Genomic DNA, 54,811 nt, shown 5'->3' on the forward strand with positions numbered 1-54,811 from the left:
GCGGTTTTGGTTTTTTTAACCTCAATTACCAGATCAACAACCTGGAAATTCTCCGCAGTATCATCTCGCCTATGGAAGACAATCGGGATGCGCAGCACATCATTCACTCCTTTTTAAGAAGGAAAAAGGTACTCAAGATCATTCCACTAGAGAAGCTACAAAACGGCTCAAATTTTAACTAGCTCATTTTTTCTCTTAAATTTACAGGGTGAAGGACTATAAACCCAAGAAAACAGCGCGCTGGCGCAGTCGCATCCACGAGGTGATCTACGAGGCCGATACACCCTCTGGCAAGACCTTTGACGTGATCTTGCTGATATTGATCGTACTCAGTATTGTCTTTGTGATGATGGAAAGTGTGGAATCTATAGACGCCAAGTATCATGACGAGCTGTATATAGGCGAATGGATCATAACAATCTTCTTTTCGATAGAATACATTTTACGGATCATCAGTATTAAGCGGCCGTCTCGCTATATCTTTAGCTTTTACGGCATCATAGACTTTCTAGCGACTATTCCCTTGTATTTATCGCTTTTTTTGGGAGGAACGCAAGCCTTGGTGACGGTTCGTGCTTTGCGTTTGCTGCGGATATTTAGAATTCTAAAAGTGACGCGCTATGTAGGAGAATCCAATAAACTGGTACGTGCCATTCAACATTCTTGGGCTAAGATCTCTATTTTTCTCTTTGCGGTGCTCATTGTTTCTATCATTGCCGGAACGCTCATGTACTTTATAGAGGGCGAAGAAAGCGGTTTTAAGAACATTCCTATAAGTATCTATTGGTGTATCGTAACCCTAACTACTGTGGGTTATGGAGACATCGCACCGATTACGCCGCTGGGACAATTCCTTTCTGCGCTGATCATGATCATGGGTTATGGGATCATTGCTGTTCCTACCGGAATTATCAGTGCTGAATATGCCAGAAATACTAAAGTAGTACATACCAATACCCAAAGTTGTTCCAACTGTGGTAAATCTGACCATAGAGATAATGCCAAGCATTGTTTTAACTGCGGAGAAGACTTGCACCCAAACGACGAATAATTAATGAGTGCTAATAGCCAAGGCGTACTGCTCTGTGTTGTAGGGCCAACAGCAATAGGCAAAACGGCTTTAGCTGTACAACTGGCCCAGCATTTCAATACAGAAATTATCTCTGCAGATTCCAGGCAATTCTTTAAAGAGATGTGCATAGGGACAGCAGTTCCGAGCCCTGAAGAGTTAGCGGCTGCGCCCCACCACTTCATTCAACACCTCAGTATTACCGATTCCTATTCTGTTGGAGATTTTGAGCGAGACGCCATTGCCCTATTAGATGAGTTATTCAAAGAGCACCCAGTGGTAGTCCTGGTAGGCGGCTCCGGACTCTATGTGGATGCAGTGACCAAGGGTTTAGATGAATTCCCAGAAATAGCTCCAGGAGTACGAGATGCGCTCAATCAGCAACTCAAAAATGAAGGAATAGCGAGCCTTCAAGATGAGCTGCAGCAAAAGGATCCGGAGTACTACAGCGAAGTTGACCTACAAAATCCGCATCGATTAATACGCGCTTTAGAAGTAATTCAACAAACTGGAAAGACCTTTAGCAGCTTTAGAAATCAGCAACCAAAACAAAGGGCATTCAAAACCATTAAGCTTGGCCTAACAGCAGAGCGGGAACTCATTTACGACCGCATTAACAGGCGGGTAGATATTATGATGCAAGAAGGCCTCTTACAAGAAGTAAAAGGCCTATTATCGTTTAAGGATCTCAACGCTTTACAGACGGTGGGTTATCGCGAACTGATCGGTCACTTGGAAACGGATACACCGCTACAGGACGCCATAGACGCTATAAAACAAAACACGAGGCGATTTGCCAAAAGGCAACTCACTTGGTTTAGAAAAGATCCTCAGATCCAATGGTTCGATTATCAAACTCCTACGGCCGAGATCGTCTCAGCCTTAGCAGCACAACATAACGAACTACAAAGATCCTAGTTCTCTACTTCGTCTTTTACCACCAAACGGAATCCTTCTCCGTGAATGTTTAGAATCTCAACACCGTCGTCTTTGCTCAAATACTTACGCAGCTTAGCAATATAAACGTCCATAGAACGAGAGGTAAAATAGTTATCGTCTCTCCAGATCTTGGTCAAGGCTAATTCACGTGGCATAAGGTCGTTCTTGTGCAAGGCCAATAAGCGCAACAGATCGTTCTCTTTTGGAGAAAGCTTGCTTGGCTCCTCTTTGTTGTAAGACAAAAAGCGCAGTTTTGAATTCAAGTGGAACTTTCCGATCTGGAATTCGAACTGTTTGCTGTCCGATAAGGAATCTGTAGCCTTGCGTTGGATGATCGCCTTGATCTTCATTAAGAGTACCTCAGAGTCGAAAGGCTTGTTCAGATAGTCATCTGCTCCTACTTTATATCCTTTCAGGACATCCTCTTTAAGTGCCTTGGCGGTCAAGAAGATGATCGGCACGTCTTTGTTCTTTTCGCGGATCTCCTTAGCCAAAGTGAATCCGTCCTTATAAGGCATCATCACATCTAAGATGCAAAGATCGAAATTGTCTTTCTTGAACTTTTCGAAGCCTTCCATACCATTTTTGGCGTGGGTTACATCGTACTCGTTCATCGCTAGGTAGTCCTTAAGGACTGTTCCAAAATTCGGGTCGTCTTCGACCAATAAGATTTTTTTATTTTCCGTTTCCATAATTAAGAGATTAATTGAAATTTTATACTAAAGGTACTTCCCTTGCCGCGCTCACTTTCTACATAGACCGTTGCTTGATGGTCATCTAAGATTCGTTTCACATAAGCCAGTCCAAGGCCGTGTCCTTTTACGTTGTGTATGTTTCCGGTATGTTCCCGGTAGAATTTTTCAAAGATTTGTTTTTGTGCCGATTTGGACATTCCTATCCCTTGGTCAACGATCTTGACCAAAATGGTATTCTTGCCCAATTCTGTATATACATCAATTTTAGGCGCTCCTTCTGAGTATTTGATCGCATTGTCAAGCATATTGACAAAAACGTTGGTCAGGTGGAAATCATTTCCCAAAATGGACGATTTCTGCGCATTGAAATGCGTTTTGATATATCCGCCTCTATCCTCTACCATAAGAGAAACACTGGTGATAGCATCTTCTACTATGTCGTGTAGTTTTACTCTTTCTTTCTTTAGATTGATGGATTTGTTCTCCAAACGCGAAATACGCAGCACATTCTCCACTTGGGCATGCATACGCTTATTCTCATCGCGTATCATTTTTAGATAGCGCTGTTTAAAATCATCGTCTTGGGCCACTTTAGGATTCTTCAGAGCGTCTAGTGCCAAATTAATAGTGGCAATCGGCGTTTTGAATTCGTGGGTCATGTTGTTTATGAAATCCGTCTTGATCTGTGAGATCTGACGCTGACGAATAAGTTGAGAGATTGCATACCAATAAGCCAAAATGATAATGGCCGTGAACAGTATAGAAAGCACCGAGATCCCAACTATAGAACCAAAAAGTTCCTTGCGAGTGTTGTCAAAAGTGACAAACAACTGGTAATTGAAATTATCATTTTGATCGATAAACATCGGAACCCCAAATGTAGAGGGCGCATTTATATCAAAATCTCTGGAGCGGACCTTTGTTGCCAATTGATTACTGTATACCCCGTATTCATAACTGGTGCGCATCCCTTTTTTGCGAAGTTCTTTATCGATCATCCTTTCAATTAGCTCTGGGCTTACCCTTTGATGAATCGGGATCTTTTCAGAGACCTTGAGCGCTATTTCGGAAATAACTGCCATCTCAAGCTCGTTCATTCGCTTATAAGTCTTATTCTCCGACTTAATCGGTGCAGCGCCGTCTATCCCTGGAGTAATGGTAGTGGTAACCTGTTCGTTCACCAAGCTTCTAAAAGCGATTGAGTCCATGCCTATATCCAGAAAGCTTGGAGAAAGCTTATAATCGCGCTGGACAATACCGTTGCTGAATATAAAGACCTCATTCTTGTCTTCGTCAATACGGCGATAAACGATCTCTGTGATCTTTGTGGAATCCGGCTCTTCGAAGTTCTCTTCTAGGGCAACGATAGCATTGTAGATCTGCTCCTGTTCAAAAAGCTGTATGTCCTGAGAAACAGCGATCATCACCTGGCGAATATCTTTGGTGAATTGCTCCTGCTTGGTCTGGAAGGAATTATTGATCCAATACGCCTGCACGAAGATAATCCCCAATAGTGCAACGCTCATGAATACAATGAGTATGACAAACAGTCTTTTGTTCATTGTTCAAAAGTACCTCTTTTAAGGCCCGGGCCGTTTCCGTTTAACCAAATGTTAACAAAAATGTCCGTTCGTCTATTTTTTGAAGGAAATAAGCTGCTTATGGAGCGAATTTACTTGCTTTCTAGTCTCCTCAAGATCAATGTTTTCAATAACGAAGTCTGCGAGTGGTATTTTCTGCTCATCTGGCCATTGATGCTGCATTCTTGCTAAGACCGCTTCGCGGGTCGCTCCATCGCGTTTCATGACGCGTTCTAGTCTAGTTTCTAAAGGAGCCGTGACCAAGATATTCTTGTCTGCTTGTTGGTAGCTTCCGTTTTCAAACAAGATCGCGGCTTCTTTGAGCACATAAGAACCTTCTTGCTCTTGCGCCCACTTGCTAAAGTCTCGCCCCACCGCAGGATGGACCAACTGATTGAGTTGTTGGAGCAATTCTGCATCGGCAAAGACCTTACTGGCAATAAAAGCACGATTGAGACGTCCGTCTGTTGTATAGGCCTCTTGACCGAGTAATGATTTAATAGATGCCACCAGGTCTTGATCTTGTACCATCAAGCGTTTGGCCCTATCGTCGGCGTAATAAACTGCGACCCCCAGAGCTTCAAAAAAGCGAGCAACAGTGGTTTTCCCACTTCCTATTCCTCCTGTAAGTCCAAGGATCATCATCTTATTGTATGGCAATAAATTCAATTTGATCTGGGCTTATACTTAAGCGTCTGGCTCCATCAGGGAAATCAATAAGTTCAGGGATCAGATACTTCCCGCCCGGTTCAACTTTAGAAAGGTCACAAACCACTTTAAAATCTGCCGGTTGTACAGATTTATAATCCGAAAAATTAATGGTGTATCGCACCGTTACCGACGAAGGAAACAACTGTATCCCTTGTTGCTGATCGTTCCCAACAAGTGTAATGGGCACAAGAACTTCGTTCTCGATGAACTCTTGCACTTCCATGCTGTAGGTGACCTCTTCTGGGTCCACCTTAACCCCAGCAAGCTCCTCTGGTAGGTTTATTCTCAGCGTACCTGTTATTCCCTCATCCAACTCCTTAAAGGAAACCGCTTCTGTTTGTAAGTTGGTGACTTTTAAAATTTGGTTCTCCGGACCTATAACTGTGACTGAATCCGGACTGATCGCGAAGGGAGTCATATAAGAATAACCCTCCTTAAATGTATAGTCTACCCGCGCTTGAACGGCTACTCTGCGCTGGCCCAAATCCCTTAAAGGAAGCTCTAAAGATGATTTATCGCTTAATACTGTTACCGGATGCTTGAGTTGAATAGTTGCAAGATTCTCTAAATTCTGCTTAGAGATCGTCCAGCGGGCTTGCTCATTCGGGCTTATGGTACTCAGATCAATGGAAAGTTTGGGTTTACTGAGCTTATAGTACAGGAATTCAAATCCAGACGCACTCACTCGGATCGGAATTGCAGTAGCCGCATCACTGACCATGGTATTGGCAGGCATGTTCACAAACTCAACCTCAGCCTGAATGTCCTGCTGGTACTGCTTAGAAAATTTAGTCAACACCCAGAAAAGCGTGGCCAAAATCAAAAAGAAAACAAAGGAATTGATATTTCCCTTACCCGATTTGTGTTTTTGTCGTTCTGCAGCCGTCATGGGTAAAAGTTACTTAAAAAATAAATGCGGGAATGCTTGCTGCGGATCTTTCTTAAGCAGGCGAACCTGCCAAAAACTTTTTAAGTATGCCATGCCGTAACCGTAGAATTGAACGCAGGTCGCCCAAAGGGCCATAAGTCCTATGCTAAGGCTTTTATTTAAGATGGTTGCATGTATTAGCAATAAGCAAAAATAGAAGGCATATAAAGCAGCAAACCACCAATATCCGAGAATCAAAAGGATCAGGCTTGCAACTAAGCCCAAAATAAATAGTGTAGGAAACCAAAAGGTGATCTTTCTGGATTCGGGATGCCAAGAGTTCAGAATTGGTCTTACCAATCCAAACTTGGTCACCTGTTGTTTAAATTTTAACCAAGAGATCCTCCGTTTATGAAATACTGCTGCGCCAGAGATGAATCCCGTTTTGAATCCAGCCTTCTTAATTCGCCAAGACAGATCAGGATCTTCTCCAGGGTGGATCTTTCCAAAACCACCTACAGCCTCAAAGCAGGCTTTGGATATTCCCATATTGAAACTTCTAGGTTCAAAATTTTGAACGGCAGTCTTCCTACCACGAATACCTCCTGTGGTCAAAAAGCTGGTCATACTGTAGTTTATTGCCTTTTGCAAATTGCTGAATGATTCATGCGCGGAATCGGCTCCTCCAAAACAATCCAAATAGTTAGTTGATAAGGCTGCCTCAACTACATCGAGATAATCTGGAGGCATTATCACATCTGAATCTAAAATAATAAAGTAGTTTCCCTTTGCCACTTTCATGCCGTAGTTCCTTGAGGGGCCAGGACCGGAATTATCCTTGTAGTGATAACTTATTTGGAGCTTATCTTGATATTGCTCTATAATAGACCTGCAGTCCTTCTGAGAGCCATCTTCAACGATACAAACTTCGAAAGGTATGTCCGTTGTAAAAGACACCATACTCGCTAAAAGCTCGTCAATCTCATCGGGACGATTATATATTGGTATTATAAAACTGTAGGCTCTCTTCATTCAAACACAAAAAAACAATTTTTTAACCAATCGTGAAAAGCCTAGAAGACTTCAAAACAAAAAAAAGCCACCCAGTGGGTGGCTTTCCAAATTTCTTTGTTTTGTTTAGTCAGCTTACTGCTTGATCAAACGGTAAGAACCTTGTTGATCGTCAGACACTACGTTTACAATGTAAACTCCTGCCTTAAGAGCAGCAACGTTGATCTCCTGAGAAAGTGCATTAGGAGCAACCTCAAGAACCTTTTGTCCAAGGATGTTGAAGAAAGTAACAGCTTGAATCTCGTTTTGAGCTCTTACAGTTACTACATCAACAGCTGGGTTAGGAACCATGCTGAATCCAGCGATCTGGTTGTCATCAGTGCTAAGTACGTAGTCCAACGTAAAGTTGTCTACACCACCGTGCCATCCCCAAGATCCACCAGCATCGTCATAAGTCCAACGAACTTGGAAGTCTGAGTTAGAAGCTGTACCAGTGAAAGTCTCAGAAAGGATAGAATCAATGTTAACATCGTAAACAGCTAGTGTTTCCCATCCAGCTCCTGCGTTTACTTCAGCAGTAAAAGTCTCACCATCTCCAACTTCTTGGAAAGCAACGTCATAAGTAATAGTTACATCACTAGTTACACCAGTAAGGTCGTACACAGCTGAGAACAAAGTGGTGTTAGAAGCATCAGCTCCATTACCACAAGCGTCATCGTCAAAGTACATAGCTGGAGTATCGAAGTCTGGACCAAATGGCATATCAGCACCGTTCAACCAGTCACAAGAACCTGTGTTCAGTACAGTAGACCATCCTGCTGGTAGACCAGAGTCAAAGTCTTCTGTTACAACTTGCGCAGTCATTCCAGCTGAGAATAATGCTGCACAAAACAATAAAGTAATTTTTTTCATATCACATGATTTAGTTTAAACTTTGACACAAAATTACACTAATATTTAATAAAACCAAATTCTATCTGTAATTAGGAATATCTATTTTACTCCTCCTTCATAAAGGCTTCCATTACTTCATTGCTCACTCCTGTATTTGAGAAACCGCCGTCGTTATAGAGATTCTGCAGCGTAACTCTTTTAGTAAGGTCACTAAAGAGACTCACGGTATAGTTTGCGCAATCAAGAGCAGTAGCATTTCCTAGTGGAGACATTTTCTCTGCATAAGCGATGAATCCGTCGAATCCTTTTACTCCTTGTCCCGCAGTTGTAGGAGTTGGAGACTGGGAAATAGTATTCACTCTAACTTTCTTGTCTTTTCCGAAGAAATATCCAAAGCTGCGCGCAATGGATTCCAAATAGGCTTTGTTGTCTGCCATGTCATTGTAATCTGGGAAAACACGTTGGGCTGCCATATAACTCAGCGCCACTATACTCCCCCATTCATTCATGGCGTCTTTTTGATACAGGGTCTGCATTACTTTATGGAAAGACAGCGCAGACACATCCCATCCCTTGTGGGTCCAATCGTATTTTTGATCGGTATAGGCTTTGCCTTTTCTTACGTTTACAGACATTCCAATTGAATGGAGTACAAAATCTAATTTGCCGCCTAGGGCTTCCGTTGCTCCGTCGACAAGCTTTTCCAGATCCTCTAAAGACGTAGCATCTGCCGGGATGATCTGTGAATTGGTCTTTTCTGCCAGAGCATTGATCTGCCCCATACGCATGGCTATTGGAGCGTTAGTAAGCACAAAGCTTCCGCCTTCTTCGTGTACTCTTTCTGCAGTTTTCCAGGCTATGGAGTTCTCATCCAAGGCGCCAAAAATAATTCCCTTTTTTCCAGCTAATAAATTGTAAGACATAGGTTGGTGTTTTATGCGGTCAAAAATAGTTAATTCATTAATTCTTTCGCGTGATTCAATGCGGTTTCGGACAATTGTTGTCCGCCGAGCATTTGCGCTATCTCTACCACGCGTTCTTCTTGTGTTAGCGCTTTCATTTGTGTGCTTACACCTTTATCGGTGTCTTGTTTGTATACTTTAAAGTGATGATTCCCTTTTGCGGCTACTTGCGGCAAATGGGTAATACTCACCAATTGCATGGACCTGGACATCTGTTGCATAATATCTGCTATGCGGTTGGCCACCTCTCCGGAAACCCCCGTGTCGATCTCGTCAAAGATCAAGGTTGCCAAGTTGGTATGTTTGGCCATAAGTGCCTTTAAAGCCAACATAACTCGAGAGAGCTCTCCGCCCGAGGCTATTTTTTGCAATGGCCCAGGTGCAATACCTTTATTTGCGCTAAAAAGGAAAGAAAGATTTTCGTGTCCGTAATTATTCGGCGCTGCAACCTCTTGGGCTACCACAAAATTCGCTGCCGGCATCTCTAACATGTGCAGGTGTTTGTTCACGGTTTCACAAACTTGTGGGATGACCGCTTTTCTCGCTTTGAATAATTTGTCTGCACAGCTGTCCATTGTTGCCTTTGCGCTTCGCAATGTTTCCTGAGCAGCCTTTAGTTGGTCCGATTGATCTTCTACCAAAGTAACCAATTGCTCTAATTCTTGTCGCTTTGCAATTAATTCCTCCACAGTAGTAGCGGCGTGCTTACGCTTTAAATCGTATAGGCTACGCGTAATTTCTTCCAAACTTGCTAAGCGCTCTGGGTCGTTCTCTATTTGTTCTTGTTGCTCGAACAAATGCGACTCCAGGTCCTCCAACTCTATTTGTAGGGATAACATTCGCTCCGCAGCTTCTTTGAATAAAGGAGATACCTTGGCTAGTTGTTGTAGCTGCTGATTGGCAGCAGCCAGCCCTACACTAGCACCCACATCTTCGGCACTCAGCGCTTGAAGCACTCCGCCTAAGAGTTCTTGGATCCGTTCTACATTAGACAGGGTTTCGTATTCTTGATCTATTGCAGCTTCGTCTATTTTATCCAATTGAAGTTCTTGCAATTCTGAGAGCAAGAATTTATTGTAATCAAATTCTTTATTGGCAGCAGCTTGAGCTTCCTTAAGTGTTTCTAGCGCCTTGTTGGCCTCTTTGTAAGCGGTAAAGGACGATCTGTAAGCCGACAACAATTCTTGGTTTTCTGCGATCAGATCTATCAGATCGAACTTAAATGCAGTGGTGTTTACAGCAGACTGTTGCCCTTGACTATGTATGTCTATAAGGTGAACTCCAAGAGCGTTCAGTACTTGTAAGTTCACTGGAGTATCATTGACAAAGGCCCTGGACTTACCCGAGGCTAGAAGTTCTCTTCGGATTATGGTATGCGTGTCAAAATCCAGGTCTTGGGTTTTAAAAAAATCCACGAGCTGAAACTTACTCAGATCGAAATGGCCTTCTATGACGCTTTTCTGAGATTTATCCTTAATGCTTTCCATGTCGGCACGCTGACCTAACAAAAGCCCAAGAGCTCCCAAGATGATAGATTTACCCGCTCCGGTCTCTCCGGTGATCACCGTAAAACCTGCTCCAAAATCGACCGATAACTGATCGATAAGGGCGTAATTCTTTATGGATAATGATTGGATCAAGCGTTCAAAAGCATTAAACGAAATCTGAAAAAATAAAGATAAGAAAGACTCCGCTTAAAAAAGCACTTTGAAGCGTTTAATATCGGATGTCCTCCCAGCTAGCTCGCTTGGTAGGTGCCATACGATTTAGGTCTTCTACCAATTTGGCGATGTCTACACGAGGGCCACCACTAAAGACCTTACTTATCTCGTTCTCTTTGGCGTCGAAGAAGGTTCTGAGCAAGAATGAATTCGGGCGTCTGTCGTTGATCATGCGCAGGCGACTCAAACTCTCGGACATGATCTCTTTGGCTTTCTTCGGATCTTCATGCATCACGTCTAAACCTAGACGGTGATAGTCGTACATCACATTGTGAAACTCTGCAAAGACATTAGACAGTAAAGCATCGTTATAACGGAAACGCGATTGCACCCCATCGGTAGCCTTCCATCCTAAGAAATTTGAAGAAGCTGCTGTATTGACTATCTGCTTAGCCACCTGAAAATAAGGGATTCCTCCATTTCTGCTGAATGTAGCAGCGTCTAGCCCAATAACTGTATACACGTGAAAAGCAACCACAGAGATCAAATTCGAATCGAAACTGTTCGGATTGAAGTTCAAGGGCTGAAATTCTCTATAAGTAAAAGAGAACTGCTTGTCGTTATAGTTGTATACTGGCGAATTGTATGAAGACCCATAAGCCGGACGCGAAGACTGCACCTGCAACGTGGCTGTAAAATCATCACCATCATAAGCGGTCACCACAATTACCAGATTCATGTCTATACGCTCTTGCGTAGCCATTTTCATGGTGGTCCATTGGTATTCGTTCACAAACTCTGCGATCTGATTCTCTAAGGTCTTGAAAATCTGCAGATCTGCTCGTGCCGTTTGCTCAGCATTCACAGTGACCGTACAACGGATCTCTTGTGCTGTAACACTTAAACTAAAGATGGTGCAAAGTATAAATAGAAGTCTTCTCATTGCTGCTTAATAATGTAATCGAGGATGTCTACAGCGACAGCTGCTTTATCCTTTAGATCAAACGGCAAAACGGCGCCGTTCTTATCTATAAAGGTGACTTTGTTGGTTTTGGATTTAAAACCAGCCCCTTCGTCTCTGAGCGAATTTAGTATAATTAAATCTAAATTCTTTTTCTCCAGCTTCTTTTTTGCGTTGTCTAGTTCATTCTGAGTTTCTAAGGCAAAGCCGACCAAATATTGCTGCTTTTTTTGGCTACCAGCCCAGCCCAGTATGTCTTGTGTCTTCTCTAGTTTTATATCTAGAGAATCTCCTGTTTTCTTGATCTTTTCTTGCGCTGGGTCTATTGGTCTGTAATCAGCTACAGCAGCGGCAAAGATTCCTATATCTGTCTTATTGTAATGGGATTGCACGGCATGGAACATCTCCGCAGCACTTACAACTCGGATCAGATTCACGCGCTTATCTTCTAATTGAATAGCAGACGGCCCGCTGACCAAGGTAACCTCGGCCCCAAGAGCCGCAGCTCGCTCCGCGATCTTGTAACCCATGAGTCCGCTGGAATGATTCCCAACAAATCGCACCGGGTCTATAGCTTCATAGGTAGGTCCTGCAGTAATTAGAACACGTTTGCCTTTTAAGGGCAACCCTTGGCTAATGTGTTCTTCTAAAAAAGAAATGATCTCTTCTGGTTCGGCCATACGTCCTTGCCCCACCAATCCGCTGGCTAGCTCGCCGTGAGCGGCTGGGATCTGAATGTTTCCAAAACCGCTTAATGTATCGAAGGTGTTTTGTGTAGAAGGGTGCTTGTACATGTCCAGATCCATAGCTGGAGCATACATAACTGGACATTTGGCAGATAAGTAAACGGCCAAAAGCAAATTATCGCAAACCCCTGTGGCCATCTTAGCCAAAGTATTTGCGGTAGCTGGAGCGATCAGTAAATAGTCGGCCCAAAGACCGAGCTCTACGTGATTGTTCCACTGGGCGTTTTCATCTTCCTCATTGGTGAAAGACGAATAGACCTCATTCTTAGATAAAGTGGAAAGGGTAAGCGGCGTAACAAAGTCTTTAGCCGCTGGAGTCATTACCACGCGCACCTCTGCGCCGGATTTGACCAACAAGCGTACCAGCCAGGCTGTTTTATAGGCAGCGATACCGGCGGTTACCCCCAGTAAGATTCGCTTTCCTTTTAAAACAGACATGATCCCGATTGTTTAGGCCTCGTCCTCTTGGGTGTTGCGGTGGTAGATCTTGTCTTCTAGCCACTCCTGCACTGCCAAAGCGTGTGGCTTAGGAAGTTTTTCGTAGAACTTAGAAACTTCGATCTGCTCTTTGTTTTCAAAGATCTCTTCTAGAGAATCATTGTAGGTCGCAAACTCGTCCAGTTTTTCCAACAACTCTTTTTTGATCTCTCCGTTGATCTGCGTGGCACGCTTAGCGATTATAGAGATAGCCTCGTAAATGTTGTTGGTAGGCGCATCTACCAAATTCTTGTCAATGGTAGTGGTGTTGATAGGCGCGTCTAATTTCTTTAAATTCATCATATGTGCTAACCTTAAGATTTTGTTTCAGTGTTAAAGGCTTCCAAGCGGGATTCGATATCTTGATTGATCTCATCTGCCGCTTCTTTATACTCGGAATCCGCAAAGTATTTCATAAAGCTGTTGTAATAGTCCTTGGCCGCTCGCAAACGCTCTGGCACTAAGGTCTCAAAACTATTGATCGCCAATTTATACTCCGATTCCATGCGCATGTAGAACGCTTCTGCTCTATATTCGCTACCAGGATAGTCTGTCGCAAAGTTGTCATAAGCTTCGATAGCCGACTTATAATCTTCGCGGTGATAGTATGATTTGGCGATACGGATCGCTTTATATTCCAATTTTGTGTTGAGTTCGTCTACCAAACCATTGGCCTCTTGCAGGTAATCAGAATCAGGAAACTGATCGATAAATCCTTGAAGCTTTTCCAATGCGGTATAGGTGTCTTCTTGATCTAAGGAGTACCTCGGAGACAACTCGTAATAACTTTTAGCTCCTTTGTAAGCCGCCTCTTGTACACGATCACTGTTTGGGTAAGATCGTACAAAACGCTCAAACTGATATCCGGACAAATAAAAATCTCCCAATTGGAAATAGGTATCAGCGTAAAAGAACATCAATCGTTCTGCCTGTGGCTTTCCGCGATAGGCAGGCACAATCTCTTCCATGAGCTTTAGCGCCTTTCTGTATTTACCGACTTGATATAGCGAATCAGCAAAGCGATATTTAGCCGCCACATCATCCGATTTATAGACTTTCTGAAAAGGCGAACAGGCACCCACCAATAAGAGGGCTGCCAACGCTAAAAGGTAATATTTGTTTTTGTTTAAAAACATCCTGCAAAATTAGTTAATTCTTCGAGATTACAAAACTGTAGACCGCACGAAGCTAAAACTCTCTAGCCCTTGTGCCATGCGGATTGTGAAAAGTTTAACTCCGTACTAAAAATCACTTAAAAAATCTCCGAGTCGCGCTTTGAGTCCAGAAGTGGCAGAAACCAATGGCAAGCGTACCGTGTCGGTACAGATTCCACGGTGTTCTAAAAGGGCCTTAATTCCCGCAGGATTACCCTCTTCAAAGATCATATCTATTGCTGGCATGAGTTGATACTGCAGCGCTCTTGCCTGCTCATTATGACCTGCTCTAGCTAAACGCACCATAGCAGAGAATTCAGCGGGCATTCCTTCTCCGATAACAGAGATCACGCCTGCTCCTCCGGCTAAGACCATCGGTAAGGTGATCATATCGTCTCCAGAGATCACTAAGAAATCTTCCGGCGTTTGCCGCATGAGCTCCATAGCTTGAACAATATCACCTGCAGCCTCCTTTATAGCGACGATATTGTCAAAATCCGCAGCTAATCGAGCAACGGTCGCTGGGGCCATATTGGATGAGGTTCTACCCGGGACATTGTATAAGATGATCGGTTTGGTGGTCGCCTTGGCAACAGCTTCGAAATGACGATATATACCTTCTTGAGTAGGTTTGTTGTAGTAAGGCGATACCGATAAAACGGCTGTGTATGCGCTAAGATCAGTTTCCTGAAGTTCTGCAACAACGGCCGCAGTATTATTGCCTCCTATACCCAAAACCTCGGGCACGCGTCCGCCATTGGCCGCTGTAATGCAAGCCTTCACCTTTTCCTTTTCGGCCTTAGTTAGTGTGGCTGATTCTGCAGTAGTCCCTAGAACCACTAAATAGTCTACGCCGTTTTCTATGTTAAAATCCACCAAGGCCTTTAAAGCCTTTAGGTCCAGGTTTCCCTGAGCGTCAAATGGAGTGATCAGCGCCACTCCTGTTCCTATTAGTTCTTGCATAATTTTTTTAGCCTCAAGGGCAAAGTTTCAATATGGTCAAGTATTTTATCAATTCGTTTTCAAAGGCAGCCCAATCTCCCTTTGGCGTATCTATGATCAAGTCATAAAGGGCTTCATTACCACCTGCGGTGCCCACGCGAAAGGCATTAGGCTTACTCGCAATAAGATTGTCCAGCAATGGATTTTCGCTCCAATAATAAGCGACGATCAGATCAAAATCTTTGACCTGAAAGGCAGCGGCATCGTCAGCGAGTAGTTTACCCTGCCAACCAAAATGCTTTTTACACCATTGCTGAGGGCCGAGTTCTTCCGGCTTGATGCCCGTAGTAAACTCGCGAAACCAAATATCGGCGACTGGCAGTTGCAGTTTCTTTGCCAGACTAGCTACTGCTTGCGCATTAGCTGTCAAACCATTTTGGGAAAGCAACAAAACGTTCTGTAATTTCCCAGTGGGAAGCACGCGCTTCTGTTGGTCTATAGCCTTGCGCAACTGTTTTAAGACACTTCTTTGTTTTAACGCTCCTATCACGGTTTATTGCCCAAGTTTAGCCAAGAATTCGTCTTCAGTTATTAGTGCTACTCCAAGTGATTCAGCCTTGGTACGTTTTGAAGGACCCATTTTATCTCCTGCAACTATATAGGTGGTTTTGGACGAAATAGAACTCGATACCTTTCCGCCATTATCTTCGATCAATTTTTTAAGTTCAGTTCGAGATACTCTAGTGAATACTCCAGAGACTACCACTACATCTCCCTTTAGCAGCTCTGTTTGATTGGCCAGCACCTCTTCAGACAATTCCAATTGCAGCCCGTATTGTCTCAATCTGTCAATTAACTCTTGATGCTTCGGATCTGAGAACCATTCCACTACGCTTTGTGCAATAGCCAATCCAATTTCATCTACAGTTTGTAGCTCGTCCAGGTCTGCTGCTGCAAGCGCAGTAATGGACTTATAATGCTTAGCAAGCTTTTTGGCAACTGTCTCTCCTACATAACGGATCCCTATGGCAAACAAGACTCGCTCAAAAGGGATCTCCTTGCTTTTGGCCACCCCTTGCACCAAATTCTCCGCGCTCTTTTGCGCCATTCTATCTAAGGGAAGTAATTGGTCTACACCCAGCGTATACAGATCAGCATAATTGTTTATAAGCCCTTCCTTGACCAACAAGGCAACTGTCTCTCCACCTAAGCCCTCTATATCCATGGCTTTGCGTGAGATGAAATGCTGGATCTTCCCAACTATTTGCGGAAAACACCCCAATTCATTCGGGCAGTAATGTAGGGCCTCATCGGCTTGTCTGATAAGCGGGGTCTGGCATTCCGGACAGTTTGTTATGTACTGCGTGGGACTAGAATCTGCCGGGCGTTGACTTAAGTCCACCCCAACTATCTTTGGAATGATCTCCCCGCCTTTTTCTACATAGACCGTGTCGCCTTCGCGTATATCTAGCTTAGCTATCTGATCGGCATTGTGCAAAGAGGCTCTTTTCACAACGGTTCCCGCTAGGTCAACAGGTTCTAAGTTTGCCACTGGCGTTATAGCTCCTGTACGCCCAACTTGATAGGTGATGGTATGTAAAACAGAAACAGCTTGCTCTGCTTTAAACTTATAGGCCATGGCCCATCGGGGCGCTTTGGCAGTGTAACCCAACTCCTCTTGTTGTCTGAGGCTGTTTACTTTGATAACTACCCCATCGGTTTCATAAGGCAATTCATGTCTTGCCGTATCCCAATGATTCACATAGGCAATGACCTCGTCTATATTCTTGGCTAAAACAGCATGAGGAGGAACCTTAAAGCCCCAAGAGTTTGCCTTTTGTAAGCTTTCTAATTGCGTTTCGATGTTGAGCTTGTCTCCAATAACGCTATACAGAAGACATTCCAAAGGTCTTTTAGCAACCTCCGCACTATCCTGAAGTTTTAAACTTCCGCTAGCAGTATTTCTGGGGTTTCGGTAAGGCTCTTCTCCTGCGGCGATACGCTGGGCGTTCATAGCTTCAAAGCCAGCAAAGGGCAGAACAATCTCTCCTCGAATGTCAAAGCGTTCCGGATAGTCCCCGCGCAATTGCAAAGGCACAGATTTTATAGTTCTGATGTTTGTGGTGACCTCATCGCCCTGAACACCATCTCCGCGCGTCACCGCTTTTTCAAGTTTGCCGTCTTGGTAAGTCAGGCTAATGGAAGCTCCGTCGTACTTAAGCTCACAGGTGTATTCCACAGGACCGTCTACGGATTTTTTAATGCGCTTTTCCCAATCCAGAAGATCATCCTTAGAATAAGAATTATCTAAGGAATACATGCGGTACTCATGCACTAGCGTGTTGAAATTCTTAGTTACTTGCCCGCCAACGCGTAAGCTGGGAGAATTAGGATCGTAGTATTCTGGATGAGCAGCTTCCAGCTCTTGAAGTAGTTTGAGCTTGGCATCGAATTCAAAATCAGAGATGACCGGCGCGTCCAAGACATAATAATTGTAATTGTGCCCTCTGAGCTCCGCACGCAATTGTTCGATTTGCTGCTGAATATTCATCAATAAAGTCTTTCCCCAAAAATAAGAAAGCTGTGGGTTTTAATCTGCCTTAGCAGGCGCTAAATTGATGGAGTTTTGCAGTATTTATCAACCGTTGGAAGAAAAAAAGAAAGGGCCTTTAAAAGAGTATTTCCGAATATAACTAACGCAAAAATAATGGTGATAAACTCCCTGCCGCGGGGATAGCTTTAAAGCTGACTAACGGAAAGAAGACTACTTCTTAAAAAGGCCCTGCCTAAGGTCAAGTTCACAAATACATTCATCTCCATGTATCAATCGACGGATTCTTACAACTAAGAAAAGTTCAACCCCTGTCTCGTATTTGTGAATTTATGGCTATATCAATGATCGTTTGTTCTTTGTAGGAACATTGTTGAAAAAAGTGAGACGAACCACAATTGTTGACTCCAAAAAAATGAATTGCAAAAAAATTCCTAATCCTTAACGCGCATCAACATCTCTTGGAAATTGTGGCCGCCCCACAACCAAACAATATTTATAAAGACTTAAAGTCCTTATTGCGAAAACTTAAATCACACCCCTGTGATTATTTCACGATTCAAAAGTATTTTGTTGAAAAATCAAAAAAGCAAAAGAAATTGAAAAAAAATATCGCTATGCAATTCGTCGATATTTTTCCGCACTTTATCGATTAGGTTCGATCCTGAGTCAACCATTTGGGGACTTCAAGGGCCTTGTAGGTTCGCATCTTTTGTAGCAACAGGTTTGGATCCGAAGCAACTAAGAGGATCTCAAAGTTCTCCATCTTTAAAAATCCTTTTCGCACCATACCTTCTAACAAGGCAATAAGCGGGTCGTAAAAGCCATTGATATTAAGCAGCCCCACTGGCTTTTGATGCAAGCCCAATTGTGACCAGGTAATGATCTCAAAAAGCTCCTCTAACGTTCCGAATCCTCCGGGTAGCGCTATGAATCCGTCGCTTCTTTCGCTCATGATCAATTTGCGTTGATGCATATTCTCTGTGGTGATGAGTTCACTTAAGCCTAAATGGACCACTTCTTTGCGTTTGAGGAATTCAGGGATCACACCAACTACGCGACCGCCATGGTCTAGTACAGCTTCAGCAACTTTTCCCATAACGCCAATTTTAGCGGCCCCATAGACCAACTCTATATGCTCTTCGGCCAACAATTGCCCGAGTCTTAAAGCGGTTTCTGTTATAGCTATGTCGTTGCCCGAACTGCTTCCGCAGAAAACAGCAACTCTATCTATTTGGATTTCTTTTGACATTTGAGCATGCGATCTTTTAAATAACTGTCCTGGCGGAGTTCCATAGCAAAACCAAAAGGCGCCAAGGAAGTCAGGAGTTCCTTACTAAGATACTCATTGATTTCCAGATAGAGGCTCCCGCCAGGCTTTAAATGCTTGGTAGCCAGGGCCGAAATGCGTTTATAGAATAAAAAAGGATCGGTGTCAGGTACAAAGAGTGCCATTTCTGGCTCGTGCTCCAATACATTAGTTAGCATTAGATTTCGTTCTGAATCTCGCACATAAGGCGGATTGCTCACCATAATGTCATATGGCCCACCAGAGAGTTCATCCTGTAAAACATCGGCAGCAATAAAATCTACTGCTAAATCCAACTGTTCCGCGTTCTCATTAGCAATGACCAGGGCTTCTTTAGAGAGTTCTACGGCAGTAAGCTCCCAGGCAGGACGTGAAGCTTTTAAGGCCAAAGCAATGGCTCCGGAGCCACTGCAAAGATCGACCACCTTTAAGGGATGAACTTCCTGCTCCTGTAAGATCCAATGCACCAACTCCTCGGTTTCTGGTCTGGGAATCAGCACCCCTGGACCAACGTTTAATTCAAGTTCACAAAAGGCTGTTGCTCCTAATATATATTGTATGGGTTGCTGCTGAGCTAATTTGTCTTTGACCGCTGTTATTTTTGGAATCACTTCGGATGGAAGCTGGTCCATTAATCGCAGGCGTACTGGTTCTAATTTAAGAAAGTGCTCCAGCGTCAAGTTCAATAGTGCAGAGACCTCGTCCTTTCCATAAGTGGGCTGAAGCTCCGATTGCCAATCTTGATGCAGCTGGTGGTAATTCAAATTACAGATCGATTAACATATGGACAGGACAGCTGTAGTGCCCGGTATTGCCCATAGCCCCATCGATATAATGGAAGCCCGTGTTCTTATATAGTTTTTGGGCAGCATGCATATTAGGCATGGTCTCTAAGTAGCACTGATCAAAACGGAATCTTTTGGCCGCATCCAAGCAGCGTTCCATCATGGCCGAGCCTATACCTCGACCGCGCGCCTCTGGCAAGAAGTACATTTTTTGGAGTTCGCAGATATTGCCTTCAAAATTTGCCAACTGCGCTACTCCTGCCCCACCGATAATACCATCTGGAGTATCGACCACAAAATATTGCGCTCGAGGTACCTGATAGGTCTTGTGCATACAGTTCAAGGCTTCGTCCTCATAAGCTGTACCTACTTTAGGCACACCGTGTTCAACAAGCACCTTGCGGATCACAGTTGCGATCTGCTGATCGTCTTTTGGAAGTATTGGTCTGATGGTAAAAGAAAACATGATGAATTGTCGTATTTTTGAAGCTAAATTACGCATTCTTTGTGAGTCCGACCACCGCTTTTTCTCAGACAGCACTCAAAACCCATCAGGCCTATATGAAGCGTTGCCTGAGCCTTGCAGCACTGGGCTTAGGTACCACAGACCCAAATCCTATGGTTGGCTGTGTCATCGTACAAGGCGAGACCATAATTGGTGAAGGATGGCACCAAAAAGCTGGTGAAGCTCACGCTGAAGTTCAGGCCGTAAACAGTGTTAAGAACAAAGCATTATTGAGAGGAGCCACTATCTATGTGTCCTTAGAACCCTGTTCGCATTTTGGGAAGACGCCTCCTTGCGCAGACCTGTTGATCCGTGAACAAGTTGGAAGAGTGATCATAGGTTGTACAGATCCTAATCCAGCTGTAGCAGGAACAGGTATAAAAAAATTAGAGGCTGCCGGTATTGAAGTTATCTGCGGAGTATGCGAGCAACAGGCGCGAGCACTCAACAAACGCTTTTTCACTTTTCACAATAAGAGGCGACCTTATGTTATCTTGAAATGGGCAGAAAGCCATGACGGGTTTATAGCTCCCGCTCAAAAAACACAACAAGCTCCCGTTTGGATAAGCAATGCCTTGAGCAGACAGCGTACCCACAAATGGCGTGCAGAAGAAAGTGCCATCCTTATTGGAGTGGAAACTGCTCTGAGTGATGATCCGTCCTTGACCACAAGAGAATGGCCGGGTAAGTCCCCTTTGCGCATAGTGATCGATATTAATGGACGCTTGGATGAAAAACTTAAGGTTTTGAATGGCAGCGTACCAACTATTGTATTTACAGCGGCCGAAAAAACAACTACGGTTAATCATATCGGTTATATTAAGGTAGCAGCAGGAGAATTGCCCATTAATGACTTGTTAAGGCATTTATACGATAAAGGTGTGCAATCACTTATTGTAGAGGGAGGTGCTTCTACCTTGCAAAGATTCATAGACAGCGGTTTATGGGATGAAGCCCGAACCTTTATTGGTCCCTCAGAATTGAAAAGCGGCCTAAAGGCTCCTGCATTGAATTTAGAACCAAGCGCGATAGAAAGCTTACACAATGATCGTTTATTGACTTATTTGAATCCGAAGCAATTATGATAAGCTTACTACTCTCTATTGCTTCGTCTGCAGCAATTCTTACCCTATTTAAGGCATTTGGACGCTTCCAAGTAAACACCTTTCAGGCTATAGTTACCAATTATATAGTAGCGGCAAGTTGCGGTTTCATTGCTTACGGCAGCCTTGCTGCTACGGATGCTCCTTGGCAGAAAAGCTGGTTTGTACCCGCAATACTATTGGGTGTATTGTTTATATCGATCTTTAATCTAATGGCGCTTACAGCCCAGCGATTAGGACTGTCTGTAGTTTCTGTAGCAACCAAAATGAGCGTTGCGATTCCTATCGTCTTTGGATTTCTCTATTACAAGGAGCTGGCTACAGTACCCAAGCTATTGGGAATAGGTCTGGCCTTGCTAGCACTTTATTTGAGCTCAATAAAAGGAAAGGGGCACCCCAAGCTAGAACTCCGAGATATGGTGCTACCTCTTTTAGTATTTTTAGGCAGCGGTGTCATTGATACCAGTATCAAATTCTTAGAGGAAGATCGTGTAGGAACTGATGAGGTGAGTCAATTCTCTGCTACTATATTCGCTGCTGCAGCCCTTAGTGGTGTTTTGCTGCTACTTGCAAAAAGCCTGAAGAAAAAGGTTGTCATTGCCCCTAAGAATCTCCTTGCGGGAGTTGCACTGGGTATTCCCAATTATTTCAGTATTTACTTTTTGGTACAGGCACTCCGAATTCCTTACCTAGATAGTGCAACTGTCTTTACTTTGAATAACATTGCTATTGTGATCGCAGCCACTTTGACAGGGATACTCTTATTTAAAGAAAAACTCAGCAAACAAAATTGGTTCGGAATTGTTTTGGCCGTGAGCAGTATTGCTATAATAGCCTATTTTAACTGATGGAAGATCACTACCGAACATTAAAAGCTCCATCGGCCCCGCAACTCTTTAAGGACAGAGGCAGCAAATTCTTCGGTTATGCCTATCCGATAACTCATGCCGATGAGGTTGCCTCTATAATAGAAAACTTAAAAAAGGAGCATAATACCGCAAGACATTGGTGTTATGCCTATCAATTGGGCTTGGGCGAGCCTGAATACCGTGCCAATGACGACGGTGAGCCTTCTAATAGTGCCGGACAGCCCATTTATGGTCAGATACAAGCTTTTGAGCTTACGGACGTATTGGTGGTGGTGGTTCGCTACTTTGGTGGCACCAAGTTAGGTGTAGGTGGTCTTATAAACGCCTACAGAACTGGAGCTAAGCTCGCTCTAGAAGCCAGCGCAATAGAAACACGCTATGTAGAGATTCCCTTTGTTATAAAAACTCCGTATAATTTATTAGGACGGATCATGCGCCTAATAAGCGATATGAACATTAATATCATATCACAGGAAAGTGCTCAAGATGTGACCTTACGTTTATCGGTTAGAGCTTCGCAACTTGATAGCGTGAAAAATGAGGTTAAAAAGTTATATCCTGCACAGTTTATTCCTACAAATTAGCGTTAGTAGGATTAGGACTTCAAGCGGTCCGTGATATAATCTGGGACTCGTATTAATTTATTGTTAACCATAGATTTAAAAACTAAGGTTGTAGTTGCTTTTGCAAGTACCTCTTCGGACTGGTTTTTTAGTACGTAATCGAAGGTGATTTTGTAGCTGGGGTTTTCCCGTAACTCAGTGGTTAGCAAAAGTCTGTCGTCATATTTTGCCGGCTGCTTATATCGGATAGCTAAATCTACAACTGGCAACATGACATCGTGCTCTTCCATCCAGCGGTAGGTCACACCCAAATTTCTGAGCCATTCTGTCCGTCCCATCTCGAAATATGCGGGATACGCGCCATGATAGACCACACCCATCTGATCGGTCTCACCGTAACGCACTCTAAAATCGATAGTGTGTGCTAACAAAGTATTGGTTTTAAGTAAGTGGGAAAAATTACGTATCTTACAAGTTATGGAAGTATCACAAAAAAAAACTTAAAATCCAATACCGCTTTCATTTTTTTTTTTCATTTTTTTGTTCACATATTTGCACTGTTAAGGAATTGTTAGGGAAGTCACTATTCCCTATTTTTTTCTACAGCAACTAACAACTCAAAAACAACACTTTTTAATCGAATTATGAGCAGAACAGCTGAATCTGTTTGGAACCATTGTCTGTCCTTTATTAAGGACAACATCACTACCCAAGCCTACAAAACTTGGTTCGAACCTATCCAAGCAGTTAAGCTCTCTGATAATGCTCTTAGTATTCAAGTTCCAAGTAAGTTTTTCTACGAGTGGTTAGAGGAGCATTATGTCAAGCTTCTTAAGGTTGCCTTGACCAAAGAATTAGGTGCCGAAGCCAAATTGGTCTATGTGATCAAGATGGAGAACACCTACGGCAACAAACAACCTTTCACGGAGAAAATCCCCAGTACACAGCGCACTACGGTTAAAAGCCAAGAAGTGGATGTTCCTATTAAGAACAAAAGTCCTGAGCTTAAGAACCCCTTCGTTATTCCTGGAATCCGCAACGTAAAGATCGAGTCTCAGCTCAACCCGAGTTACAACTTTGAGAATTTCTTAGAAGGTGATTCGAACCGCCTAGCGCGTTCTGCCGGTATGGCCGTAGCCAACAAACCGGGTGGGACTTCCTTTAATCCACTACTTATCTTTGGTGGTGTAGGTCTAGGGAAAACGCACTTGGTGCACGCTATTGGAGTTGAGATCAAAGACAAGTATCCGGAAAAAACAGTATTGTACATTTCTGCAGAGAAATTCACGCAGCAGTATATAGAGTCTGTAAAGAAGAACAACAGAAACGACTTCATTCATTTCTACCAGATCATTGATGTTCTTATAGTAGACGACATTCAATTATTGTCTGGCAAAGCCGGAACTCAGGATGTTTTCTTCCACATTTTCAATCACTTACACCAAAACGGCAAACAGGTTATCCTTACTTCAGACAAGGCGCCTGTAGACATGATAGACATAGAGCAACGTCTGTTGTCGCGATTTAAGTGGGGGCTTTCTGCGGAGCTTCAACATCCGAACTTTGACACGCGTATAGCCATCATCAAAAACAAATTGTTTAGAGATGGAGTGGATATGCCCGAAGAGATCGTGGAATTCCTGGCTAATAATATCAAAACAAATATTCGCGAATTGGAAGGTGCCATTATCTCTTTGATCGCGCATTCCTCGTTCAATAAGCGCGAGATCACCATAGACTTGGCTAAAAAGATCGTAGACAACTACGTGAAACACACCAAACGCGAAGTTTCTATAGACTATATACAAAAGGTAGTAAGCGATTATTTCCAGATGGATGTAGAGACGCTTCAATCTAAAACTAGAAAACGCCATATTGTTCAGGCGCGTCAGCTAGCCATGTTCTTTGCCAAGAAGTTTACCAAGGCAAGTTTGGCAAGTATTGGTTCGCAGATCGGAAAACGCGATCATGCGACGGTATTGCACGCTTGTAAAACTGTAGATAACCTTTCTGCTACAGATAAACAGTTCCGCAAATACGTGGAAGACCTCAACAAAAAACTCACCCTCTAAATCCTTATGGAAAAGACCAGAATTCTTATGGTCTGTCTGGGAAATATCTGCCGAAGCCCTTTGGCAGAAGGCATTATGCGCACAAAGCTCTTTGGCCGTAAAGACTATGAGGTTGACTCTGCCGGTACCGGCGGATGGCATGTAGGAGATCCTCCAGACCCAAGATCCGTCGCAATTGCCAAAGAAATGGGCTTGGATATTACCGGGCAACGCGGCCGCCAGTTTAATGTGACAGATTTTGATAGGTTTGACCATATCTTCGTGATGGATAATTCCAATCATCGCGATGTGCTTAAACTGGCCCGAACAGAACACGACAAGCAAAAGGTTTCACTAATCTTGGACACACTATTTCCGGGAGAGAATGTAGATGTTCCTGACCCCTACTACGGCGGAAACGATGGCTTTGCCAAAGTATATGACATGCTCGATCAGGCCTGTGAAATCTTAAAGGAGCGCCTCTAACTGAAGTACATCTTGTTGAACTGCTGAGATTTTTTCGCTAATTTTAGCAAAAATCAAAAACACCTACGCTATGAAAATGACTACCTATTTCTGTGCTCTTGCCTTGTTTTTAGGCTTCTCAGCACAGGCTCAAGACATTGATGTTGAACTTTTTGCCAGCGGCTTCAATAGCCCGGTTGACTTACAAAACGCGGGAGATGAACGCCTATTCGTTGTTGAACAAGGCGGTGTGATTCGAATCTTAAATCCTGACGGAACTATCAATCCGACACCTTTTTTAAACATCGACCCGATAGTTAATTCCGGTGGGGAACGTGGCCTGTTAGGCCTCGCCTTCCACCCAGACTACGCCACAAATGGCTTTTTCTATGTCTATTATACCGACCTGTCTAACGACACCCAGATCTCAAGATTTTCTGTGAGTAGTGATCCTAATGTTGCAGACCCGGGGTCGGAATTGCAAATGCTGGCCTTTGAACAACCCTTTACCAATCACAATGGGGGTTGCTTGCAATTTGGACCAGACGGGATGCTTTACATTGCCTCCGGAGATGGTGGTAGCGCTGGCGACCCAGGAAACCGTTCTCAGAATCTCGGAACCCTTTTAGGCAAGCTTTTGCGTTTGGATGTAGATGCTCCCGCACCTTATATCCCTGCTGACAACCCTTATGTTAGTGATAGTGCTGCCTTAGACGAGATCTGGGCACCAGGACTGCGAAACCCATGGAGATTCAGTTTTGACGCTAGCACAGGAGATCTATGGATCGCCGATGTAGGGCAAGGCAGTCGAGAAGAAATTAACCGAGTAAGCTCCACAGCTGCACCTATCAACTACGGTTGGCGCTGTTATGAAGGTAACGCACCCTTCAACACTTCTGGTTGTGCCTCTGCCGATAATTACGAGTTTCCGGTGGCCGAATATACCCACGGTAGTGGCCGCTGTTCCATAACTGGTGGTTACGTATATCGCGGAACCGAATACGCCTCATTAGACGGGCTCTATTTCTTTGCCGACATTTGTACAGGAGAGATCGGTACTGTAGATAGCAGCGATAACCTGACTTGGGTATTAGACACCACGCAACCATGGTCTAGTTTTGGAGAGGATGTTAATAATGAACTTTATGCTGTATCTCTAGGCGGTGGTATTTACCGCATCGTAGATCTCCTTTTGGATGTGGAGGAGCAAGCAGCTGCAAATGCCTTCACCTGGTATGTAGATCAGACCACAGAACAATTGATCTTTAAATCTGCAGGTAACAGCATGCGAAGTATTGCCTTGTTCACCATCAATGGTGCAAAAGTTTTGGATCTTGACAATTTGGATACCCAAGAACTTAGCGTTTCCAAATCAGCTTACGCCAGTGGGCTTTACATCGCGCAGCTCACTACAGTTAGCGGCGGAGTTCAAACCTTAAAAATCGTACTATAAAAATGGATACCCCCAAGGGAAAGCTCTATCTGATACCTACGACCTTGGGGGAATCTAATCCTCTGGAAGTACTTCCACTCACAGTTCGAAAGGCTGTGGAAGAAATAGATCACTATATCGTTGAACACGAAAAAAGTGCAAGACGCTCCATTCAACTTATCGCTCCGAGTAAATCACAACCCGATCTAAAACTTGTTCAACTGAACAAATTCACAGATCCAGGAGAGATAAAAAGTTTTTTAGACCCTTGTCTAGAAGGCTTTGATGTAGGTATTATTTCGGATGCAGGTTGCCCTGGCATTGCAGATCCAGGCGCGGCTGTTGTAGCCTTGGCTCATGAATTGGACATACAAGTGGTACCGCTAGTTGGGCCTTCTTCTATTTTACTGGCCATGATGGCTAGTGGTATGAACGGACAAAAGTTTGCCTTTCACGGTTACCTACCCATAGATAAACGAGAACGCAAGCAGACCATCAAGCAGCTTGAAAGAGAGTCAAGAGCCAATGAGCAGGCGCAATTGTTCATTGAAACGCCTTATCGGAATCAGCAGCTATTGGACGCCCTATTGAGCACGCTACAGCCAGATACTAGGGTTTGTATTGCTGCGGATATTAGCTTGGCTACGGAATACATCAAAACGCTAAGTGTGGCAGACTGGCAAAAAAATAAGGTGGACCTACATAAAAGACCCACCTTATTCATCATTCAAAATAACTAACCAACTAAACTTAACTTACACTATATGCGTTCTACTTTCGCAAATTTATCTGCGATCACCACAGAGGTGTCATAACCACCAAACTTGCGCATATAATATCTTATCGAAGTTCCGAAGGCGTCGTTAAAACCAACAGCGCCTCCACTTCTCAAGTATTTTTTTACGTTTCCGGGACCTGCCAAATGTGCGGCAGCTAAAATTCCTGATTCCGTGACCTTCACTCCGTTAATGGTACGCCCAACATATCTGTTGATATCTCTGCGCAGCACCCATTTATTTCGGGCCGTGTAAGCTTCAAAGGCTTCTTCTTGAAGCACTGGGTCGTATAAATAATCACTGGCATCATAAACCCCGATCATTTTCAAGGTAGATCTACCAAATTGATATTTACCCATATACCCGAACTCGTTCACTACACGGTATTTTCCTTGAGATTCCTTAAAAGCTAGTGCTTCTCTAAATCCAAGGTAGGAATACCCCAAAAACGGATTGAACATATCATATTCAAAAGAGCGTTGTTCTTCAAGGGTAGGGACCGTAAAACACACTTGGTTATCGGTCACCTTATACTCAGAAAGATCTGTAGCATCCTCGCGAACTTTGAATCCAACCGTGATGATTAGGATCACCATTGGAAGTACTAAGATTCGTATTAAACTACGTATCATATTGTTTGGAATTTGCAAAACCGAGGCTTTACATTTTCAGCGGGCAAAATTACGACATCCTACAGAACCTGCAAATTTTTTCTGTTAAGCTTGTCTTAAACAGAGGAAAAAACCCTAACTCGCTGATATACTTCAGTTTATTAAATGTAGAGCGAAAACGTTTGCGTACTGCAATAGCGGCAAAAAACTTGCTAACTGCTTATCAACACGTCAGCTTAAGGGAAGATTGTTTGAGAAATTGATAAAAATTAGCGATTGATCCCCTGAGCGTTGATCCATTTCACATATTCGGCCTTGTTCCGATTGTGCTGACTTAAAGAAGAGGCGAATTTATGATAGCCAAAGTTGGTCACATCGACCACAAAATAGAGGTAATTGTGCTTTTCGTAATTCAAAACTGCATCGATGGTACTAATATCGGGCATAGCGATTGGCCCAGGCGGGATACCAGTGTATTTATAGGTATTGAATTTCGAATCGATGTCTAGATCGCGATAAAGCACACGTTTTATGGTCTGATCAAAATCATTCTCGACCAATTTCTTTGCGTAAATCACTGTTGGATCAGCTTGCAGCGGCATACCCTGTTTAAGTCGGTTTACGTAAACTCCAGCCACGCGCGGGCGCTCGTCTGCTTTAGCAGTTTCCTTTTGAACAATTGCCGCTAGTGCAGTGATCTGTAAGGGCGTATATCCCATTTGAGCTGCCTTGGCCTTGCGCTCCTGATTCCAAAAGTTCTGATACTCCTTCCACATCTTTTCTCGAAGTCCCTCCGGAGAAGTGTTCCAATACACCTGATAACTGTTCGGCAAATACATACTCAGGGCATTGGCCTGGTTGAATCCTTTATCGGTTAAAAAGCGAGGATCTCGCATAGCTGCGATCAAGGCCGTACTGTCTACCTCTACTTGCGCTGCCAAACGCCCGGCCAGGTCCTCTAAGCGTTCCTGATTGTTAAAACGAATGGTTACCGGAACATTGTTAACCCTTAGTGTATTGATGATATCGTTGTTGCTCATCCCCTTCTTGATCACATAATGACCCGCCTTGATATTACCAGAATAGGCCTTTTTACGCGCCACGGTCTCAAAGGCATTGATATCTTTAAGCAAGGGTTCTAGGTCTGCCTTCACCTCATCAAAACCAGCAGTACTCTGTATATAAATATGAGCCTCCTCATTATTGAAAGCCGTATTGTCGGCAAAAATGGTTTGATATACATAATAGGTAAAGAAGGCACCAACTACAGCCCCTACTATAACTACCCAAAAAATAACCTTCTTAAGATTCTTCATCGATGATCTGATAAATTAATTCGTCTGTGTAGCCTGTACTGCTCCACAACCAATCGCGTTTAGTTCCGCTTAAACTAAAGCCAAGAGATTCAAAAAGTTTTATACTTGGCGCATTTTGTGCGCCAATATTGGCGTATACTTGATGCATCCCTAGCTGCGCAAAGCAATAGGGAAGTAAAAGTTCTAAGGCCGCTCTGGCAAAACCTTTTCGACGATCTTGAGGCTCGTAAACCAAGATCCCTACTCCTACCCGTTTGTTCTTCGGATCGAACTCAAAAAGATCCACAAAGCCAACCGCCTTATGATCATTGGGCTCACAAATGACCAGGCGTAATTGCTTGGCTGTATGAATATCCAAATGGGCTTGTTCCAAATATTGCTTCAGTACAAAACGCGAATAAGGCACTAAGGTGTTAGACACCTCCCAAATACCAGTATTGTTCTCAACCCTGTACAGAAAGTCAAGGTCTTCGGGCTCCAAGGCCCTTAGCATTACCTTATCCGTTAAGAGTTTGATTCCCATTGTCCTGTAAATACTGCTGTTGCCGGACCTGCCAACACTACATCGGTATAGCCCTCCTCTTGTTTAGTGAACGATATTTGTAAACGGCCTCCTGGGGTTTCTATTTGAACCGTGTTAGAGGTGGTATAACCCGCATGATGCATGGCCAAAGCAACGGCAGTCACTCCAGTACCACAGGACAAGGTCTCATCTTCCACGCCACGTTCATAGGTTCTCACTTTAAAGCTGTCGCTAGCCTCTTGGTTTACAAAGTTGACATTAGCGCCTGCCTGCCCATAAGTTCCATAACGGATCTTTGCGCCTTGGTAGGGAACATCGACAGCGTCAACAGCATCGCACAGCTGCACGTGATGGGGTGATCCAGTATCTAAGAAAAAAGCGCCGGTCAAAGTGTCAATTTGTCGCACATCGCCCATATGCAGGGCTACCCAGTTGTTTTCTATGCTAGCTTCGTGTATACCATCTACAGCCATAAAACGGGTCTTAGACCCTATAATTCCTAGTTGTTTGGCGAAATGCACAGTGCATCGCCCGCCATTACCACACATACTACTCGGTCTGCCATCAGCATTAAAGTAAACCATCTCAAAATCTACCTCCGGATGCGTCTCCAGCAATATAAGACCGTCTGCACCTATGCCAAAACGACGGTCACAAAGCCTGGAAATCAGTTCGGCATCCTCTTTGTTGAAAAATGGATGTCGATGATCTATCAAGATAAAGTCGTTTCCGGTGCCTTGGTATTTTACAAAGTTCACTGTCATGGAAAACAAAGATAGAAAATCGGAAGTTCTAAGGTTGCGTTAACTAGTGTTAAAAGCCGTTAAACCCTAAACTTAGAGCAAATATTTCGACTAATTTTAAGTTGTTAATCCAAAGATTAAAAAGAGGAAAGATGAAGAAAAACCTAACCCTATTTGCCGTAGCTCTACTTGCCGGTATGGTAACGTTGGGCGGATACAAATTATTGGAAGACGAAAAACAAGTTGTGCTGACCCAAACACAACAAGAGGTACCATTTGTGAACACCTCCTTTACAAATCCGAGCAATCCTGCACTTGCCTTTGATTTTACGCAAGCTGCAGAAACCTCTGTAAATGCGGTGGTGCACGTTAAGAACACGACCATTAGCAAAGGGCCTACCAACATTATGGAATTCTTTTACGGCGGCGGAGCTGCCCGAGAAATGGTAGGAACCGGAAGTGGTGTGATCATTTCTGCGGATGGTTATATTGTGACCAACAATCATGTTATTGAGAATGCCTCAGAGTTGGAAGTAACCCTTAATGACAATCGCGCCTATCCGGCAGAACTCATTGGGACAGACCCAAATACCGACATTGCACTTATTAAGATCCAAACGGAAGATGACCTACCCTACTTGGCTTTTGGAGATTCCAATGAAGTTAAAGTTGGCGAATGGGTATTGGCCGTCGGGAACCCGTTCAACCTAACATCCACAGTAACTGCAGGAATTGTAAGTGCTAAGTCTAGAGACCTGAACCAATTTGGATCTAACACCCAATCTTTTATCCAAACCGATGCTGCAGTTAACCGCGGGAATAGCGGAGGTGCTTTAGTAAACGTGAAGGGAGAGCTAATAGGTATCAATACAGCGATCACTTCTCAGACTGGATCTTATGTAGGATATTCCTTTGCCGTACCTTCTAACAATACCAAGAAGGTAATTCAGGACATTTTAGAATATGGCTATGTACAACGCGGTATCTTGGGTATCCGCGGATTGAATGTGGCAGATGCGGCTAAAAGTATTCCTGGAATATCAGAGACCGAAGGTGTTTATGTTGGCACGGTAGAGAGTGGCTCCGGAGCAGATCTGGGTGGAATTCTTGAAGGTGACATCATTAAACAAATCGATGGCATAAGCATCAACAAATTCACCGATTTGGTCGGTTACGTGGGCTCTAAACGCCCAGATGATGTAGTTGACGTGACTGTATTGCGAGACGGAGAAGAAACTATCGTTCCTGTAACATTAGTAAAACTAGAGATCTATCAGATAGAAGACCTCGGTCTGGAAGTCAAAAATACTACCAAAAAGAAACTCAGAGAATTCAATACCAGTTATGGAGTTTCTGTTAATCGTGTATTGACGCGAGACATGAATAAATACAATTGGGACGATGTGATCATTACCAAGATCAACGATGAACCTGTTAAGGATATAGATGATGTTCGCCGGATCATCGAGGCTAAAGACAATAGTCAACCTTTTAGTCTTACCATGGTAGATCGCAGTGGTGAAGTAAACAAATTCATCATCCGATAGGCGATAAAATCGCCCTTAAATTCAAGCCCCTTTTACCGTGTGTAAAAGGGGTTTTTATTTTTTACATAAATCTTTTACTAAAACGTTTGAAATAGGTACTTTTGCCCAAAATTTTAAACCCTCATTTATGAGTTTCGAAGCCACCTATGAAAAGGAGCTGTCCTTCCAAACAGATCGCCGTAAGGCAACTGTTGAATTCATTAAGATTGTAAGTGATCTTTGGTACGACAAGAACATTGAATTGGTTCTGTTTCGCAATCCCCTGATCGATCAAAGTGTGAGTGAGATCTTGCGACTGCACGAATATGCAGGTGCCTTTGTTGGCAAACCCATCTCGATTTTCGATTCTGTAGAGATCGCCCAGGCGATCAAAAACATGAACTTGCCTGCAGCCAAGCTCGATATCGGAATACTTACCTACGAGTACCATATGGAAGAAGGTACTACAAGAAATGCGCCCGCCTTTGTACACAACAAGCTGAAAGATGCTAAGAACGGGCATAATATTGAACCTAAAGATGTTGTTCTTTATGGCTTTGGACGTATTGGTAGACTCCTGGCTAGAATTCTTATGAGTCGTACTGGCGATGGTTCACAACTTCGCTTGCGCGCTATCGTTACCCGAGGTGCTGTAGACAGAACAGTGCTAGAAAAACGCGCTTCCCTATTACAATACGACTCCGTGCATGGAGATTTCCCGGGAACAGTACAGATAGACGAAGCGAACAACGCTCTAATTATTAACGGCACAACAGTTCACATGATCTCTGCTAATGGTCCAGAAGAGATAGATTATACTGCTTACGGAATAAAAGATGCCTTGGTGATGGACAACACCGGCGCCTTTAGAGACGACAAGGCCCTACAGCGTCATTTGACTTCTAAGGGAGCTTCTAAAGTATTGCTTACCGCACCTGGCAAAGGAATTCCAAACATAGTTCACGGTGTGAATCACTTGGACAACGATCCGGATAAAGTAGATATCTTCTCCGCAGCAAGCTGTACTACCAACGCCATTACACCTGTACTTAAGGTTATAGAAGACAGCTTAGGAGTTAAACACGGTCATTTAGAGACCATTCACGCCTACACGAACGACCAGAACCTGGTAGACAATATGCACAATAAATACCGTCGTGGGCGTGCAGCAGCTTTGAATATGGTGATCACAGAAACCGGTGCTGGAAGCGCTGTTTCTAAAGCACTACCTTCTTTTGAAGGAAAATTGACCTCCAATGCGATCCGCGTTCCGGTACCTAACGGTTCATTGGCTATCTTAAACCTCACACTGGAGAAAAAGACCACAGCTGCCAAGCTGAATAAGATCTTAAGAAAGGCAGCCTTAGAAGGAGCTTTGGTAGAACAGATCAAATACTCCCTAAACAACGAGTTGGTATCTTCTGATATCGTTGGCTCCTCTGCCCCATCCATTTATGACAGCAACGCTACCATCGTAAACAAAGACGGTGACAATGCTATTATATATGTGTGGTATGATAATGAATACGGCTACAGCCATCAGGTAATTCGCCTGGCAAAATATATTGCCAAGGTGAGACGATTCACCTACTACTAGTATTGTAATTCTTCCTTAATATTAAAACCCTGACCTTTCGCGGTTGGGGTTTTATACTTCAAAGCCTTCGCGGTAGTCTCTGCGGACCCAGTCGTTTGCCTTATCGTAATTGGTCACCTTCATGGCATCGCCATCCCATAAGATGGTCTTACGCCCCGGATAATCATAAGGAGCCCAGTCGCCCACCTTTTTTCCTTCTTTTAACTGCTTGTACTGGAAGGCTTTTATAGCTAGATTCCCCATAAGCACTGCTTCTGTTAATGGCCCTCCGTAAGAAAAAGGAGAAGAGGTCTCACCACCGTTTAAGCAGGCCTCTACCCACTCTCCGGCATGACCAGCGGTTACACGCTTAATGGTTTGCGGCGGAGGAGTAAAATCGGCCATGCGCTCCGCAGGCAGTAATCTCGGATTGGCAGAATAGGTGCCAGTTACCATGATCCCGTCAGTTCCGTGAAATATACTACCCCCTCCAGTGTCTCCCGGCAATTCACCATCACCCAATTCAGTTGGCAGGTCAGGCATGATTCCTCCATCGTACCAATTGAGTCCAATATCGCCGTGTTTCTCTGTTTTAAATCGCAAACGCACCACAGAAGAGGGCGGGCAAGCCGCGGGATAATCGGCTTCTACAAAATCGTCTATCCATACCGTAGTACAACTAGCTTCGGCCTCATAAGGAAACCTGAGTCCTAAGGTTTTAAAAGGAGTCTCCATAATATGGCAGCCCATATCGCCCATGGCACCAGTTCCAAAGTCCCAGAAACCACGCCATTTAAAAGGATGATAGCCTTCGTTATACGGACGCATGGCAGCTGGGCCCAACCATAGATCCCAGTCAAAGGTCTCTGGAATGGGTTGCGACTCTGAAAAGCGTTTAAAGCCTTGCGGCCATACGGGTCTGTTGGTCCAACAGTCCACTTTTTGAACCTGCCCGATAAGGCCAGCATCTATGATCTCTTGGGCTAGTCTTATTCCATCGCCGGAGGCTCCTTGGTTCCCCATTTGAGTAACAATTCCCTGCTGGGCCGCTACCTCTGCCATCATTCGGGCTTCACGAATATTATGCGTAAGTGGCTTTTCAACATAAGCATGTTTCTTGGCCTTCATAAAGGGCAGCGCAATACAAGCATGCGTATGGTCTGGTGTACCAACCATGATGCCATCTATCTCACCCAGGTGAGCGTCGTATAACTTTCTGTAATCACGATAACGCTTGGCATTGGGATGCGCCTCGTAACTAGCCGTCGCACGTTTGTCGTCCACATCACAGAGCGCCACGAACTTCACCTTACCCGTAGCAGCCAATTCGCGAACTACTCCACCACCACGACCGCCTACACCTATCCCCGCCAGGTATAAAGTATCGCTAGGTGGCACATGGGTTTTTCCCAAAACAAAACTCGGGACTATGGTAAATGCTGCGGAAGCCGCTGCGGTCTGCTTGATAAATGTTCTGCGCTTCATATTTGGTTGGAATTAGTGTTTCACTAAAGGTATAAATTCCAATTGGTTTCTCTAAATTGAAATTCAATTTGAAGACTATGACCACCTTAAGAGCCACTCAGGAACATCTCCAAGCTTTGACTCCCTTATTCAATGCATATCGGGTGTTTTACAAGCAAGAAGCAGATCTGGATGCAGCTAAGGCCTTTTTACAAGAGCGCTTTAATAAAAAAGACAGTATCATATTTATGGCCTTGGACGATAGTGATAATGCTCTTGGGTTTACACAACTCTATCCGAGTTTTTCTTCGGTAGCCATGAAACGAGTTTTTGTCCTTAACGATCTTTATGTAACTCCCGATGCCAGAGGAAAACAAGTAGGCACTGCACTCTTGGAGCGGGCCAAGCAGCATGCGTGTCAAGAAAATGCCAGAGGTTTGGTGTTGGAAACAGCAGCGGACAATCCGGCGCAATATCTCTACGAAAGAAACGGCTGGACCAAAGACCCTGCACTTCACTATTTCTGGGAGGTTTAATGCTGGGATTGTTGTACTTTTACCCCAAAATTGGTAGGATATGGACCATTTGACAAAACTGGAGGAAATGCTCGACCAGGCCAACCTGGATATCAAGAACGGGCAGTATGAAGCGGCATCCAATAAACTGGAGAAGATTATCGATATCGATCCGGATTTTGGTAAAGCCTACAATCATCTGGGCTATCTTTACGAAGTGAAGTTCAAAGACTACGATAAAGGAGAGACCCTATACAAACTAGCCTTAGAGAAAAGTCCATTATATCCGAGTGTCTATTACAATTATGCTGTTTGCCTATCAACCCTGGGTAAATTCGACGAACTTAAAGAACTACTCGACACAGCCCTTACTATTCCTGGGATAACCAAGGCGACCATATATAATGAGTACGGCATCATGTACGAACAACAAGGTGAGATCACCAAGGCCATAGATCATTACAAGATGGCCGCACAGTTGACGCTTTCTAACGATGTGCTCAACAGGACAAAGAATTCCATTGAACGCTGTAAAATGAAACTCGATCTGTAATGATGCGCATCGATATCATAACCGTATTGCCGGAACTCATTAAAAGCCCGTTCGAAGCCTCTATACTTAAGCGAGCTGCGGAGAAAGGCCTAGTGGAGGTGCATTTTCACAATCTACGAGATTACGCCTCTAATAAATACAAACAAATTGACGATTATCAATTTGGCGGAGGAGCCGGAATGGTCATGATGATAGAACCCATAGACAAGTGTATCTCTAAACTAAAAGCAGAACGCGACTACGACGAGATCATCTACCTCACTCCAGACGGGCAGCGCCTCAATCAAGGCATCGCCAATAACTTGTCTTTAAAGAAGAATTTAATGATGCTCTGCGGACATTATAAAGGCGTGGATCAACGCGTTCGCGATCAGTTTATCACTAAGGAAATCTCCATAGGAGACTATGTACTCAGTGGCGGGGAACTCGGTGCTGCAGTACTGAGTGATGCAATCATCAGATTGCTCCCAGGGGTTCTTAACGACGAGACCAGCGCCCTTACAGACTCTTTTCAAGACAATCTACTAGCTCCACCTGTATATACCCGCCCGGCAGATTACAAAGGTTGGAAGGTGCCGGAAATACTCTTAAGCGGTCATACTAAAAAGATCGATCAGTGGCGAGAAGAGCAGGCGCATCAACGTACAGCAGACAGAAGACCAGATCTTTTGGCTCCAAATTCCAAAGAAAATTAAACGAGAATAAATTGCATCAATAAATAAATTGCTTATTTTTGAAGCCGATTTCGGCCCAACCTCTGACGAGATACGTGAATGTTGTTCCGAACTAATGATTTAGATAATCACTATGGAATCTTTAATCAAATTTGTACAAGACGAGTTCGTAACTAAAAAGGAATTCCCAGAATTCAGCGCTGGTGACACTATCACCGCATACTACGAAATTCGCGAAGGTGAAAAAACACGTACCCAGTTCTTTAAAGGCGTTGTTATTCAACTAAAAGGTACAGGTGCTTCTCAGACCTTTACCATTAGAAAAATGTCTGGAACTGTTGGTGTAGAAAGAATTTTCCCAGTAAACATGCCAGCTCTTCAGAAGATCGAAGTTAACCGTAGAGGTAGCGTTCGCAGAAAGCGTATCTACTACTTCAGAGAACTTACTGGAAAGAAAGCACGTATCAAGGAAAGAAGAATGTAAGGTCATACAGACCTATCCATTTCAAGGGCGACTCCATAAGGGCCGCCCTTCTTTATTAACAAAAGTTAATAAGTGCAGTTCGTAAAGTGTTGATATAAAGAACACTAATTTTCTTGTATTTCTAAAATCGGTCCCTATATTAGCTATAAGAAATTACAACGAGGATAGCTAACACTAAACTAAAAGTAATTTCCTGTAAAGTAACGTTCTTTATATAGCGGTAAAGATTTAGAGGACCCAGGCCCTAGCAATAGGGAGTGCCAATCGGCAGAGACTTCGGCAACGGAGGAAGAAAGTCTAGAGGATGTGCATTGGCAACAATGCCGATCGCTTAGACCGACTAACTGGCAACAGCGAAACGTTTAATCGACAGGAACCCAGTAACGGGAACCTGACTTCAGACACTCGGAAACGGGTAGTGGGAACTTAATCAACAACCGTCTGAATACGAATCCTAGCAAGGACAACCCTCGGGGTAGAATTGAAGCGATCCGTATTCGATGAAACCGAGCACGGGAGCAGTTTATTAACAGAATTGCTACAAGCGCCGCAAGGCAAAACCGGTAACGCCGAGTTTCATTAGAAAGCCATATCAAAGTACTTAGTGCGCTGATATGGCTTTTGTTCTTTTAAGGCGTTATGAATTCCTCAATTTTGCCCCTCGAATTTTATCAATTTGACAAAATTTCTAAAAGCCAGTCGTATAGGACTTTAGCAAGGATTCTGCACGGGTCGATTTTTGTATATTTGCAATCCGAATAAACAACCGAGCTAAACAATTTTCTGCAGTAACGATTATGACTGACACGCCTAAGATTATTTACACCAAGACAGACGAAGCGCCAGCACTGGCTACCTATTCCCTACTTCCAATCATTCAAGCCTTTGCAGGACCTGCAGGTTTAAGTCTAGAAACAAGAGATATCTCTTTAGCCGGACGCATCCTGGCAACTTTTCCAGATTACCTAACGGCAGAACAACGCATCTCGGACGCTTTAGCGGAACTAGGCGAGCTAGTTAAAAAACCAGAAGCCAACATTATCAAGTTACCAAACATCTCGGCTTCAGTACCTCAGCTAAAAGCAGCCATTAAAGAATTACAAAGCAAAGGATTTGCTTTGCCTAACTACCCGGAAGAACCTCAGAATGAGGAGGAGTCTAAAATAAAGGCGCGCTACGACAAGATCAAAGGAAGTGCAGTAAACCCTATACTTCGCGAAGGGAACTCAGACAGACGTGCTCCCAAGGCTGTAAAAAATTACGCGAAGAAAAACCCACATCGTATGGGTGCTTGGAGTGCAGACTCGCGTACGCACGTTGCAACTATGGATGCTGGCGATTTTAGACACAACGAGCAATCGGTAACTGCGGCAGCAGCTGGAGCTTTGGATATTGTTTTAGAAACCGCATCCGGAGAGACCAAAGTACTCAAAGCGGGGGTTGCTGTACAAGAAGGCGAGATCGTAGACGCTACTGTAATGGAAAAGGCCGCGCTGTTGGAGTTTCTCAAAAAAGAGATCCAAGCCGCCAAAGACGAAGATATTTTGCTTTCGCTACATATGAAAGCGACCATGATGAAGGTCTCTGACCCTATCATTTTTGGTCATGCGGTACGCGTTTATTTTGCAGACCTATTCGAAAAGCACGCAGCCACTTTAGAGGCAGTAGGTTTTGAAGAGAATAATGGATTTGGTGATTTGATGGCCAAATTGGACAAACTCCCAGCAGATCAAAAAGCAGCTGTAGAGGCCACTATTGGGCAATGTCTAAAAGAAGGAGCATCGCTTTCTATGGTGAATTCAGACAAGGGAATCACCAACTTGCACGTACCAAGTGATGTGATCATCGATGCTTCTATGCCAGCTATGATAAGAAACTCAGGACAATTGTGGGATAAGAACGGTGATACACAAGACACCAAAGCCATCATTCCAGATAGCAGTTATGCCGGCCTGTATCAGACTACAATAAATTTCTGTAAAGCCAACGGCGCCTTTGACCCAACCACTATGGGAACAGTCCCGAATGTTGGATTAATGGCGCAAAAGGCAGAAGAATACGGATCGCACGACAAGACCTTTGAGATCAAGGATACTGGAATCGTAAAGGTGATTGATCAAAACGGAGAGACCTTGATGCAACACAGTGTTCACCCTGGCGACATCTGGCGCATGTGTATGGTAAAAGATGCCCCTGTTCGCGATTGGGTTAAACTAGCAGTTAACCGTGCACGAGCCACAGGGGTTCCAGCTGTATTCTGGTTGGACGCAACTCGAGCTCATGACGCACAGCTTATCAAAAAGGTACAAACCTATCTAAAAGATCACGATACCTCAGGATTAGAGATTGAGATCCTCGATGTAGTGGGTGCCACCCAATATACACTTGAGCGCGTAAAAGCAGGAAAGGATACCATTTCTGTAACCGGAAACGTACTGCGCGACTATCTAACAGACCTCTTCCCTATTTTAGAATTGGGAACCAGTGCCAAAATGCTCTCTATCGTTCCTTTAATGAATGGCGGAGGATTGTTTGAAACCGGAGCTGGTGGATCTGCTCCGAAGCATGTACAACAATTCAACGAAGAAGGACACCTGCGTTGGGATTCCTTAGGAGAATTCTTAGCCCTCGCAGTTTCTATGGAACACTTGGGTAACACTTACAACAACCCGAGAGCTTTGTTGATGGGGGAAACCTTAGACGAGGCAACCGAAAAATTGTTGGAGAACAAGAAAGGACCTTCTCGCAAAGTCAACGAGATCGACAACCGAGGCAGTCATTTCTATTTGGCCATGTATTGGGCAGAAGCCTTGAGTAAGCAAAACAAAGATGCTGAACTCAAAGAGAAGTTCGCTTCTATCTACGCAGACATGGCGGCTGCAGAGCAACAGATCATGGACGAGCTAAATGCCGCACAAGGAAGTCCGGTCGATATTGACGGTTACTACTTCCCAGACGAAGCTCTTGCAAGCGCACAAATGCGACCAAGCACAACCTTAAACGGTATTTTAGCACGTATTTAAGAAAATGCTAAAGTTTACAAAAGCCTCGCATCTTGCGGGGCTTTTTTGTTAACTTTATTAAAAAGTTAGCATTGAAAAAACTACTTCTGCTTTTGCTTCTTGCTCCCCTACTCGGATTTGCACAGCAAAAGTACACCCTCAGCGGAACTGTATTAGAACAAGCTACAGGAGAAAGCCTTATCGGCGTTAGCATCTTGATACCAGAACTCAATACAGGAACCACCACTAACGAATATGGTTTTTATTCCCTCACTGTTCCAGAGGGAAATTACCAACTCCTTATCAGCTACCTAGGTTTTAAAGACATTACAGAGTCGATAGCACTTACCAGCAATTTGCGTAAAGACTACCGTTTGGAAGAGAACTTGGAAAGTTTGGATGAAGTAGTGATCACTGCAGACAATGATCGTCTGGATATACGCAGGCCACAAATGAGTGTTAATACAGTCAAAGTTTCGACCATTAAAAGTATACCTGCTGTGCTGGGAGAAGCGGACGTGATCCGATCGATTCTGCTATTACCTGGAGTAACCAATGCTGGGGAGGCAGCCTCGGGCTTCAACGTACGCGGAGGGGCTGTAGATCAGAATTTAATCTTATTGGACGAGGCTACTATCTTTAATTCCTCTCACTTATTCGGTTTCTTTTCTGTTTTCAATCCAGATGCAATAAAAGACGTAAAACTCTATAAAGGGGGTATTCCGGCCCGATACGGGGGGCGTGTTTCTTCTGTGTTAGAGATCTTTCAGAAAGAAGGAAATAGCCAGAAATTCAAGGCTAATGGAGGGATCGGCGCGGTTACGAGCAGATTGTTATTAGAAGGACCACTGGAAAAAGACAGAGGCGCATTCCTATTTGGTGGTCGTGGGTCTTATGCCCATTTGTTCTTACCGCTTTTTGACGTGGAGAACAGTGCCTATTTCTATGATGTGAATACCAAACTCAATTATCGGATCAACGAGCGCAATAATGTTTTTCTCTCGGGTTACTTCGGACGGGATCTGTTCAGTATAAATGAAAGCTTTGTAAACACTTATGGTAATGCCGTGGTAAACTTTAGATGGAACCACATATTTTCAGACAAACTATTTTCAAATCTATCACTTATCTATTCTGACTATTTCTACGGTTTGGAACTGGATTTTGTTGGATTCGAATGGGATTCTGGGATTCAGAACTTCAACCTTAAATACGACCTGAAACACTACATGAACGATAAATTTCAGGTCAATTATGGACTCAACAATATTTATTACGTCTTTAATCCTGGAAAGATCAAACCGAACAATCCAGATTCTGGAATAGTTGAAGATCAGCTGATAAAAAAATACGCCAACGAATTTGCAGCCTATGCAGATGTGCAGCATCAGATCACAGAAAAGCTCAGCATGCAATACGGCCTCAGACTCAGTCATTTTATTCGCTTTGGACAAGACCAGATCAATGTCTATGCAGATAACAATCCTGTCGAGTTCGATCCGCTTTTACTTATTTATAGAGAAGCAGAGCCAATAGAAACCGTGGAATCCTCTCGCAGCGATCAATTGGCGAGTTTCACGAATTTTGAGCCTAGGGTATCTATGGCCTATGTCTTTGACGACAACACTTCTATTAAGGCCAGTTATACCAGATTGGCCCAATATCTTCACTTATTGTCCAATACCAGCTCTCCTACTCCGCTAGATGTGTGGACACCGAGTGGCCCATTTGTGGAACCGCAACTATTGGATCAGTATGCAATAGGTTTCTTCAAGAACATCAAAGAGGGAGATTTCTCCTTAGAGATAGAAGGTTTTTACAAGGACATTCAAAACCGAATCGATTATATAGACGGTGCGGAACTCATTGCCAACGACGCCATAGAACAAGTGATTCTAAACGGACAGGCACGTGCCTATGGAGCAGAATTGCTCTTTAGAAAGAACGAAGGTAAGCTTACTGGCTGGCTGGCCTACACCTGGTCTAAGTCAGAGCAGCGCACCCCGCCTCGCAACGAAAATGAGATCGGGATCAACTCAGGAGAATGGTATGCAACGCCCTACGACAAGCGTCATGACATTTCGCTTTACACCAACTATGAATTGAACGACAAATGGAGTTTTAACGGCAACTTCATCTATCAGACTGGACAACCAACTAATTATCCTATTGGACAATTCGAGTTTCAAGGTTTAACAATTCCTTACTACGGACTTCGGAATCAAGAACGCCTGCCTGATTTTCATAGGATCGATGTGTCGGCAACCCTTAAACCAAAACCCAAAGCTGGCAGAAGCTGGCAAGGAGAATGGGTGTTTAGCATTTATAACCTCTACAACAGACGCAATGCGGCAGCTATCAACTTTAGGAGAAATCAAGATACGGGGGTCAATGAAGCGGTTCGTACCTCCATCTTTGGGATCATACCTTCTGTGACCTATAATTTTAAGTTTTAAGTGACGATTATGAAAAAGTTCAGCCCAAAATATTTATTTCTGACACTTATGGCAGTCTTCGCCTTAAGCAGTTGCGAAGACGTAATCGAAGTAGACACCCCAACCGGAGATCGTCGCTTGATCATAGACGCATTAATACGAATAGATACAGCTTCTACTATAACCGAAATGCGCATAGTAGTGGGAGAGACCAACGGCTTTTTTGAGACCATTCCTCCCGCCAATTTGCAACAGATAACTCTTAGCAATCTAGATAATCCGCTACCAGATGCTGTGGTCTTTAACGAAACGGAGCCAGGTGTTTACGTCAAAGCCTTACAAACCGATCTTTTAATGCAGGACCGTTGGCTCTTACAGATCGATTTTGAAGATCAATTCTATTTGGCCGAAGCGAGTTTTGTCGCTGCTCCTCAGATCGATCAGCTAGAACAAGGAGATGGTTTTGTGTTCGACGATGACGACCAAGAAATCAAAGTAACCTTTACCGATATTGCCGGAGAAGACAACTATTACATCTTCGATTTTGGCTTCGGAGAGTTCCTGGCTACAGAAGATACCTTTTACCAAGACCAACAATTTGTGTTTTCATGGTTCTACGACGACCCGTTTGAAGTTGGCACGGAACTTCCAATTTCTATTTTTGGAGCTGATGCTAATTTTTACAATTATATGAGTCAGATCATTGAACAAAGTGAAGATGAAGTGAACCCATTTCAGACTCCAACACTAACGGTTCGCGGAAACTTTATTAACGCTACAGATATCGACAATGACGAGACTGTAGACAATGTAGAAACCCAGCAGAATTTTGCTTTGGGTTATTTTGCTTTGGTACAGCAGAACACCTCTACCATAGTTATAGAAGACCTATAATCCTGCCATTATACTCATAGCGCTTTGTTTGACAAGTGATTCAGCATAAGTAAAGCTATAACCTTCTGGTTGCTCGGGCCTATAGAGTTCTTCTACTGCCGCCAATCCAAGATCTGCTATTGCGTTCTGATCTAGAAAACATCGGCCGCAAATGGCATAGACCGGCACATTATAAGATGCGGCAACTTGCACTACCCCACTGACCAACTTCCCGTGTTTGGTCTGATGATCAATACTGCCTTCGCCCGTGATTATGAGATCGATATTATGGGTATCGAGAATTTCGTGAAAGCCACTTAATTTTAGCATAAAGGGTGTCCCTGGCTCGAATACTGCATTTAAAAACGCCTTAAGACCATAAGCTGTTCCGCCGGCAGCTCCTGTTCCGGGAACCTTGCCTAAGTCTTTTCCTATTACCGCCGAAACCAGCGAGTTTAAATGCTTTAGGCCAGAATCTAAGAGTTCTATTTGCAGTGGACTAGCACCTTTTTGTTTGGCATAGGTATAGGCCGCGCCTTGCGGCCCAAATAGTGGGTTCTGTACATCATTTACCGCTGTGATCTGTACTCCTTTGGTCTTCGGATCTTTTGGTGGAATGACCTGTGCCACCAAATTCAGACTCCCTCCACAGGGATACAAGGCCTTCCCATCAACATCTGAAAACTGCCAGCCTAATGCCTGGGCTATTCCCATACCGGCATCATTGGTTGCAGATCCACCTAGGCCAACATAAATATGTTTTGCACCTTTAGCTATAGCTGAATCTAACAGCTTGCCTGTACCAAGAGTCGAGGTTTCCATTACCCGACGCTCCTGCTTGCTTAATAACTCAATACCAGAAGCCGATGCCAGCTCTATATAAGCGGTTGTCGTATCTTTATCATAGAGGTATGAAGCCTCTAAAGAGCTCCCAAGAGGATCTGTAGTAGCAGTTTTTACAACTTCCAATCTCGGCTTGTAATGCCTAATGACCTTTAAAAAACCATCGCCACCGTCTGATGCCAAGAGTTCAAAAACTTGGGTATGCTTATTGGCTTGGTATATGCCTTCCTTTATAGCCTGGGCAACCTGAGCCGCCTCCAAACTATCTTTAAAGCCATCTGGAATGATCAATACTTTCATCTACAGGCCAAAAATATCCGGGACAAAAAAACTAAACACCACTATGACAACGAAGAATCCGACCAAGATATAGGTCTCTTTCTGCATGATATCACTGCGTTTTATTTGAAATGGAATACCTTCTTTAACTTCGATGTTCTTGCTTAAGGCAGAAACCAGATAAGCCACCACCAAGGTGATCACCACACCTGTAAAGTTGAGCCAGATCCAGAAGATCTCAACACCGATATCGTAATTAAAGATCTCTTGCATAGTTGAGGAGAAGATCAGGTTCACCAAAACCGCCACAATAATACCAGCATTCATACCAATATGGTTAACCCGTTTAGAGAAAATGGCGAGCAAGAAGGTGACCAGAACAGGACCGTAGAATACCGAGCCAATAGCATTGATGATCTCTATTACCGTGCTCTTACCGCCACCAAATAAGAACGAACAGGAAATACAAACGATACCCCAGAACAAGACCATCAATTTAGAGGTGCGTATATATGCAGCCCCTTCAAGCTTTCGTTTACCCCGATTAAAAAAATCTTCTACGCTTACTGCGGAGAGCGAATTTACCGTTGAACTCAGAGAACTCATCGCTGCAGACAGAATTGCCACCATTAATAGTCCGATGATACCATGCGGTAAGTACTTTATTATAAAGACCGGGATCATTAGGTCAGTGTTGATCCCATTATTTGCGGCCGCTGCCGGAAAATGCTTTTCTGTAACGGCCACCAACTCTGCCATAAAATCCGGAGAGCTGCTTACTAAAGCCCCAATGATGAGTCCCATGATACAATAGACCAAAACTACCGGAAAGCGCAACAAGCCATTTGCCAAAAGTAATTGACGAATGGTCTTTTCGTTCTTAGCGGACAGCATGCGCTGGGCCTGCGTCTGATCACAGCCGTAGTAAGACACATACAAGAAAAAACCTCCGATAAGCATGGGCCAAAACCCATACTCTTGCCCCTGGCCTATTCCGAGATTAAAATCGATCACCTGTAAACGCTCTGAGGCAAATCCATTGGCCAAACCTCCGGTCTCTGACAACTCCATCCAGCCGAAGACCAAACAGGCCACCAAACCCCCGAAGAGCAAGATCATTTGGATCGCATCGCCCCAAACTACAGCCTTCATTCCACCTTGCCAACTGTATATTATCGTGATCACAGAAATTATCAAAATGGTGTATCCTTTATCTATGTCTAATACCGCTTGAATGATCAAGGCTATGGTATAGACCATGACTCCTGTGGCCAGTGCCCTGCTGAGCTGAAAGACGATGCTGAGGGTCATTCGGGTAGAGGCAGAAAACCTGCGTTCTACAAATTCATAAATACTTACAACTCCAGATCTAAACAATGGCGGAATTACCAAGAGCATAATAAAAAGCATTGCCAAGGGCACGGCGAATTCAAAAGTCAACCATTTCATCCCGCCTCCCATTTTAATACCAACAAAGGCTGGAGCAGAGATAAAACTAATAGCAGATAGCTGAGTAGCCATGGTAGAGAGGCTTAATGGGAACCAGCCCATGGAGCGTCCGCCTAGAAAGTAATCTGTAGAATTCTTGTTATTCTTAAAGAAGTAGCCCATCCCCAAGAAGAAGATGATATAGGCCGCGACGATCAGGTAGTCGTATATATTCATAAATCTATTGTGATTTTAAAAGGTCTAGGATAAGGGCTGCACTCCAAGAGAAGTTATTCCCGCCATAACCTGTATCTAAGGTTTCGTTTTTAATTCTATCGCATTCAAAATATTCATAGAATCCATACTTTTTAATAAGCGCTATGCTGTCTGTTCTTATTTGAGCTGCTGTGTCCTTAGCTCCGTATTTGAGCAAGCCTTCATAAATGAGCCAATTGAGGTTGATCCAGATAGGTCCCCGCCAGTACTTCTGACTATTAAATAGTGAACTAGTGGGGTCAAATGAAGCACAAAGCAGGCGCTCGTGCTGAGCACCACTAAAGCGCCCCCCATCCAAGTGGGCGATCAACGCTGCTGCTTGGGCAGCAGATGGAATCTCAGCAAACAGCGGAGTAAAACTAGAGGAAGATAAATGCGATAGCTTTCGCTCTCCTCGTAGATCATAATAGACGTAACCTCCCAATTTGCTGTCGTAAAGCTTTTCATTGAATCGTTGCTTTGCTTTGGTGTTCCAGGCTTCTAATTGCGAAACTTGGGCTGATCGACCAAGGAGTTTTCCCAAACGAATCAAACCGTTATTGGAGGCAATAAGCATGCTGTTAAACAAGGGATCTTGCACTAGAAAAGGAGACTCCGAAGCAATGCGAGCATCCTCGTAATTCCAAGTTTTAAACAACTCTATAAGGTGTATATAATAGCAATATTCTGCATTGGTTGGCCGATGCGATGCATCTATTAAGGAGGTGTCCTTTCTGGGGAGGTCGTACTGGGGGACTGTAAAGGTGTCCCAAATAAAATCCCAAACCGGCGTATTGTCTGTCCCTGCCTCCCAGTTATGACAAATATAGACTAGACCTTCTTGCTGTGGATCTCTTAGGGTATAGAAATACTCGTGGTTAGCGTAAACCGCATCGTAAACGGAAGCCACAAAATCTAAAAAGGATGGATCTGCGTCTAGGCGCTTATAGATATATTCTAAAATGAATCCCAAAACAGGAGGCTGTGTAATTCCAGAGGTAGGAATCTCGGGACTATGAGGGCTGAGCTGAGCACCGTGCACTTCTGGCCCCGGATAATAAGAATCCGAAGGATTGTGAAATACTATATGCGGCAAAAAGCCATTGCTCCATTGCCCTTTGAGCAAAGAGCGTATCTCTTGCTTAGCATGTTCTGGATTGATATGAGCCCAGCCCAGGGCGATGAATCCAGAATCCCAATTCCATTGAAACGGGTACAGGCCTTGACAGGGAATGGTAAATCCATTTTGCCAATTGCCGTGCAGTACCGCCTGGGCATTCTTTTTTAGTTGGTTCATAAAAGGGGGTTGATCACTAGCTAAATATAGGCTTTTATCCGTACTTTTGAGTGACCAAATTCCCTACGGATGTTTCAAAAAACGACCGAATCCGACTCCCTCTACAACGATCTTGAGCAAAAAAGCATAGCGGAATTGTTACAAGGTATTAATACTGAAGACCAAAAAGTTCCTCAGGTAATAGCAGGTATCTTGCCTCAAATTGAAGCGGTAGTTGCTCAGGTAGTTGCCAAACTGAAGGAAGGTGGACGCTTGTTTTATATGGGAGCCGGAACTTCCGGACGTCTGGGGATTGTTGATGCTAGCGAATGTCCTCCTACCTTTGGAGTACCACACGAAATGGTCATAGGCCTAATTGCTGGTGGAGACAGTGCAATTCGCAAAGCTGTAGAATTTGCAGAGGATGACACCGAGCAAGGCTGGAAAGACCTGCTAGAATACAATGTGGATCAAAATGACATTGTGCTCGGGATAGCAGCCTCAGGTACAACGCCGTATGTAATTGGCGCCCTAGAGCAATGCAATGCCCACGGAATAGTTACAGCTTGTATTACTTGCAATGCTGGGAGCCCACTTGATGAAGTTGCTCAATTTCCTATTGTAGCCGTTGTTGGACCTGAATTTGTCACCGGAAGCTCTCGTATGAAAGCCGGAACCGCACAAAAGCTCATCTTGAACATGATCACTACCACGACCATGATTCAGTTAGGACGCGTCAAAGGAAACAAAATGGTAGACATGCAACTCAGCAATCACAAGCTGGTGGAACGCGGTACACGTATGATCATTCAGGCTACCGGAATTAGTTTCGAAGAAGCCAAAGAAAGACTATTACAACATCAAAGTGTGCGCGAAGCAATTAAATCTATAGAAGATGGCCAATAAACACCCTGATCAAAAACATACCGACGTCGCCTTGTTGAAAAAAGGATTGAAGTATATGTTCTTTTGCTTGCTTCTGATCGTCCTCGGACCTTATCTGATCACACTATCGTTTATTAACGATACCGCACTTTTTATTCTTATACCAGGATTGGTAGCAGCAGCTGGCGCCATTTACATGGGCTTCAAAGGCATAAGAACAATTGTCAGCGCTGTTTTTGATGGCGTGCCCGCCAATAAATCCGCAGAAGAATAGCTCCTACTGCTTGATAAGCTTTTTAGTTTGTCGCCCAGAATCGGCAATAATCTCTACCCAATAAGAACCTCTGGCCAATTGCCCTATTTCGATTTGCTGCCCCTTGCCAATCCTAAATTCCTTAGTTAACAACAATTGCCCAAGAGCATTATAAATGCGAACTGCATTGATATTGGCCTTGGTGTGTATCAAATTAAGCACAGAGCTAGCTGGGTTTGGATACATGGCAAAACCGGTATTGTCTAGAGGTGTTTCTGCGGAAAGATAACCAACACCTTCCACTAGGGTTAAACGCTGATTGGGTGTAATATCGTCATAAAAATCAACTGTGCCACTGGGCCAAGTGACTTGCACATAATCTAGCCCTTGATTACCCAGGCCTATGATCTCGGTGTTCGAATTTTGACTGAGATAACTCTCGCCCAAGGCAACAACTCGATATTGTTTCTGCCCTCCGGACATGATCTCGATTCGGGCTCCCGCCCCGTCCCTATTGCTCGCCACACCTTGCATTTTCAAAGCGATATAATTGTTTGAGGTCACGGTACTGCTTAAGTTTTCCCAGAGATATGAAAAATGCCCGAAGTGATTGGTAACAACTATATCTTGATATCCGTCTTGGTTAAAATCGCCCAGCGCGTTCCCAAAGGAATTCGCCAGATCTTCTTCGAATCCATTGGCGTTCTCTTCAGTAAAAGTTCCATCGCCATCGCTAATATAGAGCGCTGCTGCGTTTAGCGTTGCAGTATTAACTGGCGAAGCTCCACTCACATAAAGGTCTAAATAGCCATCATTATTAGCATCTGTCCAATTGGCTCCCCAAGACCAGGTATCGAATCGGACTTCCGCAGCTTCTGCCACATTGCTAAAGGTACCGTCGCCGTTGTTCTTCATCAGTACATTCCCAACGGTATCACTTTCCGGAGCAAAAACATTAGTGATATAAACATCAATAAAGCCATCTGCATCGTAATCTTCAAGTGCAATAGACATAGCATCCATTTCGAAATCTGCTCCAGATTCTACAGAGACATCGGTAAAAGTGCCATCTCCATTATTTCGGTACAGTATATTCTTTGTGAACGATCTGTCATTGATTAAGTAAAGATCCACATCACCATCGTTGTCATAGTCGAAAAAGGTGCCTTGAAAAGTAAGCTCAGAAACTTCGCCGATCCCGGAGCTTATGGTAACATCGGTAAAGGTATTGTCACCATTATTTCTAAAGAGTTGATTGCTGATGAGTTGATCCGGGTCGCGACTCGCTAAAAACAGGTCCAGGAAGCCGTCATTATCGTAATCGCCCCAGTTACCGCTATGGGTCATTTTGGACACCGTAGGCAAACCAGACTCCGCAGTAATATCAACCAATGTTCCCGCTACATTTTCGTAGAGCACATTGGGAAACTCCGCATTGGCCGTAAAGAAGTCCTTATCGCCGTCGTTGTCTATATCTACCCAAATAACTTGTTTATTGGTATATAAGGGTGTGTCATCGATCAGGAATACCTCCGTGAACCCACTGCCGTTATTCTCAAAAAAGCGCACTTGTATCCCTTCTTGGGTCGCAAAGGTAAGATCGTCCCAGCCGTCTCCGTTAAAATCGCAAAACGAGACACCACTACCCAGGTCTATATTTGAGGTAACTACTAAACCCAGATCGTCCGCAACCTGATCAAACAGTACCTGAGCATATAAAGTTGATGTAGCTGTGAGTGTTAGAAAAACACAAGTAAGTGCGAGTCTTTTTAACATGGACAAAAGGATAGGTAAATTCGATTCTAAAGTAAAGATTTTAATCGAATTCACTCTCATTAAATAGGACTATATAATCCATCAAATGCCGTGGACTAATTAAGTTCATCAGTCGACACCTCCCAATGCTGGCGCACCTTTCCTTCTGGTAGCGGTGTCCAGGTGATTCGATTGTAACGAGCAACTCCATCGGCTCCAGGGAGTAAGCCTGATTGGAGTACCATGGAGCTGTCTACAATTCCCCCACGCATGTATAGGCTCTGCCCTTGATTATCAACCCACAATTGCACCCATTGCTCTAAGACCTGATCGTAATAATTAATACTGGTTCCGGTATAGCCCGGCGTGGCACTGGTCCATTGTTCACGGATCACGCAGCCGTCTTCTTGCTTACTAATGGTATTATTGCCGGCGAAGCTTTCGCGGTGGCCTTAGTGCAACTATTAGATATAAATTGTTGTTAATTGAATCTTCTAACGGATAAGTTCATCTTGTCCATTAATTCCTTTAGGATTTACTTAATCACAGCTACCCAATACATCTCCATGCGCTAAGTGAGCTTCCATAGCGTTCACACTTACACAAATAGTGTTTCCATTGTGACAAATACTCACCTTGGTCTCTGCAGCATTACAATAAGGAAGATCTCCTGTACCGGTTACGTCACATTCTGTGTCGCTTTTGATCCATCCATCAAAGCTATAATGAGCACTGCTGAATGTCCATGAACCATTAACGCTTTCGCAAGCTTGCTTATCATTAAACATATACTCCCCAGTCCAAGAGACTAGTCCCATTTCTCCAAAAGCGAATTCACCATTAATATTACTGTAGATCATATCACCTAAGACCGTATATGGATCTGCCTGTGCAGCTTCCATCACAAAAGTTTTGCTTCCAGCACTAACTTGAGCGGTCACGATTTCAAGACCTGAAGCATCTCCCTGCAATGTTAGATTCCAAACTAAGCTTTCTTGCATATCGGGATTTGAAAAAAGCGGATGTTCATCGCAAGTTTCACATCCATAAGTACCGGTAATAGACCTCACATTTGTAGTAGTGGTAGCTTTGGCCAAAATGATATTGCCAATAATACTATTTAGATTAACATTTGTGACTTTAGGCTCAGACCCGTCTGCCGCTACAGAAAACTCAAAGCTACCAGCTGTTCCAGTGAATAAAGTCGATTGAGCAGTCATGCTGGTAAATGATACTTTATCTGAGGTAAACTTTAGCTCTTTCCCAGATGCTAACTGAATAGATGCCTTAGCACCGGTTTCTGTCAAAGTAACATTAACCTGTCCGCGTTCTGACGTTCCAGTTGCCACATAGGTTCCCTGGTAATTCCCGAGGCTGTTAAAGTCTAAATTCTTCGAATATGAGTTATTTTCAACAACGGTGTCTACACCAACTTCCTCTTTAGAACAAGAGATTATTAATAACCCCAACATTAATAAACATACACTCTTTCTCATAGTATTCTTCTGTTTGTATGAGTAGTCAATATACTCAGGAATCGTGTAGGTTTTTACGCACAACTATATAATCTTCAGGAGCTTACCGATATATTTGTTGACTCGAAAATTTTTATCGACGAAATACAAAATTTCGCTTTCTGTCATACACTTTGTCGACTAAAATATTCGACCAACAACAGTATTTTCTGACTTTTCGCTGTTTTTCTGATCGTGTTTTTACGTTTAAATCATGCCAAAACGTCAATCCTTGCCCTAAGACGTGATAAAAAGATAAATCGCGGGTGAGCGAGTATATAGCTGTGTTAATGAAGTAGTCTATATATTAAGGTATGAGCTTTCTTCTTACATAAGGGTATACACTAAAAAAGTCCCTGCTCTAAATGAACAAGGCCCTGGAGCGTAAAGAAAATGTACGGTGTACATTTTTAGCGACGGGCGAGCGCTGAGGGGCCGGCATGTCGCTAGCCTTTTTGGGTTAATAAGGTATACACTTGGATTTAGATTATGCGCAACAAAAAAGTCCCTGCTCTAAAAGAACAAGGACTTTATGATAAAAAAGGCAGCGACATACTCTCCCACTTGGTATAGCAGTACCATCTGCGCAGATGGGCTTAACTTCTCTGTTCGGAATGGTAAGAGGTGAGCCCCATCGCTATAGCCACCTTAAATCGTTGGCTTGCAATAAGATGCAAACACTAATATTTTGACATAAAGGAAAAAGAGATTCGAGAGTGTGTAGCAAGTTCATTTGAACTGCATTAATTTTTTAAAGCAAAGAGTGGCTTCCCTGACCCGAAGATCAGGGAAGTCGACGTACATAAGCTTACGGGTTATTAGTATCACTCGGCTATGATGTTACCACCTTTACACCTGTGACCTATCAACGTGGTAGTCTCCCACGACCCTTTAAAGAAATCTCATCTTGTGATGGGTTTCGCGCTTATATGCTTTCAGCGCTTATCCCTTCCCAACGTAGCTACCCAGCAGTGCTCCTGGCGGAACAACTGGTACACCAGAGGTTAGTCCAACTCGGTCCTCTCGTACTAGAGTCAGATTCACTCAAATTTCTCGCGCCCACTACAGATAGAGACCGAACTGTCTCACGACGTTCTGAACCCAGCTCGCGTGCCACTTTAATGGGCGAACAGCCCAACCCTTGGGACCTTCTCCAGCCCCAGGATGTGACGAGCCGACATCGAGGTGCCAAACCCCCCCGTCGATGTGAGCTCTTGGGGGAGATCAGCCTGTTATCCCCGGAGTACCTTTTATCCTTTGAGCGATGGCCCTTCCATGCGGAACCACCGGATCACTATGCTCTACTTTCGTACCTGATCGACCTGTATGTCTCTCAGTCAAGCTCCCTTATGCCATTGCACTCTACACACGATTGCCAACCGTATTGAGGGAACCTTTAGAAGCCTCCGTTACTCTTTTGGAGGCGACCACCCCAGTCAAACTACCCACCAAGCACTGTCCTCATTTCTGAGTTAGGCTTCAAATAAGTAAAGGGTGGTATTTCAACAATGACTCCACAACGCCTAGCGACGCCACTTCAAAGTCTCCCACCTATCCTACACATTACTTATCCAAAGTCAATACTAAGCTATAGTAAAGGTTCACGGGGTCTTTTCGTCCCGTAGCGGGTAATCGGCATCTTCACCGATACTACAATTTCACCGAGCTCATGGCTGAGACAGTGTCCAGATCGTTACACCATTCGTGCAGGTCGGAACTTACCCGACAAGGAATTTCGCTACCTTAGGACCGTTATAGTTACGGCCGCCGTTTACCGGGGCTTCAATTCAATGCTTCGCTAAAAGCTAACATCTCCTCTTAACCTTCCGGCACCGGGCAGGTGTCAGGCCCTATACATCATCTTTCAATTTAGCAGAGCCCTGTGTTTTTGATAAACAGTCGCCTGGACCTCTTCACTGCGGCCAACATTGCTGTTGGCGACCTTTCTCCCGAAGTTACAGGTCTATTTTGCCTAGTTCCTTAGCCATGAATCTCTCGAGCACCTTAGAATTCTCATCCCAACCACCTGTGTCGGTTTACGGTACGGGCTGCTTCACTCGCTTTTCTTGGAAGTCGCTTCTCTGGATTATCACCGCAGCCGTAGCCTTAGTGTACTATCGCGGTATTACTACTCGCTTCAACGTGCTATTCCGTCAGCACGCACCAAATATACGCCTCCGTCACTTTTAACGTGAGCAGGTACCAGAATATTAACTGGTTGTCCATCCACTACCCCTTTCGGGTTCGCGTTAGGTCCCGACTAACCCTCAGCTGATTAGCATAGCTGAGGAAACCTTGGTCTTTCGGTGAGGGGGTTTCTCGCCCCCTTTATCGTTACTTATGCCTACATTTTCTTTTCTAGCCGTTCCAGCAAACCTCACAGTTCACCTTCAACACAACTAGAATGCTCCCCTACCCATCTTTACAGATGCCATAGCTTCGGTAGTATATTTATGCCCGATTATTATCCATGCCGGATCGCTCGACTAGTGAGCTGTTACGCACTCTTTAAATGAATGGCTGCTTCCAAGCCAACATCCTAGCTGTCTATGCAATCCAACCGCGTTTTGTCAACTTAATATACATTTGGGGACCTTAGCTGATGGTCTGGGTTCTTTCCCTCTCGGACATGGACCTTAGCACCCATGCCCTCACTGCTGATCATCATTTTATAGCATTCGGAGTTTGTCAGGAATTGGTAGGCGGTGAAGCCCCCGCATCCAATCAGTAGCTCTACCTCTATAAAACTAAATCAACGCTGCACCTAAATGCATTTCGGGGAGTACGAGCTATTTCCGAGTTTGATTGGCCTTTCACCCCTACCCACAGGTCATCCCAAGACTTTTCAACGTCAACGGGTTCGGGCCTCCACTATGTGTTACCACAGCTTCACCCTGCCCATGGGTAGATCACACGGTTTCGCGTCTACTACTACTAACTAAAGCGCCC

At 43.9% G+C, this 54,811-nt stretch carries 51 protein-coding genes and 2 rRNA genes (2 of these 53 only partly in view); 21 read left to right on the forward strand and 32 right to left on the reverse strand.

Features of this window, described 5'->3' with window-relative positions; all coding sequences use genetic code 11:
* The 3 genes in view from AC0J2F_RS02680 to miaA are tightly spaced (at most 26 nt apart) and all read left to right on the forward strand, a layout consistent with a single transcriptional unit that may run on beyond the window.
* Positions 1 to 182, forward strand: the end of a protein-coding gene (locus tag AC0J2F_RS02680) for an exonuclease domain-containing protein (protein WP_473008578.1). The gene continues 1,210 nt to the left of window position 1, outside the view; only the last 182 of its 1,392 coding nucleotides appear in the window; its start codon lies beyond the left edge, outside the window; it ends in the stop codon at positions 180 to 182.
* A gap of 26 nt (positions 183 to 208) precedes the next feature.
* Positions 209 to 1,051, forward strand: coding sequence for an ion transporter (locus AC0J2F_RS02685; RefSeq protein ID WP_374957224.1), 843 nt, complete (start codon positions 209 to 211; stop codon positions 1,049 to 1,051).
* Between the two features lie 3 nt (positions 1,052 to 1,054).
* A complete protein-coding gene (miaA, locus tag AC0J2F_RS02690) occupies positions 1,055 to 1,987 on the forward strand; it encodes a tRNA (adenosine(37)-N6)-dimethylallyltransferase MiaA (RefSeq protein ID WP_374957223.1) in 933 nt (310 codons plus the stop codon).
* Here miaA and AC0J2F_RS02695 read toward each other — a convergent pair.
* From AC0J2F_RS02695 to AC0J2F_RS02780, 18 genes are all read right to left on the reverse strand, one after another.
* Positions 1,984 to 2,700: a response regulator transcription factor gene (locus AC0J2F_RS02695; RefSeq protein ID WP_087524925.1), complete on the reverse strand. Its 717-nt coding sequence runs from the start codon at positions 2,698 to 2,700 to the stop codon at positions 1,984 to 1,986. The genes miaA and AC0J2F_RS02695 overlap by 4 nt on opposite strands.
* Before the next feature lie 2 nt (positions 2,701 to 2,702).
* Positions 2,703 to 4,265 (reverse strand): sensor histidine kinase, encoded by a 1,563-nt coding sequence (locus AC0J2F_RS02700; protein ID WP_087524924.1) that lies wholly within the window; start codon positions 4,263 to 4,265, stop codon positions 2,703 to 2,705.
* Between the two features lie 72 nt (positions 4,266 to 4,337).
* Positions 4,338 to 4,943, reverse strand: a complete 606-nt coding sequence (coaE, locus tag AC0J2F_RS02705; protein WP_374957221.1) for a dephospho-CoA kinase — start codon at positions 4,941 to 4,943, stop codon at positions 4,338 to 4,340.
* Complete coding sequence (locus AC0J2F_RS02710) at positions 4,930 to 5,883, reverse strand: CdaR family protein (protein ID WP_473008580.1); 954 nt, start codon at positions 5,881 to 5,883, stop codon at positions 4,930 to 4,932. Before AC0J2F_RS02710 ends, coaE begins: the two co-directional genes overlap by 14 nt.
* Before the next feature lie 9 nt (positions 5,884 to 5,892).
* Positions 5,893 to 6,894, reverse strand: a complete 1,002-nt coding sequence (locus AC0J2F_RS02715) for a glycosyltransferase family 2 protein (RefSeq protein WP_473008582.1) — start codon at positions 6,892 to 6,894, stop codon at positions 5,893 to 5,895.
* Positions 6,895 to 7,008: 114 nt separating this feature from the next.
* Positions 7,009 to 7,785 carry a T9SS type A sorting domain-containing protein gene (locus AC0J2F_RS02720; protein WP_473008584.1) on the reverse strand — a complete coding sequence of 259 codons (777 nt, stop codon included), beginning with the start codon at positions 7,783 to 7,785 and terminating at the stop codon, positions 7,009 to 7,011.
* An 86-nt stretch (positions 7,786 to 7,871) separates the two neighbouring features.
* Positions 7,872 to 8,690: an enoyl-ACP reductase gene (locus AC0J2F_RS02725; protein ID WP_374958976.1), complete on the reverse strand. Its 819-nt coding sequence runs from the start codon at positions 8,688 to 8,690 to the stop codon at positions 7,872 to 7,874.
* Positions 8,691 to 8,719: 29 nt separating this feature from the next.
* Positions 8,720 to 10,369 (reverse strand): DNA repair protein RecN, encoded by a 1,650-nt coding sequence (recN, locus tag AC0J2F_RS02730; protein ID WP_473008586.1) that lies wholly within the window; start codon positions 10,367 to 10,369, stop codon positions 8,720 to 8,722.
* Positions 10,370 to 10,445: 76 nt separating this feature from the next.
* Positions 10,446 to 11,333, reverse strand: a complete 888-nt coding sequence (porD, locus tag AC0J2F_RS02735; RefSeq protein WP_374957217.1) for a type IX secretion system protein PorD — start codon at positions 11,331 to 11,333, stop codon at positions 10,446 to 10,448.
* A complete protein-coding gene (coaBC, locus tag AC0J2F_RS02740) occupies positions 11,330 to 12,535 on the reverse strand; it encodes a bifunctional phosphopantothenoylcysteine decarboxylase/phosphopantothenate--cysteine ligase CoaBC (RefSeq protein WP_473008587.1) in 1,206 nt (401 codons plus the stop codon). Before coaBC ends, porD begins: the two co-directional genes overlap by 4 nt.
* Before the next feature lie 12 nt (positions 12,536 to 12,547).
* Positions 12,548 to 12,874: a DNA-directed RNA polymerase subunit omega gene (locus tag AC0J2F_RS02745; RefSeq protein WP_473009356.1), complete on the reverse strand. Its 327-nt coding sequence runs from the start codon at positions 12,872 to 12,874 to the stop codon at positions 12,548 to 12,550.
* A 14-nt stretch (positions 12,875 to 12,888) separates the two neighbouring features.
* A complete protein-coding gene (locus AC0J2F_RS02750; protein ID WP_473008589.1) occupies positions 12,889 to 13,710 on the reverse strand; it encodes an outer membrane protein assembly factor BamD in 822 nt (273 codons plus the stop codon).
* Between the two features lie 105 nt (positions 13,711 to 13,815).
* Positions 13,816 to 14,691, reverse strand: a complete 876-nt coding sequence (dapA, locus tag AC0J2F_RS02755; protein ID WP_473008591.1) for a 4-hydroxy-tetrahydrodipicolinate synthase — start codon at positions 14,689 to 14,691, stop codon at positions 13,816 to 13,818.
* A gap of 13 nt (positions 14,692 to 14,704) precedes the next feature.
* Entirely contained in the window at positions 14,705 to 15,220 is a 516-nt protein-coding gene (locus AC0J2F_RS02760; RefSeq protein WP_473008592.1) for a DUF6913 domain-containing protein, read from the reverse strand.
* Positions 15,221 to 15,223: 3 nt separating this feature from the next.
* Positions 15,224 to 17,221, reverse strand: coding sequence for an NAD-dependent DNA ligase LigA (ligA, locus tag AC0J2F_RS02765; RefSeq protein WP_473008593.1), 1,998 nt, complete (start codon positions 17,219 to 17,221; stop codon positions 15,224 to 15,226).
* A gap of 652 nt (positions 17,222 to 17,873) precedes the next feature.
* Positions 17,874 to 18,473, reverse strand: a complete 600-nt coding sequence (locus AC0J2F_RS02770; RefSeq protein WP_473008595.1) for an LOG family protein — start codon at positions 18,471 to 18,473, stop codon at positions 17,874 to 17,876.
* The gene (prmC, locus tag AC0J2F_RS02775) at positions 18,452 to 19,294 is read right to left on the reverse strand and encodes a peptide chain release factor N(5)-glutamine methyltransferase (protein ID WP_473008596.1); all 843 of its coding nucleotides are present in this window, start codon (positions 19,292 to 19,294) and stop codon (positions 18,452 to 18,454) included. The genes AC0J2F_RS02770 and prmC overlap by 22 nt, the downstream gene beginning before the upstream one ends.
* Before the next feature lies 1 nt (position 19,295).
* On the reverse strand, positions 19,296 to 19,781 hold the full coding sequence (locus tag AC0J2F_RS02780; protein WP_473008597.1) for a GNAT family N-acetyltransferase: 486 nt from the start codon (positions 19,779 to 19,781) through the stop codon (positions 19,296 to 19,298).
* A gap of 17 nt (positions 19,782 to 19,798) precedes the next feature.
* On the opposite strand from AC0J2F_RS02780, the gene ribD reads away from it, so the two are divergent.
* From ribD to AC0J2F_RS02795, 3 genes are read left to right on the forward strand one after another with little or no spacing between them, the layout of a single operon-like run.
* A complete protein-coding gene (ribD, locus tag AC0J2F_RS02785; protein WP_473008599.1) occupies positions 19,799 to 20,905 on the forward strand; it encodes a bifunctional diaminohydroxyphosphoribosylaminopyrimidine deaminase/5-amino-6-(5-phosphoribosylamino)uracil reductase RibD in 1,107 nt (368 codons plus the stop codon).
* Positions 20,902 to 21,771: an EamA family transporter gene (locus AC0J2F_RS02790; RefSeq protein WP_473008601.1), complete on the forward strand. Its 870-nt coding sequence runs from the start codon at positions 20,902 to 20,904 to the stop codon at positions 21,769 to 21,771. Before ribD ends, AC0J2F_RS02790 begins: the two co-directional genes overlap by 4 nt.
* Complete coding sequence (locus AC0J2F_RS02795; protein WP_473008603.1) at positions 21,771 to 22,376, forward strand: IMPACT family protein; 606 nt, start codon at positions 21,771 to 21,773, stop codon at positions 22,374 to 22,376. Before AC0J2F_RS02790 ends, AC0J2F_RS02795 begins: the two co-directional genes overlap by 1 nt.
* 11 nt (positions 22,377 to 22,387) lie before the next feature.
* Here the strand turns inward: AC0J2F_RS02795 and AC0J2F_RS02800 are convergent, their stop codons facing one another.
* Positions 22,388 to 22,786 carry an acyl-CoA thioesterase gene (locus tag AC0J2F_RS02800; RefSeq protein WP_473008605.1) on the reverse strand — a complete coding sequence of 133 codons (399 nt, stop codon included), beginning with the start codon at positions 22,784 to 22,786 and terminating at the stop codon, positions 22,388 to 22,390.
* A 213-nt stretch (positions 22,787 to 22,999) separates the two neighbouring features.
* Here AC0J2F_RS02800 and dnaA point away from each other — a divergent pair, with 213 nt between their 5' ends.
* From dnaA to AC0J2F_RS02820, 4 genes are all read left to right on the forward strand, one after another.
* A complete protein-coding gene (gene dnaA, locus AC0J2F_RS02805; protein ID WP_473008607.1) occupies positions 23,000 to 24,427 on the forward strand; it encodes a chromosomal replication initiator protein DnaA in 1,428 nt (475 codons plus the stop codon).
* Positions 24,428 to 24,433: 6 nt separating this feature from the next.
* Entirely contained in the window at positions 24,434 to 24,892 is a 459-nt protein-coding gene (locus AC0J2F_RS02810) for a low molecular weight protein-tyrosine-phosphatase (protein ID WP_374958969.1), read from the forward strand.
* 70 nt (positions 24,893 to 24,962) lie between these two features.
* Entirely contained in the window at positions 24,963 to 26,324 is a 1,362-nt protein-coding gene (locus AC0J2F_RS02815) for a PQQ-dependent sugar dehydrogenase (protein WP_473008609.1), read from the forward strand.
* Positions 26,325 to 26,326: 2 nt separating this feature from the next.
* The gene (locus tag AC0J2F_RS02820) at positions 26,327 to 27,043 is read left to right on the forward strand and encodes an SAM-dependent methyltransferase (protein WP_473008610.1); all 717 of its coding nucleotides are present in this window, start codon (positions 26,327 to 26,329) and stop codon (positions 27,041 to 27,043) included.
* Positions 27,044 to 27,063: 20 nt separating this feature from the next.
* Here the strand turns inward: AC0J2F_RS02820 and AC0J2F_RS02825 are convergent, their stop codons facing one another.
* From AC0J2F_RS02825 to dapF, 4 genes are all read right to left on the reverse strand, one after another.
* A complete protein-coding gene (locus AC0J2F_RS02825) occupies positions 27,064 to 27,711 on the reverse strand; it encodes a lysozyme family protein (RefSeq protein WP_473008611.1) in 648 nt (215 codons plus the stop codon).
* Between the two features lie 248 nt (positions 27,712 to 27,959).
* A complete protein-coding gene (gene mltG / locus AC0J2F_RS02830; protein WP_473008613.1) occupies positions 27,960 to 29,006 on the reverse strand; it encodes an endolytic transglycosylase MltG in 1,047 nt (348 codons plus the stop codon).
* Positions 28,993 to 29,529, reverse strand: a complete 537-nt coding sequence (locus AC0J2F_RS02835) for a GNAT family N-acetyltransferase (RefSeq protein ID WP_473008614.1) — start codon at positions 29,527 to 29,529, stop codon at positions 28,993 to 28,995. The genes mltG and AC0J2F_RS02835 overlap by 14 nt, the downstream gene beginning before the upstream one ends.
* Entirely contained in the window at positions 29,511 to 30,293 is a 783-nt protein-coding gene (dapF, locus tag AC0J2F_RS02840) for a diaminopimelate epimerase (RefSeq protein WP_473008616.1), read from the reverse strand. Before dapF ends, AC0J2F_RS02835 begins: the two co-directional genes overlap by 19 nt.
* Positions 30,294 to 30,424: 131 nt before the next feature.
* On the opposite strand from dapF, the gene AC0J2F_RS02845 reads away from it, so the two are divergent.
* On the forward strand, positions 30,425 to 31,819 hold the full coding sequence (locus AC0J2F_RS02845) for a trypsin-like peptidase domain-containing protein (RefSeq protein WP_473008618.1): 1,395 nt from the start codon (positions 30,425 to 30,427) through the stop codon (positions 31,817 to 31,819).
* Between the two features lie 127 nt (positions 31,820 to 31,946).
* Positions 31,947 to 33,395, forward strand: coding sequence for a glyceraldehyde-3-phosphate dehydrogenase (locus AC0J2F_RS02850; RefSeq protein ID WP_473008620.1), 1,449 nt, complete (start codon positions 31,947 to 31,949; stop codon positions 33,393 to 33,395).
* A gap of 51 nt (positions 33,396 to 33,446) precedes the next feature.
* On the opposite strand, the gene AC0J2F_RS02855 is transcribed toward AC0J2F_RS02850, so the two are convergent.
* A complete protein-coding gene (locus AC0J2F_RS02855) occupies positions 33,447 to 34,859 on the reverse strand; it encodes a Gfo/Idh/MocA family protein (RefSeq protein ID WP_473008621.1) in 1,413 nt (470 codons plus the stop codon).
* A gap of 77 nt (positions 34,860 to 34,936) precedes the next feature.
* Here AC0J2F_RS02855 and AC0J2F_RS02860 point away from each other — a divergent pair, with 77 nt between their 5' ends.
* The 7 genes from AC0J2F_RS02860 (at position 34,937) to AC0J2F_RS02890 (ending at position 43,395) form a co-directional block, all read left to right on the forward strand.
* Entirely contained in the window at positions 34,937 to 35,374 is a 438-nt protein-coding gene (locus tag AC0J2F_RS02860; protein ID WP_374959700.1) for a GNAT family N-acetyltransferase, read from the forward strand.
* A gap of 40 nt (positions 35,375 to 35,414) precedes the next feature.
* Complete coding sequence (locus AC0J2F_RS02865) at positions 35,415 to 35,906, forward strand: tetratricopeptide repeat protein (RefSeq protein ID WP_374957201.1); 492 nt, start codon at positions 35,415 to 35,417, stop codon at positions 35,904 to 35,906.
* Between the two features lie 2 nt (positions 35,907 to 35,908).
* On the forward strand, positions 35,909 to 36,601 hold the full coding sequence (gene trmD, locus AC0J2F_RS02870; protein WP_473009357.1) for a tRNA (guanosine(37)-N1)-methyltransferase TrmD: 693 nt from the start codon (positions 35,909 to 35,911) through the stop codon (positions 36,599 to 36,601).
* A gap of 112 nt (positions 36,602 to 36,713) precedes the next feature.
* Entirely contained in the window at positions 36,714 to 37,064 is a 351-nt protein-coding gene (rplS, locus tag AC0J2F_RS02875; protein WP_087524892.1) for a 50S ribosomal protein L19, read from the forward strand.
* A gap of 797 nt (positions 37,065 to 37,861) precedes the next feature.
* Positions 37,862 to 40,087, forward strand: coding sequence for an NADP-dependent isocitrate dehydrogenase (locus tag AC0J2F_RS02880; protein ID WP_473008624.1), 2,226 nt, complete (start codon positions 37,862 to 37,864; stop codon positions 40,085 to 40,087).
* A 71-nt stretch (positions 40,088 to 40,158) separates the two neighbouring features.
* Positions 40,159 to 42,522 carry a TonB-dependent receptor gene (locus AC0J2F_RS02885; protein WP_473008625.1) on the forward strand — a complete coding sequence of 788 codons (2,364 nt, stop codon included), beginning with the start codon at positions 40,159 to 40,161 and terminating at the stop codon, positions 42,520 to 42,522.
* A gap of 9 nt (positions 42,523 to 42,531) precedes the next feature.
* The gene (locus AC0J2F_RS02890) at positions 42,532 to 43,395 is read left to right on the forward strand and encodes a DUF4249 family protein (protein WP_473008627.1); all 864 of its coding nucleotides are present in this window, start codon (positions 42,532 to 42,534) and stop codon (positions 43,393 to 43,395) included.
* Here AC0J2F_RS02890 and AC0J2F_RS02895 read toward each other — a convergent pair.
* The 3 genes from AC0J2F_RS02895 to AC0J2F_RS02905 are packed head-to-tail and all read right to left on the reverse strand — an operon-like array spanning position 43,390 to position 47,476.
* Positions 43,390 to 44,517, reverse strand: a complete 1,128-nt coding sequence (locus AC0J2F_RS02895; RefSeq protein ID WP_473008628.1) for a glycerate kinase — start codon at positions 44,515 to 44,517, stop codon at positions 43,390 to 43,392. The genes AC0J2F_RS02890 and AC0J2F_RS02895 overlap by 6 nt on opposite strands.
* Positions 44,518 to 46,161, reverse strand: coding sequence for a sodium:solute symporter family transporter (locus AC0J2F_RS02900; RefSeq protein ID WP_473008630.1), 1,644 nt, complete (start codon positions 46,159 to 46,161; stop codon positions 44,518 to 44,520).
* A 4-nt stretch (positions 46,162 to 46,165) separates the two neighbouring features.
* Entirely contained in the window at positions 46,166 to 47,476 is a 1,311-nt protein-coding gene (locus tag AC0J2F_RS02905; RefSeq protein WP_473008631.1) for an MGH1-like glycoside hydrolase domain-containing protein, read from the reverse strand.
* 69 nt (positions 47,477 to 47,545) lie between these two features.
* Between AC0J2F_RS02905 and murQ the strand changes: the two genes are divergently transcribed.
* Positions 47,546 to 48,361: an N-acetylmuramic acid 6-phosphate etherase gene (gene murQ / locus AC0J2F_RS02910; protein ID WP_473008633.1), complete on the forward strand. Its 816-nt coding sequence runs from the start codon at positions 47,546 to 47,548 to the stop codon at positions 48,359 to 48,361.
* Positions 48,351 to 48,614: a DUF6095 family protein gene (locus AC0J2F_RS02915; RefSeq protein ID WP_473008634.1), complete on the forward strand. Its 264-nt coding sequence runs from the start codon at positions 48,351 to 48,353 to the stop codon at positions 48,612 to 48,614. Before murQ ends, AC0J2F_RS02915 begins: the two co-directional genes overlap by 11 nt.
* A 3-nt stretch (positions 48,615 to 48,617) precedes the next feature.
* Here the strand turns inward: AC0J2F_RS02915 and AC0J2F_RS02920 are convergent, their stop codons facing one another.
* The 5 genes from AC0J2F_RS02920 to AC0J2F_RS02940 all read right to left on the reverse strand — a co-directional run.
* Positions 48,618 to 50,369 (reverse strand): FG-GAP-like repeat-containing protein, encoded by a 1,752-nt coding sequence (locus AC0J2F_RS02920; RefSeq protein WP_473008635.1) that lies wholly within the window; start codon positions 50,367 to 50,369, stop codon positions 48,618 to 48,620.
* 95 nt (positions 50,370 to 50,464) lie between these two features.
* Positions 50,465 to 50,743 carry a hypothetical protein gene (locus tag AC0J2F_RS02925; RefSeq protein ID WP_473008637.1) on the reverse strand — a complete coding sequence of 93 codons (279 nt, stop codon included), beginning with the start codon at positions 50,741 to 50,743 and terminating at the stop codon, positions 50,465 to 50,467.
* A gap of 144 nt (positions 50,744 to 50,887) precedes the next feature.
* Positions 50,888 to 51,844: a hypothetical protein gene (locus tag AC0J2F_RS02930; protein WP_473008638.1), complete on the reverse strand. Its 957-nt coding sequence runs from the start codon at positions 51,842 to 51,844 to the stop codon at positions 50,888 to 50,890.
* 557 nt (positions 51,845 to 52,401) lie between these two features.
* Positions 52,402 to 52,513: ribosomal RNA gene (gene rrf, locus AC0J2F_RS02935) — 5S ribosomal RNA — on the reverse strand.
* A 147-nt stretch (positions 52,514 to 52,660) separates the two neighbouring features.
* Positions 52,661 to 54,811, reverse strand: a 23S ribosomal RNA gene (locus AC0J2F_RS02940); it runs 673 nt beyond the window's last position.

This window comes from Gilvibacter sp. CC01 (assembly GCF_055755295.1).

Bases quoted from the DNA above. Each gene is read 5' to 3' on its own strand.
- miaA (WP_374957223.1), top strand. From the start codon at position 1,055: ATGAGTGCTAATAGCCAAGGCGTACTGCTCTGTGTTGTAGGGCCAACA.
- AC0J2F_RS02695 (WP_087524925.1), bottom strand. From the start codon at position 2,700: ATGGAAACGGAAAATAAAAAAATCTTATTGGTCGAAGACGACCCGAAT.
- AC0J2F_RS02700 (WP_087524924.1), bottom strand. From the start codon at position 4,265: ATGAACAAAAGACTGTTTGTCATACTCATTGTATTCATGAGCGTTGCA.
- AC0J2F_RS02710 (WP_473008580.1), bottom strand. From the start codon at position 5,883: ATGACGGCTGCAGAACGACAAAAACACAAATCGGGTAAGGGAAATATC.
- AC0J2F_RS02715 (WP_473008582.1), bottom strand. From the start codon at position 6,894: ATGAAGAGAGCCTACAGTTTTATAATACCAATATATAATCGTCCCGAT.
- AC0J2F_RS02720 (WP_473008584.1), bottom strand. From the start codon at position 7,785: ATGAAAAAAATTACTTTATTGTTTTGTGCAGCATTATTCTCAGCTGGA.
- AC0J2F_RS02725 (WP_374958976.1), bottom strand. From the start codon at position 8,690: ATGTCTTACAATTTATTAGCTGGAAAAAAGGGAATTATTTTTGGCGCC.
- porD (WP_374957217.1), bottom strand. From the start codon at position 11,333: ATGAGAAGACTTCTATTTATACTTTGCACCATCTTTAGTTTAAGTGTT.
- coaBC (WP_473008587.1), bottom strand. From the start codon at position 12,535: ATGTCTGTTTTAAAAGGAAAGCGAATCTTACTGGGGGTAACCGCCGGT.
- AC0J2F_RS02745 (WP_473009356.1), bottom strand. From the start codon at position 12,874: ATGAATTTAAAGAAATTAGACGCGCCTATCAACACCACTACCATTGAC.
- AC0J2F_RS02750 (WP_473008589.1), bottom strand. From the start codon at position 13,710: ATGTTTTTAAACAAAAACAAATATTACCTTTTAGCGTTGGCAGCCCTC.
- dapA (WP_473008591.1), bottom strand. From the start codon at position 14,691: ATGCAAGAACTAATAGGAACAGGAGTGGCGCTGATCACTCCATTTGAC.
- ligA (WP_473008593.1), bottom strand. From the start codon at position 17,221: ATGAATATTCAGCAGCAAATCGAACAATTGCGTGCGGAGCTCAGAGGG.
- AC0J2F_RS02770 (WP_473008595.1), bottom strand. From the start codon at position 18,473: ATGTCAAAAGAAATCCAAATAGATAGAGTTGCTGTTTTCTGCGGAAGC.
- AC0J2F_RS02780 (WP_473008597.1), bottom strand. From the start codon at position 19,781: ATGTTTTCTTTTACCATCAGACCAATACTTCCAAAAGACGATCAGCAG.
- AC0J2F_RS02790 (WP_473008601.1), top strand. From the start codon at position 20,902: ATGATAAGCTTACTACTCTCTATTGCTTCGTCTGCAGCAATTCTTACC.
- AC0J2F_RS02795 (WP_473008603.1), top strand. From the start codon at position 21,771: ATGGAAGATCACTACCGAACATTAAAAGCTCCATCGGCCCCGCAACTC.
- dnaA (WP_473008607.1), top strand. From the start codon at position 23,000: ATGAGCAGAACAGCTGAATCTGTTTGGAACCATTGTCTGTCCTTTATT.
- AC0J2F_RS02810 (WP_374958969.1), top strand. From the start codon at position 24,434: ATGGAAAAGACCAGAATTCTTATGGTCTGTCTGGGAAATATCTGCCGA.
- AC0J2F_RS02815 (WP_473008609.1), top strand. From the start codon at position 24,963: ATGAAAATGACTACCTATTTCTGTGCTCTTGCCTTGTTTTTAGGCTTC.
- AC0J2F_RS02820 (WP_473008610.1), top strand. From the start codon at position 26,327: ATGGATACCCCCAAGGGAAAGCTCTATCTGATACCTACGACCTTGGGG.
- AC0J2F_RS02825 (WP_473008611.1), bottom strand. From the start codon at position 27,711: ATGATACGTAGTTTAATACGAATCTTAGTACTTCCAATGGTGATCCTA.
- mltG (WP_473008613.1), bottom strand. From the start codon at position 29,006: ATGAAGAATCTTAAGAAGGTTATTTTTTGGGTAGTTATAGTAGGGGCT.
- AC0J2F_RS02835 (WP_473008614.1), bottom strand. From the start codon at position 29,529: ATGGGAATCAAACTCTTAACGGATAAGGTAATGCTAAGGGCCTTGGAG.
- dapF (WP_473008616.1), bottom strand. From the start codon at position 30,293: ATGACAGTGAACTTTGTAAAATACCAAGGCACCGGAAACGACTTTATC.
- AC0J2F_RS02845 (WP_473008618.1), top strand. From the start codon at position 30,425: ATGAAGAAAAACCTAACCCTATTTGCCGTAGCTCTACTTGCCGGTATG.
- AC0J2F_RS02850 (WP_473008620.1), top strand. From the start codon at position 31,947: ATGAGTTTCGAAGCCACCTATGAAAAGGAGCTGTCCTTCCAAACAGAT.
- AC0J2F_RS02855 (WP_473008621.1), bottom strand. From the start codon at position 34,859: ATGAAGCGCAGAACATTTATCAAGCAGACCGCAGCGGCTTCCGCAGCA.
- AC0J2F_RS02860 (WP_374959700.1), top strand. From the start codon at position 34,937: ATGACCACCTTAAGAGCCACTCAGGAACATCTCCAAGCTTTGACTCCC.
- AC0J2F_RS02865 (WP_374957201.1), top strand. From the start codon at position 35,415: ATGGACCATTTGACAAAACTGGAGGAAATGCTCGACCAGGCCAACCTG.
- trmD (WP_473009357.1), top strand. From the start codon at position 35,909: ATGCGCATCGATATCATAACCGTATTGCCGGAACTCATTAAAAGCCCG.
- rplS (WP_087524892.1), top strand. From the start codon at position 36,714: ATGGAATCTTTAATCAAATTTGTACAAGACGAGTTCGTAACTAAAAAG.
- AC0J2F_RS02880 (WP_473008624.1), top strand. From the start codon at position 37,862: ATGACTGACACGCCTAAGATTATTTACACCAAGACAGACGAAGCGCCA.
- AC0J2F_RS02890 (WP_473008627.1), top strand. From the start codon at position 42,532: ATGAAAAAGTTCAGCCCAAAATATTTATTTCTGACACTTATGGCAGTC.
- AC0J2F_RS02895 (WP_473008628.1), bottom strand. From the start codon at position 44,517: ATGAAAGTATTGATCATTCCAGATGGCTTTAAAGATAGTTTGGAGGCG.
- AC0J2F_RS02900 (WP_473008630.1), bottom strand. From the start codon at position 46,161: ATGAATATATACGACTACCTGATCGTCGCGGCCTATATCATCTTCTTC.
- AC0J2F_RS02905 (WP_473008631.1), bottom strand. From the start codon at position 47,476: ATGAACCAACTAAAAAAGAATGCCCAGGCGGTACTGCACGGCAATTGG.
- murQ (WP_473008633.1), top strand. From the start codon at position 47,546: ATGTTTCAAAAAACGACCGAATCCGACTCCCTCTACAACGATCTTGAG.
- AC0J2F_RS02915 (WP_473008634.1), top strand. From the start codon at position 48,351: ATGGCCAATAAACACCCTGATCAAAAACATACCGACGTCGCCTTGTTG.
- AC0J2F_RS02920 (WP_473008635.1), bottom strand. From the start codon at position 50,369: ATGTTAAAAAGACTCGCACTTACTTGTGTTTTTCTAACACTCACAGCT.
- AC0J2F_RS02930 (WP_473008638.1), bottom strand. From the start codon at position 51,844: ATGAGAAAGAGTGTATGTTTATTAATGTTGGGGTTATTAATAATCTCT.